Origin of the sequence: Vibrio sp. 1CM8B (genome assembly GCF_023161685.1) — a bacterium.
GTDB lineage: Bacteria > Pseudomonadota > Gammaproteobacteria > Enterobacterales > Vibrionaceae > Vibrio > Vibrio coralliirubri.
In genome coordinates this window covers 403,701-461,371 of record NZ_JALNTU010000002.1, presented here as the reverse complement: position 1 = coordinate 461,371, position 57,671 = coordinate 403,701, and the positions used below count along the sequence as shown (strand labels likewise).

Annotated in this window: 47 protein-coding genes and 2 tRNA genes (2 of these 49 cut by a window edge); 30 read left to right on the top strand and 19 right to left on the bottom strand. The window is 44.9% G+C overall.

Translation table 11 applies throughout. The features are described 5' to 3' along the window. From MSG36_RS05810 to MSG36_RS05770, 9 genes are all read right to left on the bottom strand, one after another. A protein-coding gene (locus MSG36_RS05810; RefSeq protein ID WP_248366678.1) for a glycoside hydrolase family 9 protein crosses the window boundary here: on the bottom strand, nucleotides 1-740 show its 5' portion. Its footprint begins 982 nt before the window's first position; only the first 740 of its 1,722 coding nucleotides appear in the window; it begins with the start codon at nucleotides 738-740; its stop codon lies off the left edge, out of view. A 98-nt stretch (nucleotides 741-838) separates the two neighbouring features. Then, on the bottom strand, nucleotides 839-1,834 hold the full coding sequence (locus MSG36_RS05805; protein WP_052878841.1) for an ABC transporter ATP-binding protein: 996 nt from the start codon (nucleotides 1,832-1,834) through the stop codon (nucleotides 839-841). Nucleotides 1,835-1,921: 87 nt separating this feature from the next. Then, nucleotides 1,922-2,905 (bottom strand): ABC transporter ATP-binding protein, encoded by a 984-nt coding sequence (locus MSG36_RS05800; protein ID WP_048605693.1) that lies wholly within the window; start codon nucleotides 2,903-2,905, stop codon nucleotides 1,922-1,924. Between the two features lie 2 nt (nucleotides 2,906-2,907). Then, a complete protein-coding gene (locus MSG36_RS05795; protein ID WP_017056648.1) occupies nucleotides 2,908-3,933 on the bottom strand; it encodes an ABC transporter permease in 1,026 nt (341 codons plus the stop codon). Nucleotides 3,934-3,935: 2 nt separating this feature from the next. Then, nucleotides 3,936-4,922, bottom strand: a complete 987-nt coding sequence (locus tag MSG36_RS05790; RefSeq protein ID WP_017633262.1) for an ABC transporter permease — start codon at nucleotides 4,920-4,922, stop codon at nucleotides 3,936-3,938. A gap of 169 nt (nucleotides 4,923-5,091) precedes the next feature. Further along, on the bottom strand, nucleotides 5,092-6,774 hold the full coding sequence (locus tag MSG36_RS05785; protein ID WP_017056650.1) for an ABC transporter substrate-binding protein: 1,683 nt from the start codon (nucleotides 6,772-6,774) through the stop codon (nucleotides 5,092-5,094). Nucleotides 6,775-7,474: 700 nt separating this feature from the next. Further along, complete coding sequence (locus tag MSG36_RS05780) at nucleotides 7,475-10,864, bottom strand: response regulator (protein WP_065676704.1); 3,390 nt, start codon at nucleotides 10,862-10,864, stop codon at nucleotides 7,475-7,477. 216 nt (nucleotides 10,865-11,080) lie between these two features. After that, complete coding sequence (gene rsmC, locus MSG36_RS05775; RefSeq protein ID WP_248366676.1) at nucleotides 11,081-12,103, bottom strand: 16S rRNA (guanine(1207)-N(2))-methyltransferase RsmC; 1,023 nt, start codon at nucleotides 12,101-12,103, stop codon at nucleotides 11,081-11,083. A 110-nt stretch (nucleotides 12,104-12,213) separates the two neighbouring features. Beyond that, nucleotides 12,214-13,299: an AI-2E family transporter gene (locus tag MSG36_RS05770; protein ID WP_050620012.1), complete on the bottom strand. Its 1,086-nt coding sequence runs from the start codon at nucleotides 13,297-13,299 to the stop codon at nucleotides 12,214-12,216. A gap of 76 nt (nucleotides 13,300-13,375) precedes the next feature. Here MSG36_RS05770 and MSG36_RS23835 point away from each other — a divergent pair, with 76 nt between their 5' ends. After that, entirely contained in the window at nucleotides 13,376-13,501 is a 126-nt protein-coding gene (locus MSG36_RS23835; RefSeq protein ID WP_004734537.1) for a hypothetical protein, read from the top strand. Nucleotides 13,502-13,642: 141 nt separating this feature from the next. On the opposite strand, the gene hemL is transcribed toward MSG36_RS23835, so the two are convergent. Then, nucleotides 13,643-14,938, bottom strand: coding sequence for a glutamate-1-semialdehyde 2,1-aminomutase (gene hemL / locus MSG36_RS05765; protein WP_010436060.1), 1,296 nt, complete (start codon nucleotides 14,936-14,938; stop codon nucleotides 13,643-13,645). Nucleotides 14,939-15,234: 296 nt separating this feature from the next. Between hemL and erpA the strand changes: the two genes are divergently transcribed. From erpA to MSG36_RS05750, 3 genes are all read left to right on the top strand, one after another. Continuing rightward, the gene (erpA, locus tag MSG36_RS05760; protein ID WP_004734539.1) at nucleotides 15,235-15,576 is read left to right on the top strand and encodes an iron-sulfur cluster insertion protein ErpA; all 342 of its coding nucleotides are present in this window, start codon (nucleotides 15,235-15,237) and stop codon (nucleotides 15,574-15,576) included. A gap of 363 nt (nucleotides 15,577-15,939) precedes the next feature. Next, nucleotides 15,940-17,064, top strand: coding sequence for an efflux RND transporter periplasmic adaptor subunit (locus MSG36_RS05755; protein ID WP_081230845.1), 1,125 nt, complete (start codon nucleotides 15,940-15,942; stop codon nucleotides 17,062-17,064). A gap of 10 nt (nucleotides 17,065-17,074) precedes the next feature. Then, nucleotides 17,075-20,164: an efflux RND transporter permease subunit gene (locus MSG36_RS05750; RefSeq protein WP_248366674.1), complete on the top strand. Its 3,090-nt coding sequence runs from the start codon at nucleotides 17,075-17,077 to the stop codon at nucleotides 20,162-20,164. A gap of 96 nt (nucleotides 20,165-20,260) precedes the next feature. On the opposite strand, the gene MSG36_RS05745 is transcribed toward MSG36_RS05750, so the two are convergent. Then, nucleotides 20,261-21,550: a peptidoglycan DD-metalloendopeptidase family protein gene (locus MSG36_RS05745; RefSeq protein WP_248366673.1), complete on the bottom strand. Its 1,290-nt coding sequence runs from the start codon at nucleotides 21,548-21,550 to the stop codon at nucleotides 20,261-20,263. 129 nt (nucleotides 21,551-21,679) lie between these two features. On the opposite strand from MSG36_RS05745, the gene tyrS reads away from it, so the two are divergent. Both tyrS and MSG36_RS05735 read left to right on the top strand, forming a co-directional pair. After that, the gene (tyrS, locus tag MSG36_RS05740; protein WP_248366672.1) at nucleotides 21,680-22,867 is read left to right on the top strand and encodes a tyrosine--tRNA ligase; all 1,188 of its coding nucleotides are present in this window, start codon (nucleotides 21,680-21,682) and stop codon (nucleotides 22,865-22,867) included. Nucleotides 22,868-23,290: 423 nt separating this feature from the next. Further along, complete coding sequence (locus MSG36_RS05735; protein WP_017068902.1) at nucleotides 23,291-24,136, top strand: magnesium transporter; 846 nt, start codon at nucleotides 23,291-23,293, stop codon at nucleotides 24,134-24,136. A 110-nt stretch (nucleotides 24,137-24,246) separates the two neighbouring features. On the opposite strand, the gene dacB is transcribed toward MSG36_RS05735, so the two are convergent. Both dacB and MSG36_RS05725 read right to left on the bottom strand, forming a co-directional pair. After that, nucleotides 24,247-25,680, bottom strand: a complete 1,434-nt coding sequence (gene dacB, locus MSG36_RS05730; protein WP_248366671.1) for a serine-type D-Ala-D-Ala carboxypeptidase — start codon at nucleotides 25,678-25,680, stop codon at nucleotides 24,247-24,249. A 113-nt stretch (nucleotides 25,681-25,793) separates the two neighbouring features. Then, entirely contained in the window at nucleotides 25,794-26,843 is a 1,050-nt protein-coding gene (locus MSG36_RS05725; RefSeq protein WP_086775331.1) for a porin, read from the bottom strand. A 513-nt stretch (nucleotides 26,844-27,356) separates the two neighbouring features. On the opposite strand from MSG36_RS05725, the gene greA reads away from it, so the two are divergent. Further along, nucleotides 27,357-27,830, top strand: a complete 474-nt coding sequence (greA, locus tag MSG36_RS05720) for a transcription elongation factor GreA (protein WP_017059397.1) — start codon at nucleotides 27,357-27,359, stop codon at nucleotides 27,828-27,830. Nucleotides 27,831-27,955: 125 nt separating this feature from the next. Here greA and yhbY read toward each other — a convergent pair whose 3' ends face one another. Beyond that, nucleotides 27,956-28,252, bottom strand: coding sequence for a ribosome assembly RNA-binding protein YhbY (yhbY, locus tag MSG36_RS05715; RefSeq protein WP_004738252.1), 297 nt, complete (start codon nucleotides 28,250-28,252; stop codon nucleotides 27,956-27,958). Nucleotides 28,253-28,366: 114 nt separating this feature from the next. Between yhbY and rlmE the strand changes: the two genes are divergently transcribed. From rlmE to MSG36_RS05630, 17 genes are all read left to right on the top strand, one after another. Then, nucleotides 28,367-28,996, top strand: coding sequence for a 23S rRNA (uridine(2552)-2'-O)-methyltransferase RlmE (rlmE, locus tag MSG36_RS05710; RefSeq protein WP_017059396.1), 630 nt, complete (start codon nucleotides 28,367-28,369; stop codon nucleotides 28,994-28,996). Between the two features lie 107 nt (nucleotides 28,997-29,103). Then, entirely contained in the window at nucleotides 29,104-31,071 is a 1,968-nt protein-coding gene (ftsH, locus tag MSG36_RS05705) for an ATP-dependent zinc metalloprotease FtsH (protein ID WP_048612308.1), read from the top strand. Between the two features lie 88 nt (nucleotides 31,072-31,159). Beyond that, nucleotides 31,160-31,990 (top strand): dihydropteroate synthase, encoded by an 831-nt coding sequence (gene folP / locus MSG36_RS05700; protein WP_248366670.1) that lies wholly within the window; start codon nucleotides 31,160-31,162, stop codon nucleotides 31,988-31,990. 21 nt (nucleotides 31,991-32,011) lie between these two features. Further along, nucleotides 32,012-33,352 (top strand): phosphoglucosamine mutase, encoded by a 1,341-nt coding sequence (gene glmM, locus MSG36_RS05695; protein ID WP_248366668.1) that lies wholly within the window; start codon nucleotides 32,012-32,014, stop codon nucleotides 33,350-33,352. Nucleotides 33,353-33,646: 294 nt separating this feature from the next. Beyond that, on the top strand, nucleotides 33,647-33,979 hold the full coding sequence (gene secG / locus MSG36_RS05690) for a preprotein translocase subunit SecG (RefSeq protein ID WP_017059392.1): 333 nt from the start codon (nucleotides 33,647-33,649) through the stop codon (nucleotides 33,977-33,979). 16 nt (nucleotides 33,980-33,995) lie between these two features. Further along, a tRNA-Leu gene (locus MSG36_RS05685) sits at nucleotides 33,996-34,080 on the top strand. 53 nt (nucleotides 34,081-34,133) lie between these two features. Beyond that, a tRNA-Met gene (locus tag MSG36_RS05680) sits at nucleotides 34,134-34,210 on the top strand. Nucleotides 34,211-34,444: 234 nt separating this feature from the next. Beyond that, complete coding sequence (gene rimP / locus MSG36_RS05675; protein WP_004738265.1) at nucleotides 34,445-34,900, top strand: ribosome maturation factor RimP; 456 nt, start codon at nucleotides 34,445-34,447, stop codon at nucleotides 34,898-34,900. 35 nt (nucleotides 34,901-34,935) lie between these two features. Then, nucleotides 34,936-36,423: a transcription termination factor NusA gene (gene nusA, locus MSG36_RS05670; RefSeq protein WP_017059230.1), complete on the top strand. Its 1,488-nt coding sequence runs from the start codon at nucleotides 34,936-34,938 to the stop codon at nucleotides 36,421-36,423. A gap of 22 nt (nucleotides 36,424-36,445) precedes the next feature. Further along, nucleotides 36,446-39,136 (top strand): translation initiation factor IF-2, encoded by a 2,691-nt coding sequence (gene infB / locus MSG36_RS05665; protein WP_048605664.1) that lies wholly within the window; start codon nucleotides 36,446-36,448, stop codon nucleotides 39,134-39,136. Between the two features lie 134 nt (nucleotides 39,137-39,270). Continuing rightward, nucleotides 39,271-39,684, top strand: a complete 414-nt coding sequence (rbfA, locus tag MSG36_RS05660) for a 30S ribosome-binding factor RbfA (RefSeq protein WP_017065964.1) — start codon at nucleotides 39,271-39,273, stop codon at nucleotides 39,682-39,684. Next, nucleotides 39,684-40,637 (top strand): tRNA pseudouridine(55) synthase TruB, encoded by a 954-nt coding sequence (gene truB / locus MSG36_RS05655; protein ID WP_017059233.1) that lies wholly within the window; start codon nucleotides 39,684-39,686, stop codon nucleotides 40,635-40,637. Before rbfA ends, truB begins: the two co-directional genes overlap by 1 nt. A gap of 218 nt (nucleotides 40,638-40,855) precedes the next feature. Then, a complete protein-coding gene (gene rpsO, locus MSG36_RS05650; RefSeq protein ID WP_010436144.1) occupies nucleotides 40,856-41,125 on the top strand; it encodes a 30S ribosomal protein S15 in 270 nt (89 codons plus the stop codon). 378 nt (nucleotides 41,126-41,503) lie between these two features. After that, nucleotides 41,504-43,624, top strand: coding sequence for a polyribonucleotide nucleotidyltransferase (pnp, locus tag MSG36_RS05645; protein ID WP_019819855.1), 2,121 nt, complete (start codon nucleotides 41,504-41,506; stop codon nucleotides 43,622-43,624). A 124-nt stretch (nucleotides 43,625-43,748) separates the two neighbouring features. Next, nucleotides 43,749-44,672 (top strand): lipoprotein NlpI, encoded by a 924-nt coding sequence (gene nlpI, locus MSG36_RS05640; RefSeq protein WP_048658156.1) that lies wholly within the window; start codon nucleotides 43,749-43,751, stop codon nucleotides 44,670-44,672. Nucleotides 44,673-44,825: 153 nt separating this feature from the next. Further along, nucleotides 44,826-45,233 carry a MarR family transcriptional regulator gene (locus tag MSG36_RS05635; RefSeq protein ID WP_248366666.1) on the top strand — a complete coding sequence of 136 codons (408 nt, stop codon included), beginning with the start codon at nucleotides 44,826-44,828 and terminating at the stop codon, nucleotides 45,231-45,233. A 96-nt stretch (nucleotides 45,234-45,329) separates the two neighbouring features. Then, the gene (locus MSG36_RS05630) at nucleotides 45,330-46,667 is read left to right on the top strand and encodes an MATE family efflux transporter (RefSeq protein WP_248366664.1); all 1,338 of its coding nucleotides are present in this window, start codon (nucleotides 45,330-45,332) and stop codon (nucleotides 46,665-46,667) included. 86 nt (nucleotides 46,668-46,753) lie between these two features. On the opposite strand, the gene MSG36_RS05625 is transcribed toward MSG36_RS05630, so the two are convergent. The 3 genes from MSG36_RS05625 to MSG36_RS05615 all read right to left on the bottom strand — a co-directional run bounded on the left by MSG36_RS05625 (nucleotide 46,754) and on the right by MSG36_RS05615 (nucleotide 50,881). Beyond that, nucleotides 46,754-47,632 carry a U32 family peptidase gene (locus tag MSG36_RS05625; RefSeq protein ID WP_248366662.1) on the bottom strand — a complete coding sequence of 293 codons (879 nt, stop codon included), beginning with the start codon at nucleotides 47,630-47,632 and terminating at the stop codon, nucleotides 46,754-46,756. A gap of 18 nt (nucleotides 47,633-47,650) precedes the next feature. Then, nucleotides 47,651-48,664, bottom strand: a complete 1,014-nt coding sequence (locus MSG36_RS05620; RefSeq protein WP_248366660.1) for a peptidase U32 family protein — start codon at nucleotides 48,662-48,664, stop codon at nucleotides 47,651-47,653. Between the two features lie 177 nt (nucleotides 48,665-48,841). After that, nucleotides 48,842-50,881: a bifunctional diguanylate cyclase/phosphodiesterase gene (locus MSG36_RS05615; protein WP_122082176.1), complete on the bottom strand. Its 2,040-nt coding sequence runs from the start codon at nucleotides 50,879-50,881 to the stop codon at nucleotides 48,842-48,844. Nucleotides 50,882-51,097: 216 nt separating this feature from the next. On the opposite strand from MSG36_RS05615, the gene MSG36_RS05610 reads away from it, so the two are divergent. The 6 genes from MSG36_RS05610 (at nucleotide 51,098) to MSG36_RS23895 (ending at nucleotide 55,892) form a co-directional block, all read left to right on the top strand. After that, nucleotides 51,098-51,667, top strand: coding sequence for an SCP2 domain-containing protein (locus tag MSG36_RS05610; protein WP_157373182.1), 570 nt, complete (start codon nucleotides 51,098-51,100; stop codon nucleotides 51,665-51,667). Beyond that, entirely contained in the window at nucleotides 51,651-52,154 is a 504-nt protein-coding gene (locus tag MSG36_RS05605; RefSeq protein WP_050633588.1) for an N-acetyltransferase, read from the top strand. Before MSG36_RS05610 ends, MSG36_RS05605 begins: the two co-directional genes overlap by 17 nt. A 214-nt stretch (nucleotides 52,155-52,368) precedes the next feature. After that, the gene (locus MSG36_RS05600; RefSeq protein ID WP_248366657.1) at nucleotides 52,369-52,767 is read left to right on the top strand and encodes a DNA polymerase III subunit psi; all 399 of its coding nucleotides are present in this window, start codon (nucleotides 52,369-52,371) and stop codon (nucleotides 52,765-52,767) included. Next, entirely contained in the window at nucleotides 52,760-53,215 is a 456-nt protein-coding gene (rimI, locus tag MSG36_RS05595; RefSeq protein ID WP_048605649.1) for a ribosomal protein S18-alanine N-acetyltransferase, read from the top strand. Before MSG36_RS05600 ends, rimI begins: the two co-directional genes overlap by 8 nt. A 159-nt stretch (nucleotides 53,216-53,374) precedes the next feature. Continuing rightward, nucleotides 53,375-54,955: a peptide chain release factor 3 gene (gene prfC / locus MSG36_RS05590; RefSeq protein WP_248366654.1), complete on the top strand. Its 1,581-nt coding sequence runs from the start codon at nucleotides 53,375-53,377 to the stop codon at nucleotides 54,953-54,955. A 106-nt stretch (nucleotides 54,956-55,061) separates the two neighbouring features. Next, nucleotides 55,062-55,892, top strand: coding sequence for a LysR family transcriptional regulator (locus MSG36_RS23895; protein WP_248366652.1), 831 nt, complete (start codon nucleotides 55,062-55,064; stop codon nucleotides 55,890-55,892). Here MSG36_RS23895 and MSG36_RS05580 read toward each other — a convergent pair. Together MSG36_RS05580 and MSG36_RS05575 are read right to left on the bottom strand one after the other, a co-directional pair. Further along, nucleotides 55,889-56,602 carry a hypothetical protein gene (locus MSG36_RS05580; protein ID WP_248366649.1) on the bottom strand — a complete coding sequence of 238 codons (714 nt, stop codon included), beginning with the start codon at nucleotides 56,600-56,602 and terminating at the stop codon, nucleotides 55,889-55,891. The two genes, MSG36_RS23895 and MSG36_RS05580, sit on opposite strands and share 4 nt — an antisense overlap. A 95-nt stretch (nucleotides 56,603-56,697) precedes the next feature. Continuing rightward, nucleotides 56,698-57,671, bottom strand: partial view of a hypothetical protein gene (locus MSG36_RS05575; protein ID WP_248366647.1) — the 3' portion only. The gene runs 1,528 nt beyond the window's last position; only the last 974 of its 2,502 coding nucleotides appear in the window; the start codon falls outside the window, past its right edge — the gene reads right to left on this strand; its stop codon occupies nucleotides 56,698-56,700.

Genomic DNA, 57,671 nt, shown 5'->3' with positions numbered 1-57,671 from the left:
TAGCCAGCTTGTAAGTCCGTTGATTTATGACCTTCTTGAGTCGCATAAGCACAGATATCGCGCTGGTTGATATCTTTGCTCCATTTATCGAATACCGTCATATAGAAGTATCCGTCAGCGTCTTGCATACGCACTAAGAAGTCGGCACCGAACAGAGCCTCTTCCGTTAGACGAGTCATGGAGAATTTTGGGAAGTCTGGGTTATGGCTAGTCAAGCGTACGCTTTTTAGCATGTTCCAAACGACCATTGGAATTTGTTGTGGGTTTAGGTAGTTACCATAAGACAGGTGGCTAAAATACTTACTGACATCACCTGATGCGTCATACCATCCACCGTGGACATCGACGTATCGGTCGGTACCTAGAATTTGTGCTTGTCGATCTTTTTTGTCGAAAATACCGCCACAGCGTTGTGACTTAAAGTAATGAAGCACATCAGAGAATGTGTGGTTCATTAATAGGTTGCTACCAATCTCAAATACTTCAGAGCGCAGGTTGTCAAAGCGCAGGTAGTAGCGACCAGATTCAGTGACTGAACTGAAATCGATAGTGAAGAATTGCCCTTGATGCCAATTTGCTACGCGGCCTTGTTTAACCACATCAAAACTTCCGACGGTCATATGGTTGTCAGCACAGACGAGCAGAGCTGTTGTGCTAGATAGGCGAGCTTTCTTAGTTTGTAGGATAGCTTGCTTGGGGCCTGTGGACTCATAGCCAATATGGTTGGTCAATAACAGCATCAATATTCTCCGACAGTCCTAGTTTCTATTGGCTAGGTACTTGAATGTTTTGGATATAAATAGTTAGGGCCCGCAGACCCTAACTTGGGTTTTATTGCTTAGCTTTCGTGTAGGTAACAGCGCACAAAGTGGTTATCAGCGAGCTGTGTAACCCCTGGTAGCTGCTCTTTACACTTATCCATTGCATGAGTACAACGACCTGCAAATGGGCAGCCTGCTGATATTGGTGTCCAAAGAGGAATTTCCCCTTTGTTGCCAGCAAGTTGCTCGTGGATCGATTTTTTAGGATCTGGAACTGCCGAAACCAATAGCTGAGTGTAAGGGTGTTGAGGGTTAGCAATAACGTCATCGGTATCGCCCCATTCAACCATGTGTCCCACGTACATCACCGAAAGATCTTCAGCGATGTAACGAGCGGTTGCGATATCGTGAGTGATGTAAAGCAGAGACATTTGCTTCTCGAACTTCATCTCTTCCATCAGGTTCAAAACGCCCGCACGAATCGATACATCAAGCATTGAGGTTGGTTCATCGGCTAGTACAACTTCTGCACCTACCGCGATGTTGCGCGCTAGGTTGACACGTTGACGCTGACCACCAGACAGTTGGTGAGGGTACTTTTTCGCCGTCTCTTTTGGCGGAATGAGACCAACTTGCTCTAAAAGATCGTAAACACGTTCTTCTAGTTCTCTCTTGTTGCCCGGAGTTACCTTCTTGTGGATCAACAGTGGTCGAGCAATGTGGTGGAAAATATTGTGTGTTGGGTTCAGTGAACCAAACGGGTCTTGCCATACCATCTGCACACCTTCACGGTAATGCATAAGATCTTTTCTGCTTGAGATCTCTTGGATATCACGACCTTTGTATTCGATCGTACCGCCCGAAGGCGCGTACATTTTTGCGATCATTTTTGCGGTTGTTGATTTGCCTGAACCTGACTCACCAACCACCGCTAGGCCGCGGCTTTTGTACATCTTGAATGACACGTCGTTAATCGCACGCATCATTGGGGTTTGAATGGTGGTACTGCTTATTGGGAAGTCTTTTACGACATTCTTGCCTTCTACCAATAATTGACCGAAATCTTTGCTCATAATTGTCTCCAGAATCCTTATTCGCTTTGCTTGTTTTTAGGCGGTCGAGCCGCCTTGTTCGTTATTCACGCTGAGTCAGCGTGCAAGCTATAGCTTCCTTTGTACTATTGGGTCACCGTACAGGTGGCAGTTAGACAAATGTCCCGGGTCGATAGAACGCAGCTTGGTTGGCACCTTGGTACACGTTTCATGTACACGGTCACAACGAGCTTGGAAACGACACCCTTCAGGGATCTCTAACAGGTTCAGAGGGTTACCCGGAATACCTGCTAGCTTTGTCTTTGGCCCTGTCAGTGGAGGGAAAGAACTTCCCAGCCCTTTGGTGTAAGGGTGGTAAGGGTTTTCTAGAATATCTTGAGAGTTAGCTACTTCGATTAGCTCACCTGAGTACATGATGCCGATGCGGTCAGAGAACTCGACCATCAATGACAAGTCATGGGTGATGAACAGAATTGAGAAGCCAAACTCTTCTTTCAGTGCATAGATCTTTTGTAGGATTTCGCGTTGCACAACCACATCAAGTGCGGTTGTCGGCTCATCCATGATGATCAGCTTTGGATTCAGTGCTAACGCGATAGCGATAACCAAGCGCTGACGCATGCCGCCAGAGAATTGGTGAGGGTAATCACTCAATCGGCTCGGGTGAATATCGACGATTTCAAGTAGACCTTCAGCACGTTGTTTAGCTTGCTCGCGAGTCATGTTGGTGTGACGCATGATTACGTCACAGAACTGCTCTTCCATCGGTAGTACTGGGTTGAGTGCGTTCATCGCACTCTGGAATACCATCGACATCTCGCTCCAACGGAACGACTGCATACGGTCATCACTGTATTCAAGGATGTTCTCACCGTTGAAGATAACCTCACCACCACTGATGTAAGCGGGCGGCTTATGAAGACGCATAAGGGAGAAAGCGACCGTTGATTTACCACAGCCAGATTCACCAGCTAGGCCGAATACTTCACCTGGAGCGATGTCGAAACTTACGTTGTTACACGCACGAACATCGCCAGACTCTGTGATGTAATCCACGCATAAGTTGCGGATAGAAATTAGTGGTTCAGACATGATTATTTATCTCCGCTCCAAAGTGCATTTTGTGGTGGTAGTTCTGGTTCACGTTCTTCTTTGTCTTGAGCTGCTAGTTTTTTCCAACGCTTCATACCTTTGTGAGAACGCAGTTGCGGGTTAGCAATTTCATCGACAGCGAAGTTAAGTAGAGCAAGGCCAGTTACAAGTAGTGTCAGTGCGATACAAGGAGCCAACAGTTCCCACCAAGCGCCAATCAGCATTGATGAAGAGGTTTGAACGTTGTAAAGCATGATGCCCCAGCTGATTGTGTTCGGGTCACCAAGACCTAGGAACGAGATGGTTGCTTCCATCATGATTGCGTACATCACCGAACCGATGAAGCTTGCGCCAACGATAGAGATAAGGTTTGGCAGAATCTCTACGAAGATGATGCGGAATGAAGATTCACCCAAAACCTCAGCGGCTTTTACAAACTCTTTTTCACGCAGAGCTAAGGTTTGGGAGCGAACAACACGGGCACCCCAAGCCCAGGACATAAAGCCGATAACCAAGGTTATGGTGAGTGGCCCTGCCTCACCGATAAAGGCTGCTACTACGAACAGTAATGGGTATTGAGGGATTACCAGCATGATGTTCATTGCGGCTGTTAGAACGTCATCGACACGGCCACCGAAGTAACCTGCAGAAACACCAATAACCGTTGCGAGTAAACATACGGTTAGACCCGCACCAAAACCTACAGCAAGAGATACGCGTGCGCCGTATACCACTTGAGACCAAACGTCACGACCCATACGAGTTGTACCTAGTACGTGGTCTGCCTTTTTAGACATGATCAATGTACGACGGTCGTCTGCTAGATTTTGAGCAACCCAGCCATCAGGGTTAGTTTGTGCAGACTTCACCACGAAACCAGGATATTCGTGTGGGTTACCTGTGCGTTTGTCTGGTACATGTTTAGTGATCAATGGAGCTGCAATCGCGCCAAGAATAAAGATACTTAGGATGATGACGCCTGTTAGGGCCATCGGGTTACGCCAAATGAGTTTTAGAAAGTCTTTCATGATTATTTACCACCCTTACGAAGACGAGGGTCAAGAACAACGTAAAGCATGTCTGCAACTAGGTTAAAGAACAGCATGAATAGCGTCATGATAAGCAGCTGACCTTGCAGTACTTGGTAGTCACGAGCGTTAATTGCGTTGAAAAGTACGCTGCCAAGACCTGGGTAGTTAAAGATGATTTCGATAATTAACTGACCACCGATTGCCATACCTAGCGACATTGAAAGGGCTGTCACACTTGGTAGCATCGCGTTACGAGCTGCGTAGTTGAATACCACTCGGTTTTCGCTCAGGCCTTTGCCTTTCGCCATGGTGATGTAGTCTTCGGCTAGTAGGTTGATCATGTTGTTACGCATGTTTACTAGGAAGCCACCAATTTGAACAACAGAAGCACAGAACAGTGGTAAGAAGGCGTGGTAAGCGACATCTTTAATGAATGCCCAGCTTGTCCAGTCAGGCATAGTACCTGCGGTGTAGGCATAACCGGTTGGGAACCACTTCAAGCCAATTGCAAAGGTAAATAGTGCAATCATTGCGATAACAACTTGAGGAACGGCTTGTAGAATCAGCATCCCTGGAGTTACGAAGGCATCGTACTTACTGCCGCGTTTCCACGCTGCGAAAATACCTAGGATTGAACCAATCGAGAAAGAAAGAATAACTGCGGTGCCGGCTAAGAAAAGCGACCAACCGAATGCTCCACCCAACAGTGTGTTTACAGAAAGTGGGTAGAATTGAATTGATGTACCAAGTTCCCAGCTAAGAATGTTCTTCATGTACGCTACGTATTGAACCAGTAGACCGCCATCAACGAAGCCTAATAGTTCTTTCATTGCAGCAATACGCTCTGGAGTAACTTGTACAGAAGCGTTCGCAAACATCATGGTAACTGGGTCACCAGGCATTGCTCTTGGAATAATAAAGTTTAACGTCGCAGCAACTAATAGCGCGACAAAATAAAATGACAAACGTCTTAAAAAATAACCCATAACTCACACCTTACTCACCCAGATTGTTTCCCTGTTTCTGGATTCAGGTCGCTCCTAGCGAAATTTGGAACGAAAAATCCCCTGACGACTAGCGCCATACTTTCAATTGAGAGTGTGGGGATTTTTATAAGCGGCGTAAGAGGTTACGCCGCAAGGATTGAACGATTACTTATTTAACTGGTTTTAGGTCCAGTACATGAAGTAGACGCTCTGGAATACCAGCCCAAATGTTTGGACGGCCTTTTGGATTTTCTTCGTTCCACCAACCAGTGAAGCGAGTTGTGTTGTATTGGTACATGTAAGCACCAGACATCACAGGGATTGTCACTTGATCTGCAGCGATGATTTGCTGGATACCGTGTGCAATGTCTAGCTGCTCGTTCTTATCAGCTGTTTTGTAGAAGCTGTTTAGAAGACCATCTAGCTTGTCGTTTTTGTAGAAGTGCATTGCGAAACGAGGCATACCATCACCAGATTGTAGTGATGAGTTGTAAGCACTGTTCCAGTACGTGTATGGATCCGCACCGTGGAAGTAGTTTGTGTATGCTACGTCGTATGTACCTTCAAGCATTGCTTGGTTGTAAACAGAGAAGTCAGGTGTACGAGCTTTCGCTTTAATACCGATTTCGTTCAGCTGTTCTACCGCTAGTTGAACTGTGTTGTTGAAGTCAGTCCAGCCGTTTGGCGATTGAATCATTAGTTCGAAAGACTTACCTGATGGAGTGTCAACAAAACCATCTTTGTTTACATCTTTGAAGCCAGCGTCAGCAAGAAGCTTCTTCGCACCTTCAGCGTTGTAAGTGTTGAAGCCTTTGTACTTGTCGTGAGTTTTTTCATCAGACCAAGCTTCAAACGCGTAGCCAAGACCCGATGCGAAATCGTTCACAGTACCGCCACCGTAGAATGCGATGTCGATGATAGTTTGACGGTCAAGAGCCATAGAGAAAGCACGGCGGAAGTCAACGTTGCTCAATGCTTCATGCTTCGCAGCATCAGGGTGCTTGAAGTTAACGATGAATGCCTGTGTACCTGCTGGCGGGTACCAGTAGTGGTGTTTAGGGCTAGCTGCTGCGTATGTACGATCGATATCTGGAACAAAAGAAGACGTCCAGTCCATTTCACTGTTTACAACTTTACCTAGGAATTGGTCGTTGTTCGCAATTTGTGGAACACGTAGACAGTCAACATCTAGGTTGTCTGCATCCCAGTAGTTCGGGTTTGCACACTGGATGTATAGTTGCGCTGTAAACGTATCGATTTCGGTAAATGGACCAGAACCTACCGGGTTCTCATTGGTAAACGTTGATGGATCTTTAACGTCTTTCCAGATGTGCTTAGGTACTACAGGTACTTTAGCAATCTCGTAAGGTACGTTTGAGTTTGCTTCTGTTAGTGTGAACTTAACTTGGTTGTCGTTCAGTTTTTCTACAGAAGTTACCCAAGAGTTGATACCAGATTGGTCAAGCTCTGGTTTCTCTTTTACAAGGTTGAAAGAAAAAACAACATCATCAGCAGAGAAAGTTTCTCCGTCTGACCATTTAACACCCTTACGAATGTCGAAAACAACGCTCATCAGATCATCTGACATCTTGAAGTTTTCAGCTAGACGGAACACTGGAGTGTTACCGTGCATTTCGTTAAATACTACTAGCGGTTCATACATGAAGTCAGTTGTAGTATGTAGGTTAGTAGCACCAAGGTACGGGTTAAAGTTACGTACGAATGTAGTGTACTCTTTCGGGTGAACGGTCAGTTCACTGCGTTCTGCAGCGGTTGCTACTGATGCAAAACCTGTTGTAGCAGTTGCAATAATTGCTGTTGCTATTGCTGTTTTTTTTATATTGGCAAGCATAGCTGTTCCTTACTATTTGCTTTCATTTCACTAATGGATTGAATGCTATCTGTCGCTAAATTGTTTAGTAGATACACACTCTGGTTAAAGGCCTACCTCTTCTTCGTTGCTCCAGATTCATCGTTGATTCTGAGAAGTGGTAAGAGTGGCCTGTAGGCCTTTGGCAGGAGTAAGAAAACACCTTATCGATGAATTAATCAAACTCGTTTCCCGTCAAAAACGTTAAAAACACACAACCTCACGTCATTAACGTCAAAACAGGTTGCTTTGGTGGTTTTTTGTGCGCAATTGTTAAGGTGATGTGACTCGCATTTGGTTTTGTGGTTACTGCTGGTTGTAAGTGGTCACTAACTTTAAAGGCTTTTTATTATAATGCTTTACCCTACGTTGGTATAATTGTAGATCTCGGTCACTTGCCAGTTTTACGTTAAATTTCCCTAGAAAATTAAATCTGCCGTTCTGTTGTGACTCGCTTCTCAAACTGCAACAAAGAGTCAGATAACGGTCAGATATGATTGAGAATAGAACGAAAAGTACTGACGGTTACCAGCACGCACTGTGCGTAATTGGCGTGAATTCTTCCTTGTTTAAAGACGTGAAAAAAGTGCGTTGCAAGCGTTGGGATTCTACTTTTTGTGATTATTAGGCGTACAAAAAAGCCCACGCTAGGTGGGCTAATTTGGTGATGTTGGTTCAGGGTTTAACTGGTCAGTAGTTTCTGAAGTTTATCTCTTAGCATCTCAATATGGGTTCTTTCTGGCGTCTGTTCTTTGCAGTGTTCCAGTATGAATTCGATTGAGCTCAGTACCGTTCGCCAGCGAGGCGTTTTCGGTAGGGTTTCTACGCGTAGGTATTTGTCTAGCGTTCGAGTTTGCAGCGTACTGCGGTCTAAGTAGACGCGCCACAAGCCACTCTTCTCGGCGAAAGCGAACTTGGTTTCACCAGTCACCGATTCCCAGTAGATGATGGCATTCGTCATCGCATCGACCAGTACTTCACGCATCAACTCTTGTTTGTTTTTACCTTCACCGGTTGCCTTGTCAGCAAGACGAGTAAATTCTCCGCCAAGCTCTTTCAGCTGTTGTAACTTATCTTTGTCGCCTTCAAAGGCATAACTAGAGAGAGCCTCAACCGCCGTTTCAAGGTTATTGATTCGGTTGGAGTTAACACCACCACCTACATTAAAGATATACATGGTGTCGAGCCCTGAGCCTTCAGGCAGCTTAAGGATGTCACTCGGTATGCGCTGACGTGTGTCATCTATATAGATATCAATGTCACCGCAGTAGTGGGCTTGTTCCACCTTAAGGTATTTAGGCGCAATGATTTCGTCAGCCATTGAGCGTTTAAGTTGTTCTTGTCCGCGCCTGAATAGCTTCGCCGCCGCTTCGTTAGCAAAGCGAATACGTTGGTCATCACGAATACAGATGATAGCTTCAGGAGCCGATTCTAGCTGTTCTAATAAGCGCCCTTGAGTTTCTAACAAGTTAGCCTCAACCATCGCTCTATGTTTGAGCTCGAGTTGCAGTTGGTCGTTTTCAAGGCGTCTCTGTTCAGCTTTGCTTGCTGATAGATGCGCTGTTATTCGAGCCGCTAATTCTTGTTTGTTGAACGGTTTAGACAAGTAGTCATTGGCACCCGCTTCGAAACCTCGAACACGGTCTTCTGCTTGGTTGAGGGCTGTTAGCATGATGATTGGCAATTGAGCATGATCGTATTGCTTTCTCAGTGCTTCACAAACCTGATAGCCGCTCATTCCTGGCATCATGATGTCGAGTAGAAGCAGCTCTGGCTTCTCTTTTTCAATCAGTTCAATGGTTTCAGGGCCATCACATGCAGTACGTACTCGATAACCTTCTAATTTCAAGAAGCTGTCTAATACTCGCAGATTAACCGGCTCATCATCAGCGATAACCAGTAACGGGCCATCTGGGTTCTCACTGATAACACTGTTTTCTTGTTGGCTGTTATCAATTAAATCCGGCGCTTGGAAGTGCGAGTAGTGACCTGATTCGTTGTAACTGTCCAGCTCATCTTGAGTCGCTAGGGGCAGGGTAAAGCTAAACGTAGTGCCAAGCATTGGCTGACTACTAACGTACAGTGAACCGCCCATTAGCTCGATCAACTGACGACTGATCGATAATCCAAGCCCTGCACCTTGACGGTAGTTACTCGCATCTTGGCCTGCTTGAATCAATGGCTCAAAGATGTGTTCAAGATATTCGGCCGGTATACCTTGGCCAGTATCGACAACTTGTACACGAATGTTGTCGTCGATAACGCTGGCAGAGATAACAATCTTACCTTCTGAAGTGTACTTGATGGCATTGCCGACCAAGTTATACATCACTTGCTCAAGTCGTTGAGGATCCGATGAAACCAGCCCTAAATCACTTGGGACTTGGTTAATGATACGGATTGGTTTATTGCCCAATAAGTGATGAGACAACTCTAGGACCAAGCTGGTGGCTGCAGATAAATCAACGGCTGATTTCTTAATATCTAAGCTGCCATAGCGCATCTTGTGATAATCAAGCAGATCATCAACCAAGGTCGCCAATCGTTGGCCACTATTGATGATGATATCCAACTGATACTTCTGATTAGCAGGAATAGGACCGTTCGCTCCAGATATCAAGGCTTCAGCGATACCCACCATGCCATGCAGCGGTGTTCTCAACTCATGTGAAGTAGTCGCTAAGAACTCATCTTTAAGTTTGTTGGCCAGTTGTAGCTCTTCGTTTTGCTTTTGAATGGTCTTAAGGTTGTCCTCAAGCTCATCATTTTGACTTTTGATGAGCTGCATTTTTTCACGAATAGAGCGCTGCATTCTTTCGAAGCTCACCGCGAGTCGGCCGATCTCATCTTTGCGCTCGGTATTGATCATGGTTTCATCGAGATCACCCGCCGATACTTTCTCGGCAGCCCACGTCAGTTTAAGTAGTGGGGAGGTGATGAAGTTAGACAGATAGTGCGATGCAACGACTACGAGAATGATCGCGGTTAGCATCACGATCACGAAGATCTTTTCTAACTGATGAATACGGGCAAACGCCTCTTTCTCTGGCAGCTCTACGACAAGAGCCCATGTTGCGTATTTCAGCTCAATTGGCGTATATGCCGCGATGATCGCTTGATCTAGGGTGTTGTCGAAGGTGCCAACCGCCGTTTCACCAGCCAATGCTTTATCGACAACATCTAAGCTCAAGTTGATTGATTCTTGTGAATGGGCAAGGCTACGCGGCAGGTGATCATCACCCACAAGCAGCGTTTGAATGTTCGAACTCTTGTTGAGATCCGCAATCAACTTAGTAATGCCGTTGATTGGCAGCCTAAACATCGCGTAGCTGTGCAGGTAACCCTGTTGAACAATAGGTGCGCCTAGCCATGCGGTCTGTTTGCCATTCTCGTCTTTAAAGTCAGAAACGATAACCGGCGTGTAATCTTCGTTAGATTTGCGTCGGTCGGTTACGTCTTTGGCTAGTCGTTGAAAGGTAATACCTAGGTTGGAATCCTTGTATTTTCCAGTCAGCAAGTTGGTGCCGTAATCGTCATTTTTAAAGACGGAATAAGCGACGTTGCCGTTGATATCAACTAAGAGAATATCGTCAAAATCAGAGCGTTTAAGCAGTTCTAGGTAAGCATTATGGTAGCGCTTGTGCAGTAAGCGATAACGTTCGCTGCCAATAAAGCTGCTGGACTCTGGAAGAATCGATGTTTTGATTTGATCGCCAGACCCCTGAATGTAGCGTTGCTGCGCATTACCGCGAGCCTCGTCAATATCTAACCCCAATCGTTGGAAGGCATTGATCAAACCATAAAATCGCCCGCCACTGGCATTGGCCAATTCTGAGCGAACAAAGCCCATCACTTGGGATTCTTGAGCTTGAAGGTAATCGACAATTTGTTGCTGCTTAGTATCACGAACCGAAACAAGGTGTGAGGTGCTTTGTTCCTGGAGATCCTGACTGTGCGATTGGAGGAAAAATATCGCGATGAGTGTCACTGGTGTAATACTGAGGACAAGAAATGCCAGCATTAGGGTATTTTGAAGGCGCTTAAACTTCTGCTTACGATAGAATCTAAACATAAATTGGGTACTACTTTCCTTTGATGTACTGCTAAAAGGGGCGAAAACAAGTACAGAGAATAGAATTAACGGGTTCCAATTTAACGAAATTAACGAGTTTTTTTACTTTGACAAGTAAGTGGTATTTAAAGCGTGTGCAAAAGCTCATTTTTATAGAGTTTTGACAAAAATATGAACAGACAGCGCAGATAATGACCCTGCGCTGTGCTAGAGAGGTTATTTGTTTGCGTGATAGATCGCGAATTTAGTAGTCTTATTTAGAGTCGCGCATTTTCCAAACGCTTGTTCAATAATTGGAATGTATTTTAAGAAACTATTCGCAACAATAATCATCTCTCCAGAACGCTTCAAATGCTTAGGAGCCTGAGCAAGTAAGGTCTCAGTCGCGCTGTAGCTAGTGTCTAAACCTGAATGGAATGGCGGGTTACTGATGATGAACTGATAGTCTTCTGCAGTATTAGAATAGACATCTGAAGCGAAGACTTTACCCGATAAACCATTCGCTTCTAGCGTTGCTTGGCTTGATGCCACGGCAAATGCACTGATGTCGCACATTTCTAGCTCGATATCAGGATTACGAGATGCCATTACCGCGCCTAAGACGCCTGCACCACAACCAAAATCCAATACCTTGCCTTTTAGTTTTGGCAGAGTATCCAACAGAAGTTGGCTACCGACATCGAATTGACCGTGACTGAAGACGCCAGGAAGGCTTTTTACCGTCAGAGGTTGTTCATCAATGTTAACCGTGTAGGTCTTAAACCAGTCTTGCAGGTTGAACGCTTGTGGTTGCTCGAAGCATTGACCCCAGTAGAAAGAGCAACGACGCGCTGAATCGTATTTAACAACTTTGCCGTAAGGAGCAAACATCTTCTCGATGCTTTTCACGCCTGAACGGTTTTCACCAACCACGACGATCTCGGTATCTTTGCCTAGCTTGGCAAATAGCATCGCCAACAAAAATTCCGCTTCCGCTTTGGCTTTTGGCCAGTACAGCATCACTAAGTCGGCTTTGGTCTCTTCGGTAAACTCCGCACCATAAAAACGTTGGATGGTGTTGCAGCCTTCTAATTGACGGTAGTAGCTGTAATTAGAAGTAAACACAGAGACAGATTCACAATGCTTGGCTAACTCAACAGGGAACAAGTCTTCTGCCTCACCGGCAACTAAAACATGTTTGCCTTCAAAGTAGGCGAGTTGGCGTTGAGCAATCTGGCTTGGGGCAATATAAGCTGACATAGGACACTCTGTTGAATCGTTAGCAAAAAATGAGGGCGGATTTTCGCATAATCCGCCCAAAGCTTGAAGTGTTTAATACTCGTTCGGCAACCAAGTTGACGAACCGTTGATTAACTCTTGTCTTGCTGGTTTAAAAAGTCCTTAAACTCTTCATCGTAGATGTTGAATAGGACAATGGTAATCGCAAAAATCAATGGTCCGTAGATAAGACCAATTAGGCCAAACAGTTGAATACCACCCAATAGTGAGAAGAAGATCATCAGGGTATTCATGCCTGCACTGCCTTGCATTAGCAGCGGACGCAGAAGGTTATCAATTGAACCAACAATTGCCACACAGTAAACCGTTAGGAAAATCGCCCACGTGGTATCACCCGTTAGGAACAAGTAAGTTGCTGCTGGAATCCAGATTAATGCGGTCCCCACAACTGGGATGAAAGAGGCAAAGCCCATCATGGTACCCCAGAATAGACCTGGGAAACCGGCAATCCACATACCTAAACCGCCGGCAAAACCTTGCGCGATTGCGGTTAAGAATGAGCCCATTACTGCTGATTTAGATACTTGCTCTATCTCTGTTAGAAGTTTGTCTTCTTGGCTACGAGACAGCGGCAGAATATGACGAACCACACTGATGATTTTGTCGTGATCTCTTAATAAGAAGAACAAAACGAACAGCATCAAGAAGAAATCCATCAAGAAATTGGTCGCGTCACCTAAGATTTTCGCACTGATACCAACTAGCTTAGAACCAAAGCTTGTCGCAAACTCACCGACTTTTTGTGCGATGGCTTGGGGCTCAATGTTGTCGAATGGCAGGTAGTTATTCACAAACGACAGCGCTTTGACCACTAACGGATGAGCAAACAGAGTCTGAATGCCACCGTGTGTCACCCATTGGTAAGTGTTCTGAGAGAATAGAGAGCCTTGCTGAACAATTGCTGCGAATACTGCCAATAAAGGGATAACAATAATGAAGGTCAGTATGATACAAGACAGCAGAGAGACGATGTTTTCTTTATTCGGGAGCTTTTTTTCAAGCCACTCATGGATTGGGAACATCAATAGTGAAATGATAAAGGCCATCACGATTGAGTTGACGTACGGCTCGATAAGCAGGTAACAAGCATAAGCCGCCGCGAGTAGGGCGATGATGATCACCCAGTGGCTGGTATTGATTTTGAGTTTTTCTGACACGGTAATGGTCTCTATATTTGCGTTCTGAGTTTATAATGGCTGCAAAACAGAGAGTTAGCAATGAGGAGTTTTGATAATGGGATGCTGTAATAAAGATAAGAAATGCCAAGACGAAGAACAGCAAACAAAAAAAGAGATCCCTTGGTTCAGAATGTTCCTTGGTACCTTGATGTTGTTGGTTTTCCTTTTCTGGGAACGTTAATCGCTTTGGGTTCAGCTTTAGCCTTAGTCGACGGCTAAATAAGCTGTCATATTTGTGGCTGGTGAGCGCGATATATAAAAAAGGGCTGCATTTAATGCAGCCCTAAATTCAATCGGTTAGCGACTTATAAAGTGCTTTCGATTATTTGCTTTCAGCAGCAATGATCGCAAGGGAGCGGTCAGCAGCTTCTAGTGTTGCATCAAGTTCTTTTGAACCATGAGCAAGAGAAGTAAAGCTTGCTTCGAATGCTGAAGGTGCAAGGTAAACACCGTGATCTAACATTAGGTGGAAGAAGCGCTTGAAGCGTTCTACATCACACTTAGTTACATCTTCGTAGCACGTCACAGTTTCTTGATCAGTGAAGAAGAAACCAAACATACCACCAACTTGATGAACTAGCATCGGGATGCCGTGCTTGTCAGCAAGTTGCTTGAAGCCTTTTGCCAACTGCTTAGTTTTTGAAGCTAGACGCTTTTCGTTGCCTTCTTCTCGTAGAAGGTTCAAACATGCGTAGCCAGCAGCCATTGCAACAGGGTTACCTGAAAGCGTACCCGCTTGGTAAACAGGGCCAGTTGGTGCGATGTATTGCATCACGTCTTTACGACCACCGAAAGCGCCCACAGGCATGCCACCGCCGATCACTTTACCAAGACACGTTAGGTCTGGCTTGATGTTGTAGTAAGCCTGAGCACAACCTTCAGCAACGCGGAAACCTGTCATTACTTCATCAAAGATTAGCAATGCACCTTCTTGATCACAGATTTCACGTAGACCTTCGTGGAAGCCTTCTACAGGAGGGATACAGTTCATGTTACCCGCTACTGGCTCAACGATGATACAAGCGATCTCGCCTTTGTTTGCTGCAAAGATTTCACGTACAGAATCTAGATTGTTGAAGGTTGCTGTTAGCGTTAGTTTCGCAAAATCAGCCGGTACACCTGGAGAGCTTGGTTGACCTAAAGTCAGTGCGCCAGAACCTGCTTTTACCAGTAGGCTATCTGCGTGGCCGTGGTAACAGCCTTCAAATTTAAGAATTTTGTCACGACCAGTGAAGCCACGAGCAAGACGAATCGCACTCATTGTTGCTTCTGTACCTGAGCTCACCATACGTAGCTGTTCCATCGATGGAACCATCTCAGATACAAGTTCAGCCATTTTGATTTCAGTTTCGGTTGGAGCACCGAAGCTAAGGCCGCGTTGAGCTGCTGCAATCACAGCATCACGAATAACAGCGTGGTTGTGACCAAGGATCATTGGACCCCAAGAGCCAACGTAATCGATATACGCTTTACCATCAGCATCAAAAATAAGTGGGCCATCAGCGCGTTCGACGAAGATTGGAGAACCACCTACGCCATTGAATGCACGAACTGGAGAGTTTACGCCACCAGGAATAGTTTGCTGTGCTTTTTCGTACAGCTCTGCTGATTTGGTCATTGATATATCCTCTTTTGACTGTCGGACCAATTGGCACGCATTGTACCTATCCCTAATCCAACTAGGAATGCTTTCGCCCAGATAATCACCCGAATCTGGTTGTTTTGTGTGGTTACACGTTTTAATTGTTAGATATTGGTGAGTTTACAGCAGTAAAAGGAAGGATCCGGTGGTGAATACTTGAACGTTTCAGTCAGGTATTAGATAATCACCGGAATATAAGAAAATACTCAACAACACTGGTCTCGAATTAGATTTGTATCATGTTGTTTTTGACACAGGTAAGAGAGGTTGTCGTGAGCGAAGTAAATATCCCATTGTCTTTTTCTGATGCAGCAGCTACCCGCGTACAAACGCTAATTGCTGAAGAAGAAAACCCAGAACTAAAACTACGTGTATACATTACAGGTGGTGGTTGTAGTGGTTTCCAATACGGCTTCACATTTGATGAAAAAGTAAATGATGGCGACACTACGATTGTAAACAGCGGTGTAACGCTGGTTGTTGACCCTATGAGCCTACAGTACTTAATGGGCGGCATGGTTGATTACACAGAAGGCCTAGAAGGCGCACGCTTCTTTGTGAACAACCCGAACGCGACAACAACATGTGGTTGTGGCGCATCATTCAGCGTATAGCATGAGTTGAAAATAGCTTGAGCTCAAAGCTGCATTAGAAACATTTCAAACGCCGAACTTATGTTCGGCGTTTTTGTTTTTATATCCCCAAATTTCTCTTCATAACAAAGCACCTTTCTGAGCAAGGCTCTTGTTTTTCACGCAGCCTCAAAATTGCTAAGACATATTAAGTCATTGCTTTTTAAACCATTCCAACCTTCTATTTCGTCATTTTTAGTACACGGCATATTTTTTAAACTGTCGATAGCGTCCAATTTCGTTGAGGATTGGTCTGTTAAGGTTAACTTTGTGCATAAGGAAGTTGCACATCACGCTATTAAGCCAACTAGCGCGCCTGAATTACATCGGACAAAAGGATTTGTTATGCCCACTCTATTTTCTAACTCACCACTTTTTCAGAAATTGAAGCAGCCGTGGCTGGTTTCTCTGACTCTAGTCGTGTTGTTGTCGATCTGGCTTGGTTTCGGCGTAGGGCAAGCAGAAGAGTCGCCAGAGAAAAAAGCGACAGAAATCCCGTTGGCCAAGGTCTCCTTTCAAACCTTCACCTCATCACCCACCTTTAAAACCATTGATTTATACGGTCGAACTGCGCCCGATCGGCATGCTCGTCTAGGTGCAGAAGTCGCGGGCAAGATTGTTCGATTGAACGTTGTTAAGGGCGATGTGGTTAAAGCAGGGCAGGCCATTGCTCAAATAGATAAAGGTGATTTGGAAATACAGTTAGAGCGAGCATCTGCGTTATATCGCTTGAAGCAGAAAGAGTTCAAAGCGGCGCAGTCACTGAAGAAAAGAGGGCTGCAAGGCGAAATCGCCTACACCACAGCAGAGGCTTCATTAACAGAAGCAAAAGCCATGATGCGCAATGCCGAATTGGCTTTAAAGAATACTGTCATTACTTCGCCTTTTTCGGGTGTGGTTCAAGACTTAATGGTTGAACTTGGTGACTTTGTTGGGGTTGGTGATCCGGTCGCGGGCGTGATTGACCTGGATCCTCTGGTCATCGAAGCCGATGTCAGTGAACGTCATATCCAGCATTTGTTAGTCAATCAATCCGCCTTGGTTCGCTTATTGGGAAGAGAAGAAGCTGAAGGCCGCTTACGTTATGTTTCTCGAATATCTTCTGCTTCTACCAATACTTTTCCAATCGAGATTGAAATCGATAACTCCAAAGGCCTATTACCTGCAGGTGTCAGTGCCGAAGTAAAACTCAACCTAGAAACAAGAGACGCAATCAAAATAACACCGGCGATGCTGGCATTGGATGAGGCGGGTAACCTCGGGGTCAAAACCTTGGTCTCTGCTAGTGACTCACCAACGGTGAAGTTTGTAGGCATTCAGCTAGTAAAGGCCGAACAAGATGGAGTGTGGCTCACTGGGCTAGGTCAACGCGTCGACATCATCACCGTAGGTCAAGGCTTTGTGCGTGATGGTGATTCTGTGATTGCTGTTGAGCAAGGTGCTGAACTCTCAAATGTAACCGCAGAGTAGGAGATTGCCGATGTATTCAATTATTGATGCAGCCTTGTCTCGTGCTCGAACAATGCTTTCCCTTTTGGCGTTAATCCTTGTAGCCGGTGTCGTCACCTATATCACGATACCCAAAGAATCGAGCCCCGATATTACTATCCCGATTATCTATGTCTCTGTTGGGCATCAAGGTATTTCGCCAACCGATGCCGAACGCTTATTGGTTAGGCCGATAGAGCAAGAGCTGAGGTCGATTGAAGGCGTAAAAGAGATGACAGCAACCGCTGCAGAAGGCCACGCCTCTGTGGTGTTGGAGTTTAATGTCGGAGTCGATCTCACCAAAGCGATGGCCGATGTGCGTGATGCCGTTGATCTGGCTAAGCCCAAATTGCCAGAAGACAGTGATGAGCCGACCGTAAATGAAGTGACGCTGGCTTCTGAGCAGCCTGTTCTGTCTGTTGTGCTATTCGGTACCGTTCCTGAGCGCACCATAGTACAAATCGCTCGAGAGCTTGGAGATAAATTAGAAAGCTATCGCCAAATCCTTGAAGTCGATATTGCGGGCGATCGCGATGACATCGTCGAGATCATTGTCGATCCGTTATTGATGGAGAGCTACAGTTTAGATCAGGCGGATATCTATAATTTGATCGCTCTGAACAATCGAGTGGTTGCCGCTGGTTTTGTTGATACGGGTTATGGGCGTTTCTCTGTCAAAGTACCTTCGGTGTTTAATTCCTTAAAGGATGTGCTTGAGTTGCCTATTAAAGTGGATGGCAAGCAGGTGGTCACTTTTGGCGATGTCGCTACGGTTCGTCGAGCGTTTCGAGATCCAGAGAGCTTTGCCCGTTTAGATGGCAAATCTGCGGTGGTGTTGGATATCAAGAAGCGTGCAGGTGAGAACATCATCGAAACGGTTGAGCTAGTCAAAGCAGTAATGGCAGGCGCTCAGCAGCAAGCGGAGTGGCCAAATAACCTGTTGGTCAAATACACCTGGGATGAATCTAAAGATGTGAAGATCATGCTTAATGATCTGCAAAATAATATCTTATCCGCCATCATTTTAGTGGTGATCGTTATCATCGCGATTCTTGGTGTGCGTACCGCTTTGTTAGTGGGTATTTCAATCCCTGGCTCCTTTCTTACCGGGCTGCTAGTGCTGTCTGTGTTCGGCTTAACCGTCAACATCGTGGTGTTGTTCTCTCTGATCATGGCTGTGGGTATGTTGGTTGACGGTGCGATTGTGGTGACCGAATTTGCAGACAGGCGAATGCAAGAGGGTGAAGGGCGCAAAGCCGCTTACCGAGATGCAGCGAAACGGATGGCGTGGCCGATAACCGCATCGACTGCCACAACCTTGGCCGCATTTGCTCCGTTACTGTTTTGGCCGGATGTGACTGGCGAATTCATGAAGTTCCTGCCATTAACACTGATCGCGACATTAACTGCTTCGTTAATTATGGCGCTGTTGTTTGTGCCCGTGCTGGGAGGTTTGATTGGCAAACCTCAATACGTATCGTCTAAAAGCCAAGCTAGAATGGTCGCATTGCATAATGGTGACTTTTCACAAGCCACAGGCTTAACTAAGGCGTATTACCACACACTGTCGGTTGCGATTAAGCACCCCTTTAAGATTCTTTGTAGTGCGATACTGCTCGCGGTGGCGGTTGGCTTTACTTACTCTAAAGCCGGTCTCGGGGCAGAGTTCTTCCCAGAAGTTGATCCGCCATTCTTTAATGTCAAAGTTCGCTCGCATGGGGATCTGTCTATCCAAGAAAAAGACGACATCATGCGCGATATTGAGCTGATGATGCTCAATCATGACGAGTTCGATACCGTTTACACGCGTACTGGTGGTGACGACCAGATTGGTTTGATCTCAATTACGCCTGTTGACTGGCAGTATCGCCGCAGCGTTAAGGCGATTATTGATGAGTTGAAGGTACAGACCGATCAATACGCTGGTGTTGAAATTGAATATAAGTTTCCTGATGCTGGGCCTCCGGTTGAGAATGACTTAGTGATTGAGCTGTCGGCAAGAACGCCAGAGCAACTTAATCAGGCTGCAAAAATCGTGAGAGGTTGGGCGGATGGCAATCAGGCACTGACCAATATCAGTGATACCGCGAGTAAAGACGGCATCGATTGGAAGGTGGATATTCGCCGCGATGATGCTGCGCGTTTTGCTGCTGATGCGACCTTGGTGGGTAATACCGTTCAATTCGTGACTAATGGTCTCAAGATTGGTGATTATCTGCCCGATGACTCTTCAGAAGAGGTCGATATCTTGGTGCGTTACCCGAATGATAAAAGGGATATCGGACGCTTCGATCAGCTGAGAGTCAAAACACCTGCGGGCTTGGTACCGATCACCAACTTTGCTCAGATTGTTCCCGACCATAAGCAAGATACAATTAAACGCCTTGATGGTAAGCGTGTGGTGAACATCATGGCGGATATGGAAGAGGGCTATAACCTTGCACTCGAGCTGCCAAAGATTGAGCAAGCGTTGAGTGAACTGGGGCTACCGAGTAGTGTCGAATTTCGTATCCGTGGTCAAAATGAAGAACAAGAAAACTCTTCCGCCTTCCTACAAAGTGCTTTCTTGGTTGCTTTGGCGGTAATGGCTTTGATTCTGATTACTCAGTTTAATAGCTTCTATCAAGCATTCCTGATTTTGAGTGCGGTGCTGTTCTCAACGGTTGGTGTCTTTGTTGGTCTGCTTATCTTCCAGCGCCCGTTTGGCATCGTGATGTCTGGTATTGGGGTGATCGCACTGGCAGGAATAGTGGTGAATAACAATATCGTGCTGATCGACACCTATAACCAGTTGATTAAAAGAGGCTTGGATAAGCGAGATGCGATTCTGAGAACCGGTGTGCAACGTTTAAGACCTGTAATGCTGACTACGGTCACCACCATTTTAGGTTTGATGCCGATGGTGCTAGAGATGAACATCGACTTGATTAATCAAAAGATAGAATTCGGCGCGCCGAGCACGCAATGGTGGTCGCAACTCGCTACGGCAATTGCAGGAGGTTTGGCATTCGCGACAGTATTGACCTTGGTACTGACCCCTTGTCTATTAATGCTAGGGCGAGACAAGAAGCCTGAAAAATAGTAGATACAGTGGTTCGATGAACATAAAAAAGAGCGCCTTGGTGGGCGCTCTTTTCGTTGGTTTATATGGCTATTAGTCCAATTAGTCGCTAGTAACCTAATTAGTTGCTAGTAACTGACCGTATCGCTCTAGGTTATTCAGTCGAATCTCCGAATTGGCAATAAAGGTTGCTTTTGCTTTACCCGTTAACGACTTAGATTGAGGCAATTTCACAGTACGCGCATTTTTATGTACGCCATTAACCAAGAATTCATAGTGTAAGTGCGGGCCAGTCACACGGCCTGTACCGCCCAAAGTACCAATGGTTTGGCCTTGTTTTACGCGCTGACCAGTTTTCACCATACGTCGTTTCATGTGCAGGTATTTGGTGATGTAGGTGTTGCTGTGGCGGATGAACACGTAGTTACCATTGAATTGGTTGTAACCGGATTTCTGAACGATACCGTCACCAGCCGCCCAGATAGGCGTGCCAACAGGGGCTGCGTAGTCAGTGCCGCGGTGAGCTCGAACCTTACCGGTTACTGGGTGTCTCCTGGTAGGATTAAAGTTCGATGTTACGCGACGAAAATCAATTGGTGAGCGCAAGAACGCTTTCTTCATTGCTCGACCATTTTCATCGAAGTAGTTGCCGCTCTTATCATCCAATACCGCGGTAAATGAATCGCCTTGGTTTTTGAATACGGCTGCCATGATCTTACCGCGACCAACCACTTCACCTTCAACCACTTTCTCTTGGTATAAGATTTTGAAGCTGTCGTTCTTACGAATATCTAACGCAAAGTCGATATCCCAACCAAAGATGCCCGCCAGTTCCATAATTTGGTTTGCGGTTAAACCTGCGCTGACGCCAGCGTTCCAGAAGTTAGAGGTGATGTTGGCTTCGGCATAATTGTATTGGTATGCCACTTCTTTTTTGTCGAAACTTGATGAGAAAGAATCGCCAGACTTAGTAATCTTGAAGCTTTCAAATGCACTAAGTTGTCTTTTTAACTGAATAAGGTCGTTGTTTTCATCGAAGCCGAACTGCAATACATCGCCAGGTCTTAGATTAGACAGCTGCTTCTTAATATCATCATTGGTATTGAGTAGCGTGATCAGCAGGCGGTATGAGAGGCCAATACGTTCAAATAAAACAGAGGTGCTTTCGCCAGAGCGAACGGTGTATTTCTCCCAATTGAGTACTGCCGTCGGTGGAGCGTCACTTGAGCTAATAAGCGCATCGGCATTGATAGTCAGTGGGTAATGTTTCCCCACAACTAAAGCGCCCGAATCGTCACGCAAACTGTTGACGTCGGGGAGTAAGAAAATCGCGACGAAAATTATGGCACTAAAAAATGCGATAAAAGCCCGGTGCAAAATAGGAAGGCGTGCAAAAATAGACAACATGTTCCGGTTCGTTCTGTAAATATTATGAAAATCGACGACGGAATAGTGTAACTGGTTTCAAAATACATCGCTATTCAAGTAAGATGTCTAATTAATGTATTTTTGCCAAATCTGTGGGAGTGAACAAGAATGGCGAGTATTGAAGCTGCACTAGCCGAGATCAAACGTGGCGTAGAAGAACTGATTCCAGAAGACGAACTGATTGCAAAACTAAAAGAAGGTCGTCCTTTACGCATTAAGCTGGGTGCCGATCCAACAGCTCCAGATATCCACCTAGGCCATACGGTTATCTTTAACAAGCTTCGCGCTTTCCAAGAGCTTGGTCATGAAGTGACATTCCTTATCGGTGATTTCACTGCAATGGTTGGTGATCCATCAGGTAAAAACTCAACACGTCCACCGTTAAGCCGTGAAGACGTATTGAAGAATGCTGAAACTTACAAAGAGCAAGTATTCAAGATTCTAGATCCTGCGAAAACGCAAATTCGCTTCAACTCTGAATGGCTATCTGAGCTTGGCGCTGAAGGCATGATTCGTCTTGCTTCTAACCAAACTGTTGCTCGTATGCTTGAGCGTGATGACTTCAAAAAGCGTTATGCTGGTGGTCAACCGATCGCAATCCACGAATTTATGTACCCACTTCTACAAGGTCACGACTCTGTTGCACTAGAGAGCGACGTTGAGCTTGGCGGTACTGACCAGAAGTTTAACCTTCTAATGGGGCGTGAACTGCAAAAAGCAGCAGGTCAAAAACCACAAGCGGTACTGATGATGCCACTACTTGTTGGTCTAGACGGCGTTAAGAAGATGTCTAAGTCTGCGCACAACTACATCGGTATTAGCGAAGCACCAAGCGAGATGTTTGGTAAGATCATGTCTATCTCTGACGATCTAATGTGGAGCTACTACGAGCTACTGTCTTTCCGTCCTCTTGAAGAAGTTGCGGAACTGAAAGCTGGCGTTGATGCAGGTAAGAACCCGCGTGACGTTAAAGTGCTTCTTGCTAAAGAGATCATAGCTCGTTTCCACAGTGAAGCAGATGCTGAAGCCGCTGAGCAAGAGTTCGTTAACCGTTTTGCTAAGAACCAAGTTCCTGATGAAATGCCGGAATTTGAATTCGAAGCTGGTCTGCCAATTGCGAACGTTCTAAAAGAAGCAGGTCTTGTAAACTCGACTTCTGATGCGATGCGTATGATCAAGCAAGGCGCGGCTAAGCTTGAAGGCGAGAAGATTGAAGACAGCAAACTCGTACCTCAAGCAGGTACTGCCGTTTACCAAGTAGGTAAGCGTAAGTTTGCTCGTATTACTATTAAGTAATAATGCACATCAATAATTGAACCAAAGGCATCCACGGATGCCTTTTTTATTGACCCCTCTTTATTGACAGAAAGTTGACGAAACTTTGAAACGCCTATTGCTACACTATGCGCGCTGTCAAATTGACAGTAATTCTGGAGATTTTTATGAACAATACCGACCATCCTCCTAGTTTGAATGGAGAAGAATAACCTGTCTCGGTATTGATCTATTGTCCTGCCGTTCAGGTAGGGTATCTTTGTTTTTCCCCCCTCATTCTTTTCCACACACTAGATTCTAACAAGTAGACACACCAGTAGTTTTCAGCTCTTGGTGCGCATAAATCTATAAATCTATAAATCTATAAATCTATAAATCTATAAATCTATAAATCTATGCTATTTGTTTTGATGGTCGTTACCTTTGCCAATCGGGAGATTCGCCATGACGGTAATGAACAACACTTTTTTATCTATTGAAGCTCTGTACTCAGAGCAAGACATCCAAGCTGTATCGAATGCATTTCAACAGTACGGACGTGAACAACAAATTAACCTTTTGAACCGAATGCCGCTTGAAGATGCGGTGCTAGTGCTGGGGCAATGCTCTTTGAGTACGATTCAGACTTTACTTAGTGAGCTAGAAGAGCAGGGCTTTGAGAAGCGTTCTCGACACCTAGCTCACCAACTAGGGCTGATCTACTCTGAGGTAGAACCTCAGCAGGGCTACCTTTCTACTGGTGTCATGAGCCACGTTAGGCAGCGTATCGGTTGGATTATTGCGTTAGCACTATTGGGAATTGTCTCAGGGCTTATCATTGCTCAGTATGAAGACATTCTCAGTCAATTGGTACTTTTGGCTATCTACATGCCGGTAATTGCTGCTGCTGGTGGTAACACCGGAACACAAGCCGCGACTTTGGTTATCAGAGCCTTAGCCACAGGTGAGTTGAAAAAACGCCAATGGGCTAACGTTCTGTGGAAAGAGTTTAGAGTTGCTATTTGTTTAGCTCTAGCGATTGCCGTAGTGATGATTGGGCGTATTCTGCTATTCAGTGAAAACCAATCGACAGGTGGTTATGACATCAACATGATTGCGTTAGCGATTGCGGTAGCGCTGTTTATTCAGGTGACCATATCAACTGTACTCGGCGGAGGGTTACCGATAGTTGCTAGGCTATTTAAGCTTGATCCAGCGGTGTTAGTAAGCCCCGTGCTTGCTTCGATAGTGGATATCTCAGGAATGTGGATCTACTTCACTGTCGTGAATTCATTTCTAGGAATCGCTTAAAAGCTGATAAAAATAGCTAAATACATCTGAGAAATAAAAATGGCGCTGAAGATAGAAGGTCTTCAGCGCCATTTTTATTGTTTGAGTAGAAGTTTACACAGAGCTAAGCATTACTTAGATTTACTTTGTGTTTGACTGAACTCGACCACATCTTTGTAGAAAGCACGCTCAAATTGGGTGATAGGTGCTTCTACTGGTTTGTCTGGATCTTGTTCTTCAGGGAAGTAATCACGGACAAATTGTACAAACAGAGAGTTTGGTTTTCCCGCTTTATCTAATCCGTATCCCGCCATGTTGTAACTGCCGTATAGAGAACCACTCTTGGCGATAATGTTGCCTTGAATCGGTGCTTTTCTCATGCTCTGACGGTATTTGAGCGTTCCATCAGTGCCAGATGTAGGCATAGCCTCAATCAGGTTGAGTTGTTGATCGTTTTCCCAGATATAACGAAGCACTTGAGCCATGGTCTGTGACCTCATTCGGTTATTTCTAGATAACCCTGAACCATCGACTAGCTGCGCTTTGCTGAGGTCAATATTAGCCTTGGTCAGCAGTATCTGTTTTATAGCTTCAGTGCCGTTATTGAAGCTGCCCGGTTGAACATAAAATGTCGCACCCAGCGTTTTGGTTAGGTTGTCTGCGATAAGGTTATCCGACTTCTTGAGCATGATATCGAGCAGTTCAGGAAGCTTTTCTGAGTTGTGACTAGCGACTAACGTGGTTTTGTCTGCTTTCTCTTTTTTACCAATAATCACATCACCTTTTACTTCTATTTTCAGTTCTTTGAGAAGCGACGTAACGACTTGATAGGTGTAAAGTTCTGGATTTTGAATCGCGAACTTGAGTGGCAGTGGTTTTTTACGCTCAACCAAGCAACCAGAGAGCTTGTAAGCGTTATCTGGTGTGGTGATGAGCTCTAAGTCGCATTGTGTCGCCTTCTGCCCAGAGCGAGTTACCGTGGCAGCAGTGGTCGTCACGTCTATCGGATAGTGAGCGGGAATATAAACGCGAGTGCTGCCATTATCTTTTGTATAAATAGAGGCTTGTGCGCAGTTGCTGTCTAAGGTCATTGCACTAGAAGGCGCGCTGTAACAAACGCCTAGAATGTCCCAAGGCCAACCAACGGCTCGCTGATAGCCCGTAAAAGTCGAGTTATCTAGGTATAAGTTGCCTTTGATAATTCTGGATTGAGACTTAGCGTATTGAGCCAAAAGGCTTTTAAGCTGTTCTCGTTGCAGCGTTGGGTCGCCACTAAATGAAATGATTGAGTCATTACCAGAACGAACAATGCTGGTCGTGTAGTGAAAGTCATCCCCTAACTCCAACTTAGCCGCCAAAGCTGTCACCAGCTTCAAAGTACTGGCGGGTGGATAGAAGCCATCACTGTTGAAATTCATTTTATTTGAATCGCCTCTCAGGGATTCCAAAATTACACTGGTGCTACTGCCATCGGGCAGTGTATCAAGAGGGACGTATGCGAAAGCGTTAACAGAGAAAGCGCTAATGGAAAAACTACATACCAGTAGTGAGGATAGAAGGCGCATAGAAGATTGTCTTGGATGGCTAGTGTTTTCAGTATACAGATATAAAAAAACGCCCGCTAGAGAGCGGGCGTTTTGATTCTCAATTAACTAATTAATCAATTAGGTAATCAGAATTAGAAGTCGTAACGTAGACCGATAGCTAGTTCGTCTTCAGCTTGTGCTTTAGTAGCGCCGCGGTTAACTAGAGTATCAGCTGTACCGAACTTGTCGCCTTCAGAGATAAGGTTGAAGTTGTACGAGATGTAAGTACGGAAGTTTGGCTTAAAGTAGTACGTTGCATCTACAGCAACGTTGTCTGCAGATGTATCACCATCTGTTTCTGCGTTGTTGTACGTTAGCGTGAATGCCGCTTTATCTAGCGTGTATGCTGTTGCGAATTCGTAACCTGTGTAGTCGCCGTTGTCTTTTGACAGTTCACCGTCAGTGAATGTACCAGCGAAGTATAGAGCTTCAGTGCGGAAAGATGCCGCTAGCATGTACTCGTTTTGGTCAGCTTGGTCTGCGTAACCAGCACCTAGCTTAAAGCCAGAGTCGCCGATTGCGTAGATACCAGATAGAGAGTAACCATCTGCGTTGTTGTCATCGTAGCCAGTGTCAGTTGTTGAATCTGTACGATCCGCAAAACGGTAGCTTGCTTTAACGCCTAGGTCTTGGAATTGACCTTTGTACGAAACCATGTTGTCAGTACGGTCAGCTACACCAATTTTGTATGCAGCAGAGTTACCGTGGTAAGACATGATATCAGTAAAGTCTGTGATAACGCCTAGCGCACCATCGTTTTTACCGTAAGTTACTTCACCGAAGTCACCGCCGATACCTGCGTATGTGTAACGGTTGTCGATAGTGTTGTCGCCGCTAACATTGTTGCCGTTTGCATCGTAGTCAGAAGTTGTGAACTCACCTTCGTAAAAACCAACACCGTATAGGCCGTCTTGGATTTCAACTTTACCTAGGAAGTTAAGACGTACACGAGAGTTGTCTTGTGCTTTGCCATCTTTAACTGATAGACGAGCTTCCGCACGACCACCGATCTCTAGAGAAGTGCCGTTTGAGCTGTATACAGAAGTACCGTCAATACCACCAGCTTGTTTACCGTCCGCTGCCACTGCGTTAGTAGCAAGAGCTGCAGCAGATACAGCAAGCGCGATCATAGTCTTGTTCATGTTATTATTTCCTAATTACTGTCCATAGAAGTTTTATCAAGGATTTGAACCCTTTTGTGTATTGCCTGTATTAATCAGGCTTCATAATCATGATTAGAACAGAAGTCTGAAAAATGCCAGTGCAATCCATGGGTTACTTTTTACCTCTAAAGTTCCATAGTCAGTTAGTAAAATGATATAAAACTAAAAAATGAACACTGTTTTATTATATCTATTGTTATTTAAGTGTATGTTTTAAATTGATTTTTATAAAAGTGTGATCTGTGTTTATTTTGTTTGTTTTTTGTTTTTTTAGGTATTTAACTCTCTACTTATTGATGAGGGAGTTATTATTCATTTTTGTGATGTCTGTAATTTAGACCTAGATAAAGCTTTTATAACGCAAAGTGGAATAAAGGTGATTTAGCCATAAAGTTTGTTTACACTAAGCCAAATCGTTTTGTTTCTATCACCCAATAAATGCGTTGGGTGTATTTATGTTGGCCAAAGAAAGCTTTGGCATAGAGGTAAAAAATGGAAAAGGTTCCAATGACAGTACGTGGCGCTCAGCAGCTACGTGACGAATTAGATCGCCTACTTAAGCTACGCCCTGTTATCTCAGCAGCTATTGGTGAAGCACGTGAACTAGGTGACCTGAAAGAGAATGCTGAATACCACGCCGCTCGTGAAGAGCAGGGTATTTGTGAAGCTCAGATCCGTGATATCGAATATAAGCTATCACTGGCTCAGATCATCGATGTAACGCAAATGGATAATACGGGCAAGATTATCTTTGGTACGACAGTGACACTGATTGATGTGGATACCGATGATGAGTTCCGTTACCAAATCGTTTCAGAAGACGAAGCAGACATCAAAACGGGTCGCATTTCTGTGAAATCGCCAATTGCTCGCGGTCTTATCGGTAAAATGGAAGGCGACGAAGTCATGATCTCTACCCCTGGTGGTGACAAAGACTTCGAAATCGACAAAGTAGAATATATCTAATTGAATTTTCTTTGTTTCTGATAAGTAAAAAGGTCGCTAAATGCGACCTTTTTCGTTTCTCACGCTACACTAAAAGATAAGCGCTGTGGCTTCCTATTAGTGAAGTTAGCTTATATTAAGCTCGCTTATTTACGTGGAATCTCGATTTTACGTGCTTCTGACTGACGGAACAGTACTAGAACTTTACCGATAGTCTGTACTTTCTCAGCTTTAGTTTCACGTACAATTGCATCGATAATCAGTTGCTTAGTCTCACGGTCTTCTGATGCAACTTTAATCTTGATCAGTTCGTGGTGGTCTAGAGCTAATTCGATTTCCGCTAGAACAGCTTCAGTAAGTCCATTTGCGCCCATTAGCACAACAGGTTTTAAACTGTGAGCTAGGCCCTTTAGATGCTGCTTTTGTTTGGTACTTAGGTTCATTACGCGGCCAATTTTCTTTACTATTAGGGTTGAAAAAACCTATTTTAACGCCATCTAAAGCTGAAGACTATAATTTATTCAGCAATTAGTACTTTCCTCCAATTTAGGTATCCAATGAGCAAACAGAAACACTCGGCCAGTTCAGGCCGTTGGTTGAAGGAACACTTCGACGACAAGTACGCAAATGAAGCAAGAAAGAAAGGCTATCGTTCACGTGCTTATTTCAAAATGGAAGAGATTCAAACGAAAGATAAATTGCTGTCTCCTGGGATGACCATTGTGGATTTGGGTGCAGCACCTGGCGGTTGGTCTCAATATGCTGCTAAGATTGTTGGAGACAACGGACAAATCATTGCGTGTGACTTGTTACCAATGGATCCGATTGCTGGTGTTAGCTTTTTACAAGGCGATTTCCGCGAAGAAGCTGTGCTAGATGCCTTGTTGGAACGTATACAACCAAACATGGTTGATGTCGTGATGTCAGATATGGCACCTAATATAGCCGGCAACAATTCTGTGGATCAGCCAAGAGCTATGTATTTAGTTGAATTAGCTTTGGATATGTGTCGACAAGTTCTAGCTACCAATGGTAGTTTTGTTGTAAAAGTATTCCAAGGCGAAGGGTTTGACCAATACGTTAAGGACGTCCGCGAGATGTTTAAAACAGTAAAAGTTAGAAAACCCGACTCTTCTCGAGCTCGATCTCGTGAAGTGTTTATCGTAGCCACTGGTTACAAAGGTTAACGATTCTCTTCCAAGAGTGAGAGTTAACAACATGGCTACAGGTTACAAACTGTAGTACCCTACCTTTAATTACAATTAGTTATCGAGAGGCTTACACCTTGAGTGACATGGCAAAAAATTTAATTCTGTGGCTTGTTATCGCGGTAGTGTTGATGTCGGTATTCCAGAGCTTCGGCCCTGGGGAAAGTAACGGCAGAGCAGTAGATTACACCACGTTTGTACAGGAAGTTGGCCAAGGCCAGATTCAAGACGCACAGTTCAATAACAGCGAAATCACTTTCACACGTCGTGGTGGTGGTTCTAAGTATGTAACTTACATGCCTGTTTATGATCAAAAGCTACTTGATGACTTAATTAATCAAAACGTAAAAGTTCAGGGTACACCACCTGAAGAGCAGAGCCTGCTTGGCACTATCTTCATCTCATGGTTCCCAATGATCTTACTGATTGGTGTATGGATTTTCTTCATGCGTCAAATGCAAGGCGGCGGCGGCGGTAAAGGCGCTATGTCTTTCGGTAAGAGTAAAGCTCGAATGATGAGCGAAGAACAAATCAAAACGATGTTTGCTGATGTTGCTGGTTGTGACGAAGCAAAAGAAGACGTGAAAGAGCTTGTGGATTACCTTCGTGACCCAAGTCGCTTCCAAAAGCTAGGTGGTAAAATTCCGACAGGTATCCTGTTGGTTGGTCCTCCTGGTACGGGTAAAACATTGCTTGCAAAAGCGATTGCCGGTGAAGCGAAAGTACCGTTCTTTACTATCTCTGGTTCTGACTTCGTTGAAATGTTTGTTGGTGTTGGTGCATCTCGTGTGCGTGACATGTTCGAACAAGCGAAGAAAGCGGCACCTTGTATCATCTTTATCGATGAAATCGATGCTGTAGGTCGTCAACGTGGCGCGGGTGTTGGTGGTGGTCACGATGAACGTGAACAAACACTGAACCAAATGCTGGTTGAGATGGATGGTTTCGAAGGTAACGAAGGTATTATCGTTATCGCTGCGACTAACCGTCCAGATGTACTAGACCCTGCATTACTTCGTCCTGGTCGTTTTGACCGTCAAGTTGTGGTTGGTCTACCGGATGTACGTGGTCGTGAACAGATTCTTAAAGTACACATGCGTAAAGTGCCCCTATCAGGTGATGTTGAACCATCTCTGATCGCTCGTGGTACTCCAGGCTTCTCTGGTGCAGATCTTGCGAACCTTGTGAACGAAGCGGCGCTATTTGCAGCTCGTGGTAACAAGCGCAATGTCTCTATGGTTGAATTTGAACTTGCAAAAGATAAGATCATGATGGGTGCAGAGCGCCGTTCAATGGTTATGTCTGAAGAAGTGAAAGAGTCAACGGCTTACCACGAAGCGGGTCACGCAATTGTTGGTCGTTTGGTGCCTGAACACGATCCTGTGTACAAGGTGTCAATCATTCCACGTGGTCGTGCGCTTGGTGTAACTATGTACCTTCCAGAGCAAGATCGCGTAAGCATGTCTCGCCAACATCTAGAATCAATGATCTCTAGCTTGTACGGTGGTCGTCTTGCTGAAGAACTTATCTACGGTAAAGACAAAGTTTCGACTGGTGCGTCTAACGATATCGAACGTGCAACTGATATTGCTCGTAAGATGGTAACGCAGTGGGGCTTCTCTGAAAAACTGGGTCCTCTTCTATATGCTGAAGAAGAAGGCGAAGTTTTCCTAGGTCGCGGTATGAGCCAAGCGAAACATGTTTCTGACGATACGACTAAGCTGATCGATGAAGAAATTCGTATTCTAATCGACCGCAACTATGCTCGTGCGAAGCAAATTCTTGAAGAGAACATGGATATCATGCACTCGATGAAAGACGCGCTAATGAAGTTTGAAACGATTGATGCAGGTCAGATTGATGACTTGATGGAACGTAAAGACGACATTCGTGAGCCAGCTGGTTGGGGTGATCAGGCGAAAGCAGAACCTGCAAAGGAAGAAGCGAAACCTGAAGCGAAATCAGAAGAAGCAACAGCCGAACCAAAAGCTGAAGAGTCGAAAGTTGAAGAAGTTAAATCTGAAACAGATGATGCTCAAAACAAAGATTCTTAATTGCTAAGCTTTAAATTAAAACCCTGAGTACGCTCAGGGTTTTTCTGTTTCTAGCCCAAGATGTTTTTACCTTTAAGACCCGCCTTCCATGATATTAAAAGCACATAATAAAACGCTCGTTTTAGACCGCCCACATGTGATGGGTATCCTCAATGTTACGCCTGACTCTTTCTCTGATGGCGGAAAATTCAATTCATTAGATAATGCTTTACTGCAAGCAGAGCGAATGATTCAAGCTGGTGTTAGCATTATTGACATTGGTGGTGAATCAACTCGCCCGGGAGCACCTGACGTTCCTTTAGAGGAAGAGCTCGCTCGCGTTATTCCTGCCATTAAAGCTATTCGCGCCAAGTTTGATGTGTGGATCTCCATTGATACCAGTAAAGCTGAAGTGATGCGCCAAGCCGTTGAAGCGGGTGCCGATTTGATCAATGATGTGCGCGCACTGCAAGAGCCCGGAGCTTTAGAGGCGGCGGCCGATGCTAATGTGCCAGTTTGCCTGATGCACATGAAAGGTCAGCCGAGAACCATGCAAGCCAACCCAAATTACGATGATGTTCTAACGGATGTTGAAGCGTTCTTAAAAGAAAGGGTGGAGGCGTGTGAGGCTGTTGGCATATCAAAAGAGCAGCTGATTCTGGATCCTGGTTTTGGCTTTGGTAAAACCATTGAGCATAATTACCACCTATTAGCGCACCTTGAAAAATTTCACACGCTTGGGTTGCCCGTCTTAGCGGGGATGTCGAGAAAATCGATGATCTTTAAGCTACTAGACAAAGCTCCAGCAGATTGCATGGTCGCTAGCGTCACTTGCGCTACCATCGCTGCAATCAAAGGTGCACAAATTATTCGCGTTCACGATGTTGAAGATACATTGGAAGCGATGAAGATAATCGAAGTGATGAATAACAATCACTAATCATAATTAAGGAAAATCAATATGTCTGATAAGAGACGTTACTTCGGCACAGATGGTGTACGTGGCAAAGTTGGCCAGTACCCGATTACACCTGATTTTGTTCTGAAGCTTGGCTGGGCTGCGGGTCGTGTTCTTGCGAAGCAAGGCACAAAGAAAGTCATCATTGGTAAAGATACTCGTATCTCTGGCTACATGTTGGAGTCTGCGCTAGAAGCTGGCCTTGCTGCTGCTGGTCTTCAGGCTACGTTTACTGGCCCAATGCCAACACCTGCTGTTGCTTACCTAACTCAAACCTTCCGCGCTGAAGCGGGTATTGTTATCTCTGCATCGCACAACCCTTACTACGATAACGGTATCAAGTTCTTCTCTTCTGAGGGAACAAAACTGCCGGACGATATCGAGTTGGCGATTGAAGCTGAATTGGATAAAGACATCGAATGTGTTGACTCATTCGAACTTGGTAAAGCGGTACGTTTGAACGATGCCGCTGGCCGTTACATTGAATTCTGTAAGAGCACATTCCCAAATCATATGACGCTTGCAGGAATGAAGATTGTTGTCGATTGTGCACATGGTGCGACTTACCATATTGCTCCTGCTGTATTTAAAGAGCTGGGTGCAGAAGTTATTGCGATTGGTGTTGAGCCAAACGGTACTAACATTAACCACGAAGTAGGTGCGACGGATGTACGTGCTCTGCAAGCAAAAGTGCTTGAAGAGAAAGCGGCATTAGGTCTTGGCTTTGATGGTGATGGTGACCGTATCATCATGGTTGACGAGCTAGGTAACAAAATTGATGGTGACCAAATTGCTTACATCATTGCTCGTGATGCACTGCGTCGCGGTGAGTTGAAAGGCGGCGTTGTTGGTACACTAATGACCAACCTTGGTATGGAAAACGGCCTTAAGCAGTTAGGTATTCCGTTTGTTCGTGCTGCTGTTGGTGACCGTTACGTGATGGAGCAGCTTCTTGCTAAAAGCTGGAAGATCGGTGCTGAAAACTCGGGGCACGTTATCCTACTGGATAAAGTGACGACGGGTGATGCTATCGTTGCTGCTCTGCAAGTGTTGGCTTCAGTTGTTGATAGCGAAATGACACTGAATGAGCTGTCTCAAGGCATGACGTTGTACCCTCAAGTTCTAGAAAACGTTCGTTTCAGCGGAGATTCAAACCCATTGGAAGCCGAAGCGGTAAAAGCAGCGGTTGTTGAAGTAGAAGCAGAGCTTGGCGAGAAAGGTCGTGTGCTATTACGCAAGTCTGGTACCGAGCCACTACTGCGTGTCATGGTTGAAGGCGAAGATGCAGAGCTTGTTCAAGCGTCTGCGCTTAAGATTGCAGATGCAGTAAAAGCAAACTGCTAATTTAACCTTTTACTTAGCCGGCGTAACGAATAGCGCTTGTGATTAGAAGTGGTTGAGTTATATCACGGTCAAAAGATATAACGGTCAAAAGAGACGTAAATGAGTTTTGTGTCGCTTTTGACCTTTTTTTGACCATTCACTTGGTAAAGGCTTATTTTTTAGCAAATTCTCCTTGTCAGCCATCGTCGCATTCGCTAGTATTGCTCGGCCTTCAGTTAGGAGGTCGCTAGCCTTGTTCTTAAAAATAGTTTTTTGAACGGCGCTGGCTCAACAATTAGGAACATAGGTGGAAAAATGTTTACAGTTCTACTTGTGATTTACCTGTTGGCAGCGCTTGGTGTAATTGGCCTAGTGTTGATTCAACAAGGTAAAGGCGCAGATATGGGAGCCTCTTTCGGTGCTGGCGCTTCAAACACTGTGTTTGGTGCTGGTGGCTCAGGAAATTTCCTTACCCGAATGACTGCAATTTTTGCAACTACATTTTTTATCCTTAGCTTAGTACTTGGTAATATGTCTACACATAAAACTGAGTCACAATGGATTGACCCGACCCAAGGTCAGGTAATTCAACAAGCTGATGATGCAGTGAGTGAAGTTCCGGCGCAAGGCGACGAAATTCCACAATAATCTGTAAAGATTTGATGCCGAGATGGTGAAATTGGTAGACACGCTAGCATGAGGTGCTAGTGCCTTAGGGTGTGAGGGTTCGAGTCCCTCTCTCGGCACCATGTTTACAAACTTGTAAAACATCTTGTTGGGCGTATAATGCTCGCAAGTCGGACGCGGGATGGAGCAGTTTGGTAGCTCGTCGGGCTCATAACCCGAAGGTCGTCGGTTCAAATCCGGCTCCCGCAACCAATTTCAATGCTATTATATAGCTTGTATTGGTAGCAAGTTTGCACAGTGTGAACCTCACTGTGAGTTAAGTGCGATATCGAATGTGATGGCACTTAACATATAAGGGTCCAGCAACAAAAACCCCGGCTTATACGGGGTTTTTTGTTATCTAAGCATTTGTAAATGTATTTAGATAATGTTTGCTTGGAATTTAAATTGGGCTTTGAGCCCTTTTTTTGTTTCTGGAGTGGTTAAATGACTGGTTTAGAAAGACAACTTACTGAAATGCTTGACGCTCCAGTAGCAGCATCAGGTTATGAGTTAGTTGGATTAGAATTTATTCGTGCTGGTGAGCACTCAACGCTACGTATTTACATCGATTCACCAAACGGTATCAATGTAGATGATTGCGCTGAAGTTAGTCACCAAGTAAGTGCCGTAATGGACGTTGAAGATCCAATTTCAGTGGCTTATAACCTTGAAGTGTCTTCACCAGGTTTAGAGAGACCACTGTTCAAAGCAGAGCATTACCAACAATTTATTGGTCACGAGGTAAGCATCGTTTTGAAAATGGCTGTCGGCAACCGTCGTAAATGGAAAGGTGATATCCAATCTATCGAAGGCGAGACAGTGAAAGTATTGGTTGAAGGACAAGAAGAAGAATTCGTCCTGAGCAATATTGCGAAAGCTAACCTGATCCCTAAATTTTAGTTCTCCTAGAGAGAAGAGCTTAAGAGGCTAGATTAATGAACAAAGAAATTTTGGCGGTAGTAGAAGCTGTTTCAAATGAGAAAGCAGTTCCTCGTGAGCGTATTTTTGAAGCGCTTGAAATCGCGCTTGCAACGGCAACAAAAAAGAAAAGCGAACTAGAAATTGAAGTTCGTGTTGAAATTGACCGTAAAACGGGTGATTTCGAAACTTTCCGTCGTTGGGAAGCTGTTGAGGAAGTTGAATTCCCAACAAAAGAAATCTCTATTGAAGCTGCAAAGTACGATGACCCAGAGATCGAACTTGGCGGTTTCATTGAAGATGATATCGAATCAGTAACGTTTGACCGTATTACGACTCAAACGGCTAAGCAAGTTATCGTACAGAAAGTACGTGAAGCTGAACGCGCTCAAATCGTTGAGCAGTTCATCGATAACGAAGGCGAGCTAGTAACTGGCGCAGTTAAGAAAGTTAACCGTGACACTATTATCCTAGACCTAGGTAACAACGCTGAAGCGGTAATCCTTCGTGATGACCAACTTCCTCGTGAAAACTTCCGTCCAGGTGACCGTGTTCGTGGTCTTCTTTACGCAGTTAAACCAGAAGCTCGTGGTTTCCAGCTTTTTGTTACTCGTTCGAAGCCAGAAATGCTAGCTGAACTATTCCGTGTTGAAGTGCCTGAGATTGGTGAAGAGCTAATTGAACTTAAAGGTGCTGCACGTGACGCTGGTTCTCGTGCTAAAATCGCTGTAAAAACAAACGACAAACGTATTGACCCAGTTGGTGCGTGTGTTGGTATGCGTGGCGCACGTGTACAAGCTGTTTCTAACGATCTTGGTGGTGAGCGTATTGATATCGTTCTTTGGGATGATAACCCGGCTCAATTCGTAATCAACGCAATGGCTCCTGCTGATGTTGCTTCAATCATCGTTGATGAAGACGCACACTCTATGGATATCGCTGTTGAAGCGGATAACCTAGCACAAGCGATTGGCCGTAGCGGTCAAAACGTACGTCTAGCTTCTCAACTTACTGGTTGGGAACTGAACGTAATGACTGTTGCTGATCTTGAGAAGAAGCACCAAGAAGAAGCAGTTGCTTCTATTGAAAACTTCATGAAGCACCTAGACATTGAAGAAGACTTTGCTCAAATGCTTGTTGAAGAAGGCTTCTCTACGCTTGAAGAAGTAGCATACGTTCCTGTGAACGAGCTTCTTGAAGTAGACGGTCTAGACGAAGGTATCGTTGAAGAACTACGTAACCGCGCAAAAGACGCACTGACTACTCTAGCGCTAGCGAAAGAAGAAACTTTCGACGGTGTTGAGCCTGCTGAAGACTTACTTGCACTTGAAGGTCTTGAGCGTGAAATGGCTTACAAGCTAGCAGCAAAAGGCGTTGCGACATTGGAAGACCTAGCTGACCAAGGCGTTGATGAACTAGAAGGCATCGAAGACCTAACTGCAGAACGTGCAGGCGAGCTAATTATGGCTGCGCGTAACATCTGTTGGTTCGGCGACGAAGAATAATTCAGCAAGGAGAGAAAGCGGTATGACACAATTAACAGTTAAAGCACTGAGTGAAGAGATTGGTACGCCAGTTGACCGCTTAATTGAACAACTTGCTGATGCAGGCATGAAGAAAGCAGGGTCGGATCAAGTGACTGATTCAGAGAAGCAAACATTGCTAACGCACCTTAAAAAGGAGCACGGCGATACTTCAGGCGAAACAGAACCGACTCGTTTAACTCTTCAACGCAAGACCCGCAGCACGCTAAGTGTTGCCGCTGGAGGCGGTAAGAGTAAGGATGTTCAAGTAGAGGTACGTAAAAAGCGTACTTACGTGAAGCGCAGCACTATTGAAGATGAAGCGAAACGTGAAGCTGAGGAAGTAGCTAATCGTGAAGCGGAAGAGAAAGCACAACGCGATGCTGAAGAGCAAGCGAAACGTGATGCTGCAGAGAAAGCACAGCGCGAAGCCGAAGAAAAAGTAACACGTGAAGCGGATGCAAAACGTGAAGCTGAAGAGAAGGCTCAACGCGCACAAGCTGAAAAGGCTAAAAAAGACATGAATTCAAAAAATGCAGACGCTAACGCACAAGCGAAAAAAGAAGCGGATGAACTTAAAGCTCGTCAAGAGCTAGAAGCAACTCGTAAAGCAGAAGCTGAAGCAGCTAAGCTTGTTGAAGAAGCTCGTAAGTTAGCAGAAGAGAACCAAGAACGTTGGTCTGAAGAAGAGAAGAAGAAGAAAGAGCAAGAGAAATCTGCGGATTACCATGTGACTACTTCTACTTACGCTCGTGAAGCTGAAGATGCGGCAGATAAGAAAGATGAGAAAGCACCTCGTCGTCGCAAGAAGAAAGCAGCTCCTGCTAACCAACCTGCAAACAACCGTGGTGGTCGTAACCAACGCGGTCGTGGCGGTAAAGGTAAGCTTGCTAAACCAACTTCAATGCAGCAAGGCTTCGATAAGTCAGCAACTGTTGCTAAATCTGACGTTGCTATCGGCGAAACTATCGTTGTTTCTGAACTGGCTAGCAAAATGTCAGTTAAAGCAACTGAAGTTATCAAAGTAATGATGAAGATGGGCGCTATGGCGACTATCAACCAAGTGATCGACCAAGAAACAGCACAACTTGTTGCTGAAGAAATGGGTCACAAGGTAATCCTACGTAAAGAAAACGAACTTGAAGAAGCAGTACTAGCTGACCGTGATAGCGATGCTATCGCTGAAGGTCGTGCTCCTGTTGTTACTATCATGGGTCACGTTGACCACGGTAAAACTTCAACACTTGATTACATTCGTAAAGCACACGTTGCCTCTGGCGAAGCTGGCGGTATCACGCAGCACATTGGTGCTTACCACGTAGATACTGACAACGGCATGATCACTTTCCTTGATACTCCTGGACACGCGGCGTTTACAGCTATGCGTGCTCGTGGTGCTCAAGCGACAGATATCGTTGTACTTGTAGTTGCAGCAGACGATGGCGTAATGCCACAAACAATCGAAGCAATCCAGCACGCGAAAGCGGCAGGCGTTCCTCTGATTGTTGCTGTGAACAAGATCGATAAAGAGGGTGCAAACCCAGACAACGTTAAGAATGAGCTAGCTCAATACGACGTTATCCCTGAAGAATGGGGCGGTGAGAACATCTTCGTTCACATCTCTGCTAAACAGGGTACAAACATCGATGGTCTTCTAGAAGCAATCCTTCTTCAGTCTGAAGTTCTTGAACTTACAGCGGTTAAAGAAGGCATGGCGTCTGGTGTTGTTGTTGAATCTCGTCTTGATAAAGGTCGCGGTCCAGTTGCAACAGTACTAGTACAGTCTGGTACTCTAAACAAAGGCGACATCGTTCTTTGTGGTCAAGAGTACGGCCGTGTTCGTGCAATGCGCGATGAGAACGGCAGAGACATCGAAACTGCAGGTCCATCTATCCCTGTAGAAATTCTAGGTCTTTCTGGTGTACCTGCATCAGGTGACGAAGCGACTGTTGTACGTGATGAGCGTAAAGCACGTGAAGTTGCGAACTACCGTCAAGGTAAATTCCGTGATGTTAAACTAGCTCGCCAACAAAAAGCGAAACTAGAGAACATGTTCGCGAATATGACAGCTGGCGAAGTTGCTGAGCTTAACGTTGTACTTAAAGCTGACGTTCAAGGTTCTGTAGAAGCGATTGCTGACTCTCTACTGAAACTGTCTACTGACGAAGTTAAAGTGAACATCGTAGGTTCTGGTGTTGGTGGTATTACTGAAACTGATGCAACTCTTGCTGCAGCTTCTAACGCTATCATCCTTGGTTTCAACGTTCGTGCTGACGCAACTGCGCGTAACACGGTTCAGAACGAAAACCTAGATCTACGTTACTACTCAATCATTTACCAACTGATTGACGAAGTTAAACAGGCGATGGGCGGTATGCTTGCTCCTGAATTCCGTCAAGAGATCATTGGTCTAGCACAAGTTCGTGACGTATTTAAGTCGCCTAAACTTGGTGCAATCGCTGGTTGTATCGTTACTGAAGGTACGATTAAGCGTAGCAACCCAATCCGCGTACTTCGTGAAAACGTTGTTATCTACGAAGGTGAACTAGAGTCACTTCGTCGCTTTAAAGATGACGTACAAGAAGTTAAGAACGGTTACGAGTGTGGTGTCGGCGTTAAGAACTACAACGACGTTCGCGTTGGTGACCAGATCGAAGTATTCGAAATCGTTGAGGTTAAACGTACTCTAGACTAATCAGTCTGTACGACTCGACATATTGACTAAGGTTACTAACATTACTAGTAAAGGTAATAAGTAATCGGTTGTTGAATACACCATGGGGGGCTGGTAATTACCAAGCCCCCCATCTTTCTAAGTGAGAAAAGAAAATGTCAAAAGAATTTAGCCGCACACAACGTGTGTCTCAGCAGCTTCAAAAAGAGCTTGCGCTTATCCTACAACGTGAAGTTCGTGACTCACGTATTGGTATGGTAACTATCTCAGACGTAGAAGTGTCTCGTGACCTTGCTTACGCAAAAGTGTTCGTGACTTTCCTATGTGTTGGTGAGCAAACTCCTGAATCATGTCTTAAAGCTCTTAAAGAGCATGAAGTGCCAGTTCGTATGGCTCTTGGTAAGCGTATTCGCCACCGTCTAACGCCTGAAGTTCGTTTTACTTACGACAACACACTAGTAGAAGGCATGCGAATGTCTAACCTAGTAAGTGAAGTTCTGAACGACGACAAACGTAAGCAAGAAGAAGCTGGTCGCACTGACGAAACTCAGTCTAAGGGCGAAGAGTAATGGCCCGCCGTCGTAAAGGTCGCCCTATCAACGGGGTAATTCTATTAGATAAGCCGACTGGTATTTCGTCTAATGATGCACTGCAAAAAGTAAAGCGTATTTACTTTGCAGAGAAGGCAGGGCACACCGGTGCTCTGGATCCTCTTGCGACTGGCATGCTGCCAATTTGTCTTGGTGAAGCGACGAAGTTCTCTCAGTTTCTTCTAGATTCTGATAAGCGCTACGTTGTTATCGCTAAGCTTGGTGAGCGTACCAATACCTCTGATTCCGATGGTGAAGTGGTAGAGACACGTGATGTTAACGTGACTCAAGAACAGCTTGAGCGTTGCATTGCGAGCTTCAAGGGTGAAACCGATCAGATACCATCAATGTTTTCGGCATTGAAGTATCAAGGTAAACCTTTGTACGAATACGCACGTGCAGGTATCGAGGTTCCTCGTGAGTCTCGTAAGATCACTGTGTACTCTATTGAACTGCTTCGCTTTGAAGGTGATGAAGTTGAAATGGAAGTGCATTGTTCGAAAGGCACATACATCCGCACAATTACCGACGATCTTGGTGAGATGCTAGGTTGTGGTGCTCACGTGACCATGCTTCGTCGTACTGGTGTCGCGAAGTACCCATACGAGCGTATGGTGACTTTGGAGCAGTTAAACGAGATCTTAGAGCAAGCACAGGCGCAAGAAATTGCACCGAAAGAGCTGCTTGATCCACTGCTGATGCCAATGGACACTGCCGTTGAAGACTTACCAGAAGTAAACCTGAACGCGGAACTGACTGACCTAGTTCAGCACGGTATGCCAGTTCAGGTTGCTGGTGCGCCAACTGAAGGCACGGTTCGTATGACAAGTGGCGAAGAGAAGCTGTTTGTCGGCGTAGCTCAGATTGCTGAAGATGGCCGAGTTGCACCGAAGCGTTTGGTTGTTTTCAGAGATGAAGAGCCACAAGCTTAGCGCTTACATCGAGTCAGATCTTAGCAGTTCGCCTTGAAATGCGAGCAAATAAGACAGAAAGCGAACGCCTAATTTAGGTGGTTCGCTTTTTTCGTTTTTAATGGGTTCGATTGTTATTGCACCAACTGACAAACTTCCCTATAATCCTCGGCTCGCGTAGCGGCTGAATCAGAGATTGGCTGCTACAAATATAAACTTACTCTTATCAGGAGAGAATTATGTCTCTGAATGCAGAAACTAAAGCAGCAATCGTTGCAGAATACGCACAATCTGAAGGCGACACAGGTTCACCAGAAGTACAAGTAGCACTACTTACTGCTTCTATCAACCACCTACAAGGTCACTTCAAAGCGCACAAACACGATCACCACAGCCGTCGTGGTCTACTACGTATGGTTTCTAGCCGTCGTAAGCTTCTTGATTACTTGAAAGGCAAAAACCTTGCTCGTTACCAAGACCTAATCAAGCGTCTAGGCCTACGTCGCTAATAGCGATGTCTGCAAAGACAGTTTGAAGAAAAGGAGCATTTATGCTCCTTTTTTTGTGCCTGTAAGAAAATGCTAGGCTGGATGCTCAGAATATCATCTGGCTTTTTCTGATAGGAAATATATCTCCTAATAAAAATAGTTTATACTACGCCCGCCTATAGCGTTTTCAGCGTTTGGCAATCAACCTCTCAAGAGATTACAGTCACAGATGTCGGCCAATAGGTCGCGACTATTCAAAGGCGGATTTGGTCCTAATTCGGCGTATGAACTCATACAAAGAGTCACCATCCTAAGTCCCTTTTCACTAGTCGCGATTGGTAATGTCTTGAGTCATTATTCACTTAATCTAAAGTCTGACTTTAGAGCTAAGGATATACAATGTTTGAAAAACCAGTTGTAAAATCGTTCCAGTACGGTAACCACACCGTTACTCTAGAAACGGGCGTAATTGCACGTCAAGCTACTGCTGCTGTAATGGCGACTATGGACGATACATCAGTATTCGTTTCTGTTGTTGCTAAGAAAGAAGCCGTTGCAGGTCAAGACTTCTTCCCTCTAACAGTTAACTACCAAGAGCGTACATACGCTGCGGGTAAAATCCCTGGTGGTTTCTTCAAGCGTGAAGGTCGTCCATCTGAAGGCGAAACACTAACAGCTCGTCTGATTGACCGTCCAATTCGTCCACTTTTCCCAAGTGCGTTTAAAAACGAAGTTCAAGTTATCGCTACGGTTGTTTCTATCAACCCTGACGTAAACCCAGACATGATCACTATGATTGCAACGTCTGCTGCACTTGCTATCTCTGGTGCTCCATTCAATGGTCCTATCGGTGCTGCACGTGTTGGTCACATCGACGGCGAACTAGTTCTTAACCCATCAAATACTGAGCTTGAAAACTCTAAACTAGACCTAGTTGTGTCTGGTACAGAAGGCGCAGTACTTATGGTTGAATCTGAAGCAGATAACCTATCTGAAGAAGAAATGCTTTCAGCTGTTGTTTACGGTCACGACCAACAACAAGTTGTAATCAAAGCAATCAACGAGTTTGCTGCTGAAGTTGCAACTCCATCTTGGAACTGGGAAGCACCAGCAGTTAACACTGAGCTTAAAGCTCAAGTTGCTGAACTTGCTGAAACTCGTCTATCTGACGCGTACCAGATCACTGAGAAAATGGCTCGTTACGAGCAAGTTGGCGCAATCAAGAACGACGTTGTTGAAGCTCTAATCGCACAAGACGAAAACCTAGATGAGCGCGAAATCCGCGGCATGCTTGGTTCTCTAGAGAAAAACGTAGTACGTAGCCGCATCATCGCTGGCAACCCACGTATCGATGGCCGTGAAAAAGACATGGTTCGTGCGCTAGACGTACGTACTGGTGTTCTTCCACGTACACACGGTTCTTCTCTATTCACTCGTGGTGAAACTCAAGCACTTGTTACTGCAACGCTTGGCACACAACGTGATGCTCAAATCATCGATAGCCTAATGGGTGAGAAGAAAGACAACTTCCTTCTACACTACAACTTCCCTCCATACTGTGTAGGTGAAACTGGTTTCGTTGGTTCTCCTAAGCGTCGTGAAATTGGTCACGGTAAGCTTGCTAAACGTGGTATCCAAGCAGTAATGCCTTCTGTTGAAGAATTCCCATACACAGTTCGTGTTGTATCGGAAATCACAGAATCTAACGGTTCTTCTTCAATGGCTTCTGTATGTGGTACATCTCTAGCTCTTATGGATGCTGGTGTTCCAATCAAAGCTTCTGTTGCGGGTATCGCAATGGGTCTTGTTAAAGAAGGCGACGATTTCGTTGTTCTTTCTGACATCCTTGGTGACGAAGATCACCTAGGTGATATGGACTTTAAAGTAGCAGGTACTAACGCTGGTATCACTGCACTTCAAATGGACATCAAGATCGAAGGTATCACTAAAGAGATCATGCAAATTGCACTTAACCAAGCGCAAGGTGCACGTAAGCACATCCTTTCTGTAATGGATGAAGCTATCTCTGGTGCTCGTGAAGATATCTCTGAATTCGCTCCACGTATCCACACAATGAAAATCAGCTCTGATAAGATCAAAGATGTTATCGGTAAAGGCGGCGCAGTTATCCGTGCTCTTTGTGAAGAAACTGGTACTACAATCGAAATCGAAGACGATGGCACAATCAAGATTGCTGCTACTGAAGGCGCAGCTGCTAAAGAAGCTATCCGTCGTATCGAAGAGATCACAGCTGAAGTTGAAGTTGGCCGCATTTACCAAGGTAAAGTTGCTCGTCTAGCTGACTTCGGTGCATTCGTTACTATCCTTCCAGGTAAAGATGGTCTAGTACACATCTCTCAAATCGCTGACAAGCGCGTTGAGAAAGTGTCTGACTACCTAACTGAAGGTCAAGAAGTTCCTGTTAAGGTTCTTGAAATTGACCGTCAAGGCCGTGTACGTCTAAGCATGAAAGAAGCAGTTGAAACGCCAGCTGAAGGCGAAGCACCTGCTGCTGAGTAATTCTCAGTGTGTCGATGGTGATATCGCTTTTTAGTGATTTCTAACCTATCGTCAACAAAGCATGTTATAAAGGGGAGCATATCGCTCCCCTTTTTTATTGCGGTCATAACAGGAGTAATTATTTGTGAAATGGTTTCAAACCGCGAGTATGTGTTTACTGCTTGTACTTACAGGTTGTGCGACAACATCAGATAACGCCTCACGTTGGGTTTATCCACCGATGGCTGTGCCACTGCAACCAAGCGTTCAGCAAGAAGTTCAAATTGCACGTCTTAGTCAGTTATTACAGCGCCCAGATTTGAACGATGAAGTTCGAGCTAAGATGCTGTTTGAACGTGGTAACTACTACGACAGTGTTGGCCTGCGTGATCTCGCGCGTCTCGACTTCAACCAATCTCTTTCATTGAACCCAGCTCAACCTGATATCTTCAATCTTTTGGGTGTTTACTTTACGCAGGTAGGGGAGTTTGATGCGGCTTATGAATCTTTTGATTCTACGTTAGAGCTTGATCCTGCAAACTCTTACGCAGAAAGAAACCGTTCTATCGCGCTTTATTATGGCGAACGTTACGACTTAGCCAATGAAGAGATGATGAAGCACTACGCCGATGATCCTAGCGATCCGTTCCGCGCTCTGTGGTTGTACATCATTCAACATGAGCTAACGCCAGAGCAAGCTAAGCTTGATTTACAAAAACGTTACGAGAGTCGCGATGAGCAGTGGGGCTGGGTATTAGTCGCGATTATGCTTGATGACATTACTGAAGAGCAGGCTTTTAAGGCGATCTTAACCGGTACTCGTGACAACACGTTACTAGCGCAGCGTCTAACAGAGACGTACTTCTACCTGGCTAAGCGTTACCATATGAATGGTGACTACGCGAATGCGATCTCTTTGTACAAGTTGTCAGTCTCTTTCAACGTGTATGAATATGTAGAGCACCGCTACTCTTTCTTAGAGCTAAGCCGTATCTTCACCACGCTTAAAGCCGAGCACTTAGCACAAGTTAAGTTAGCTGAGGCTGAAGAAGAAGCCAGCGCTAAGTAAGCAATACATTTTGACTCCGAGAAGCCGCTGCCTGTCAGCGGTTTTTTTATGCTCCTTTTTTATGATCTTCATCTCGTTTTGATTGATTTTTATTTAAACAACATTAAAATAGTTAGCCTTGCTAACTAAATGCTATTCTTTGATTGGGTGAGTATGCTAAACCAGAATTTAGAAAAGATTGAGCGTTTCGCTTCAAAGATATGGCGAACTCAGGTAAATGAAGATCCTATTTGCCAATTGAGCTTTAACGAGTATGACTATTTGAAGGTCATTCAATCCTCTCCTGAACCGATCCGATTGACTGATCTTGCGATTGAGATGCAGGTGACCAAGCCTTCAGCAACCACTATGGTTCAGAGGCTAGAGAGAAAGGGGCTTGTTGAGCGCAAAGCTTCGCTCGAAGATGCGAGGTCTAAGTTGGTTGTACTGACCAGCAAAGCTGAAGTCGGCTTAGAAGAAGAAAGTAAGATCTATCAGGTCATGGCACAAATACTGGAAAGTCGTTTGTCTGAGCAAGAATCTCAGCAGCTAAACCTATTATTAAATAGAGCTTTGAAGTAAATAAGTAAATATTTAGATATTTAGTTAGCCTTGTTAACTAATTTTTCGAGTCATATCTTGTTGATATGCGACTCACAAATGAAAGTAGAGTAAGAAATGAGTAACTCAATTAGTCGTCAATTCTGGCGATACACAATTCCTACCGTAGCGGCCATGTTAGTTAATGGCCTTTACCAAGTGGTGGATGGCATCTTCATTGGCCGTTATGTGGGGGCTGATGGACTTGCAGGTATCAATGTTGCGTGGCCTGTGATTGGTTCGATTCTTGGTATTGGTATGTTGGTGGGCGTGGGTACAGGTGCACTTGTCTCGATTCGCCAAGGTGAAAAAGATACTCAAGGCGCTAAGCAGATCTTAGCAACGGGCTTAACCTTGTTGTTAGCGATAACGCCTATTGTCTCTGCATTGCTGTTTTTGTTTGCTGATAACTTCTTACTTTGGCAGGGCGCTGAAGGGCGAGTGTATGAACTTGGCCTGCAGTACTTACACATTCTGATTGGTGCCAGTGTCTTCACGTTAGGTTCGATCGCGATGCCGTTTCTACTGCGCAACGATGACAGCCCGAACTTAGCGACGATACTGATGATTGTTGGTGCAGTGATTAACATCGTACTCGATTACCTGTTTATCGCTCTTTATGGTTGGGAGTTGATGGGCGCAGCATTAGCAACAGCGATTGCCCAGTTTGTGGTAACGGGCCTTGGCTTGGCTTACTTCTTCTCACGTCGAGCAAACCTACGTCTACGTTGGAATGAGTTGAGACTGAAGCTGGATGTGATTCCACAAATCTTTGCGATTGGTACATCAAGCTTCTTTATGTACGCTTATGGTTCGATGATGGTGGCGCTGCACAATGCGTTGTTCTCTCAATATGGCGACCAGTTGATGATTGGTGCTTACGCTATTTTGGGCTATATCGTGACAGTTTATTACCTCACAGCGGAAGGTATCGCCAACGGCATGCAGCCATTGGTGAGCTACAACCATGGTGCGCGTAACCAGGCGAACATCCGTAAGTTACTTAAGATAGCGATGATGAGTTCGGTATTGATAGGTGTGGCGTTCGTGCTGCTTCTGAACGCGTTCCCACGTGAGTTTGTATCAGTATTTAACTCAGACGAACTTCAGTTAGTTGAGTACACCGTGTTGGGTATTCGACTTCACATGTTTGCACTGGCGCTGGATGGCTTCTTAGTAGTAGCAGGTGCTTACTATCAGGCTGTGAACAAGGGCAGCAAGGCGATGTTTGTAACGATAGGTAACATGCTTATCCAGTTACCTTTCTTGTACATTATGCCTAAGTTGTACGGTGTGCCGGGGATCTGGATTGCGTACCCACTGTCTAATATCGCGCTAAGTGTGGTGGTGATGGTAATGCTCTACAAAGACTTAAAGAAGCTCGATGCTGCGCCGCTGGAAACCGCGACGGCGTAGATCGTTTTTCTTAAACTGAATGATAAAAGGTCTAGCGAATGCTAGACCTTTTTTGTATCTGTTGCTGGTTAGTTCAATGCGAGGAACTAGATATTCTTAACGTCTAAACCTGCAAGCTGATGCCAGTAACCATTACATTGGCGGCTTTCAATCTTCATCGGTTTTTGACCTTGCTCGTTCGCTCTGAAGTTATTAATTTCAGAGAAGGTATCGATACCGAGTGGGCTTAAACGAACCACATCAACCAGGTCGTGCATGTTTGGCAAATCATTGACTAGGTTGTAGCAGTAGCCTGATTGCGTCTGGATACCATTAAGGTTGAATACTGATTGGCCTTCTTGGCTTTCTACTTGTAGCCCTGTTGGGTACTTGATACAGCAGGTTTCGCAATCGTCTTTAGCTTTGTTTTCAGCGCGAGCGGTAAAGCAGCGTGCCGAGTAAGCAAGCGGCAGGTAGCCGTGGCTAAACACTTCAACTTCGAACTTGTTACGAATACTTAGCTCTTCACACTGGGTCATCACGTTGCTTAGCCATTCGCGAGAAAGCTCAACCGGCATACACCAACGCGTCATACCTTGTTTCAAGAACAGGTTCAGGGTGCGTGCGTTGTAGGTGTTCACTGCAGGGCCAACTACGAAAGGTACTTTGCTTTCACTAGCCAGTTGAATGGCAGACACATCATTGGCTTCGATAGCAAAGTCACCGTTATCGATGTACTTCTTCATGATGTTGACTTCGCTTGGTGCTTCGAGCAATGCCATGGTGGAAAGTACGACTTGCTTACCTGAAGCAGACAGCTCTTTGGCAATGTCCATCCAGTGTTTCGCTTTAATCTCACGACGCTTTGAACACACCGCTTCACCTAGGTAGATGATGTCGGCAGAGCTTGATTTCGCTTGCTCATAGAAGCTTTCAACGTCTTGTTTTGGCCAAAAATAAAGTAGAGGGCCTAATGCGTATTTCATTGAGTTCTCCATTTGGCTCTATTGCCATTTACGGTGATAAGCGCCAAGTGTGGTTTGTGTACCTTCCGATACATTCGCCAGTGTCGCATTCCAAGCTTGTTCCACTTGGTATTGTTCTGGGTTCGCTAAGTAGCGCTCGATAGCTGCGCGCCACGTGCGAGTGACTTGTTCAACATAAGCAGGGCTGCGTTGGCGACCTTCAATCTTCACTGAGGCAACGTTCGCCGCGAAAAGCTCAGGCAGCATGGATAGCGTGTTGAGGCTGGTTGGCTCTTCAAGTGCGTGATAACGCTTACGTTCACCATCGATCTCGGCTTCAAAGCGGCCTTTACACAGCGTTGGGTAACCTGCGTTTTCACCTGCTTCGTACTTATCAATAAGGATTTCGTTCAAGCGAGATTCGAGGCCAGTTTCTGTTTCTTGCCAGCGAACGTATTTTGCCGGAGAACAAGCACCAACAGTATTTGGTGATTCGCCTGTCATGTATGAAGAGAGGTAGCAACGGCCTTCTGCCATGATACACAAGCTACCAAAAGCGAATACTTCAAGGTCAACGTCAGAAGTGATGTTACGAGAAAGCTGTTTGACCTGATGAATCGACAACACACGCGGCAGTACGACACGCTTAACGTTGAAGTTTTTATGGTAGAAGTCGATAGCCGCCGCATTGGTCGCAGATGCTTGCACTGACAGGTGCAGTTCGAGATCTGGATACTTATTTGCTGCGTACTCAAGCACCGCGATGTCTGCGATGATCAGCGCATCAACACCCAGAGCTGCGGCGTTGTCTACGGCATTGGTCCAACGGTCGAAGCCATTTGGGTGAGCAAACGTATTTAGGGCAACATGAATTTTCTTGTTGTGGTCATGCACATACTGCACAGCACGATCGAGCTTTTTACCCGCAAAGTTTAGGCCTGCAAAGTGTCGGGCATTGGTATCGTCTTTGAATCCGATATAGACAGCATCCGCACCACAATCAATAGCGGTTTTCAAAGCAGGTAAGTTACCCGCTGGGCATAAGAGTTCCATTTGCTCACTACCAGTAGAATTAAGTTGAAGCGAGCATTTTATGAAGAATTGTGAATGACGGAATTGATGTAAGGCAGGTTTAGATGGATAAATCTGCTTTTACTCCGTTTGAGGTACTGACGAGTGACCGTTTTAGATGTTGGCTTGGTTTAAATATGAGGTACTTGAATTGGTTAGCTAGTTCTTATGACGGCGGTTTTGGGCAAACAACTCTTCGACATCTTGTTTTGGTTGCGGACGGTAGAAGTGGAAGCCTTGAATCGAACTACAGTTGAGGTTCGATAATAGAGTCGCTTGCTCACTGGTTTCGACACCTTCAGCAACCACGGTCAAATCGAGAGATTTACCTAGGTTGATGATGTTTTCAATTACGGTAATTTGCTTTGGTAGGGTATCGATATCAGAGATGAAAGCACGGTCTATCTTAAGCTCATCAATTGGGAAGCGAGCAAGGTAAGACAGTGAAGAGTAGCCGGTACCAAAATCATCAATGGAGAGAGCAAAGCCAAGTTTCTTGATGGCGTTAAGCATTTGAAGTGTGTGTTCACTATCACTCATTACCGCGCTTTCCGTTAGCTCGAACGTAATCGCACTTGGGTCAAGCTCGGTTGAACGCAGCAGCTTTTCCATGTAATCAATCAGCTTTGGATTACCAAACTGTTCTGGTGAAAGGTTGATCGCGACACGACCTGGAAGGATACCTTGCATCTTCCAGCGCTTAACCGTAGCAAATACTTCGCGCATCACCACTCGGCCAAGTTGTTCGATAAGACCAGCTCGCTCCGCTACAGGAATGAACGCGGCCGGGCTGATATAACCTTCGACAGGATGCTTCCAACGTACCAGAGCTTCAGCGCCGTTGATGGTGAAATCACGAGCATTCACTTTCGGTTGATACCAAACCTCAAGTCCATTTTGTTGCAGCGCTTTTTGTAGCTCTATCTCGAGCCACAGTCGCATGCGCGCTTCTTTGTTCATCTGTTCGTTGAACTTGATTAGGCGGTTGCGACCACGATCTTTCGCTTCATACATTGCTGTGTCTGCATTTTGCAGCAAGATACGAGCATCAGTACCGTCTTGAGGAAAGCTCACGCTACCAATCGAGCAGGCTAAGCGCTTGCTAAAGTGGTGAAGATCGAAGGGTTGATTGATCAGGGAAATGATCTTTTCAGCGAGCATTTCAGGTGTTCGCTGATGTTCAGGTTCTGGAAGGATAATACCAAACTCATCCCCGCCTAAATGCCCAATCACGGCCTTACGAGGCAGTAAGCGTTTAAGACGTGAAGCGACCTCTTTAATCACCTTGTCACCGATGTGATGACCAAGTGAGTCATTGATATTCTTAAAGTTATCAATGTCTAAGTAGAGCATCACTACCGGCGTATCGTTGTGAATGAACTGCTCAAGACGCTTAGTAAACCCAACTCGGTTGTAGAGCTTAGTCAGTGCGTCGATGTAGGCATCTTCACTGTTTGCCGGTGTATATTGTTTTGCGGTTTCTTGTGCGTCTTGGATAAGCACCAACTGAGTATTACTTCCAAGAACTGTGGTGGAGTCGATGTTGAGCTGAACCTTACGTTCAAAGCCGCATCGGGCACCCGTTAAGCAAACCAAACCAGACTCAGAAATAATAGAAGTGAGGTTATTATTGAAAACTGTTTTGGTTTGTTCATCGATAAATAGGCGTCCCAATTCTTCGCCAATTAACTCTGTGGTTGAGTTAAAGCCAAGCAAGCGAGCTGCTGCTGGGTTGGATGACAAGATGTAGTCACTTTCAACGAGCAGTAATCCGTCTGGGAGTAGTTGGGATAGCTTGTGGAATTTGGCTTCGGATTCTTCTAAAGAACGGACAAGTACTTGGTTTTCTGATGTGTCGAAGGCGTGAAAGACGATGTAGTCGGTTTTGTTGCCATTGGTAAGCGGAGATAGGCTGAAATGAAGGCTGGTATCGAGGTCAGTTTCGTTGAGGGTGACTTCGGCCTCAATCGTTTCGCCACTGAATGCACGCTCATAGTAAGGCTTGAGATGTTGGTAGAACTGTTCGCCCAATGTTTGGCGGTCATTCATGCCTGCAAGCTCTGTTTGACTCAAACCAGCAATATCGCAGTAACGCTCATTCACCATAAAATAGTTATGTTGAGCATCAAGTACTGCAAAAAAGAACGGACTATTTGCAGTTAGCTGGGTAAACCAATGTTGTAGTTGCTGGGGAGGCATCAAAGTACTACCAATTCTCCAAGAGCTTGAATATTCACTATCGATAAATATTTATTACTTTCTGTGTGGCTATCGATATTTACCTGTGAGTGCAGCGATCCGCTGTAATTCTCATTACCTGAGTTACTATAACTGTGATTTTCAGGATATTAAAGGTCGAGTATCAAACAGAAGTTAATTTGATACATAACAGTAACTGAGATCTCAACATCATCTATGATGCATTCCATATTATTGACAAAGTTACGGATAAGTCACGTGATAAACAAGATTCGCACTCAACTAGTTCAAAATGCCGCATCAATTTTGCGATCTCCAGTCCAGTTATTGCCTAAAACAGTACAAAAAAAAGCCTTATTGGAGGCGCTTAAGAATGTCTTTAAGGAAGCTTTAGAGGACGGTGACTTTGAGTTTTTAGAAGACAAATGGCTGAAAGTCTCAATAAAAGACATGAGGTTAAGTTGGTGTATTAGCTACAAAAATGAGCAACTGGTTGTAGCTGATAAAGAGGTGGCTGAAGATGTAAGCTTTAGCGGCAATCTTAACGATCTTGTGTTGATTGCGGGGCGTAAAGAAGACCCAGATACGCTTTTCTTCCAACGTAGATTGTCTATTGAAGGCGATACCGAGCTCGGTTTAGAAGTTAAAAACTTGATGGATAGCGTAGATTTGGACTTATTGCCGACTCCTATGAAAACTTTGTTAAATCAATTAGCTGATTTTGTGCAGAAGGGAGTACAATCCCCAGATACACAAAGTGAGGTAATGAATGCTTATTCGAACTGAAGCACCGGCAGATATACTTGTCATTGATCGTTTATTGAAATCTGTTTTTGAAACAGATGCAGAAGCTAACTTGGTTATGAGCTTGCGTGAGAATAGCCATTTAACGCTATCGCTGGTGGCTTGTTCTGATGAAGGCGAGGTGGTTGGTCACCTGATGTTTAGCCCTATCACTCTTGATGGCGACGATCATAACTGGCAAGGGCTTGCGCCTCTCGCTGTGAAAGAAGAGTTCCGCAACCAAGGCATTGCCAAATCTCTAGTTGAAGATGCGTTTTCCACTTTGGTTGATTTTGGTTACCCAGCTTGCGTTGTGTTGGGTGATCCTGCTTATTACAGCCGCTTTGGTTTCAAGGCTGCGAGCGAGTTTGGTCTGAGTTGTGTTTGGGATGTGCCTGAAGGCGCTTTCCAAGCGATTGAATTGGTAGACGGTGCGTTTGCTGGACATGCTGGTGAGATTGCTTACAGCCCAGAGTTCAACGACTTATAAGCTGATTTATCACGCAATAAGATACAAACTGATTTAGTCTAAATAAAGGAGCTTGATGCTCCTTTATTTTTTGTTAGTATCAGCCCAGTTCTAATAAGTGCTCTTTCAATAGAGGCAGCTTTCACAAAACTAGTTCTAACAAACTTCTGGTTTCAATAAACTTTGGCTCCAATAAACTTTGGCTCCAATAAACTTAAGGTTACTACCGCTAGATATGTCACAAACACACGCGCAATACCTACAAGAGATGGGCATTAGCCAATGGGAACTAAGTCACCCAGAGCGTTTAGCAGGTTATGAATCTGAATTGACTCAGCTCTCGAACGATTGCAAGTTACTGTTGGTTTCGCCTGAAAAACCTCAGGAAGATCTCGCTGTGATGTTTGAGCGAGTACTCAAAAGTATCAAGCTCGACTTATCTCAGGCTTTACACCTTCAACCGCAACACTTATCTACTGTGGATTTAGGTTCGGTTGAGTGGGTATGGTTTGCTGGTTGCGAGTCGCCTCACGAGCTGAAGGCTAAAACACTTCAATCGCCATTACTGTCTGACATTAACGGTAACAACCAACACCGCCGCGACTTATGGCAACAAATTTGTGCTTATGACTAATCAATTTTTACCGACTTCACAACAACACCTAGACGCCATTTGGAAGATAGAGCAGGCCGCGCATTCTCATCCATGGTCTGAAAATATGATCCGAGATCTTGATAGCCGAGGCGCTTGTCATCATGTGCTTGAAGTCGATGGGCAAGTGGTCGGATACTTCTTCGCGCAAAACATCGTTGGTGAAGTCACGCTACTTAATATTGCGGTAGACCCAAGCCAGCAAGGCAAAGGGTATGGAAAAGCGTTAACGGAACATTTCCTTGATATGTGCGAACAAGCTGGTGCGGAAAGTGCTTGGCTAGAAGTTCGCGAAAGTAATGTGAATGCGTTTAATCTTTACGAAAAGGCCGGTTTCAATGAAGTTGATCGCCGTCGTAACTATTATCCAACCAAGCAAGGCAACGAAGACGCCATCATTATGAGCTATCTTTTTATGTCGTTTAGCTAGTCATACTGTAGCTTTTGGCTAAGCAGAGAGTACGCGAAAAATAGGGTGTAAACTGACCCTTTAGAAAGTGACACGCTTTCTGTATAATCCGCACACAGAATTCAAGGGCAAGTATTATCTACTTGCCCTTTTTACGCTTTAGATCAGCAAAGGGCGACTATGTCTTTCCAACAAGAAGTGAGCAAACGTAGAACGTTTGCGATTATCTCTCACCCGGATGCGGGTAAAACCACGATTACTGAAAAAGTTCTTTTATTCGGAAACGCGATTCAAAAAGCGGGTACCGTAAAAGGCCGTGGCTCTAACCAGCACGCTAAATCTGACTGGATGGAGATGGAAAAAGAACGTGGTATCTCGGTAACTACGTCGGTAATGCAATTCCCATACAATGGTTGCCTAGTAAACCTACTAGATACTCCAGGACACGAAGATTTCTCGGAAGATACGTACCGTACGCTAACAGCGGTTGACTCTTGTTTGATGGTTATCGATGCTGCGAAAGGTGTCGAGGATCGTACTCGTAAACTAATGGAAGTAACGCGTCTACGTGATACGCCAATCGTAACGTTTATGAACAAACTTGACCGTGACGTTCGTGACCCAATGGAAGTGCTTGATGAAGTAGAGAGCGAGCTAGGTATGGCTTGTGCTCCAATTTCATGGCCTATCGGTTGTGGTAAAGAGTTTAAAGGTGTTTACCACATTCACCGTGATGAAACGATTTTGTATGAATCTGGCCACGGCCACGAGATCCAAGAAGTTCGCATCATCAAAGGTCTAGATAACCCTGAGCTAGATGAAGCGGTAGGTGCTGATCTTGCGGAAAGCGTACGTGAAGAGCTAGAGCTAGTTATCGGTGCTTGCCCTGAGTTTGATCATGAACTGTTTCTTGCGGGTGAATTAACGCCGGTTTACTTCGGTACTGCATTAGGTAACTTTGGTGTTGACCACATGCTTGATGGTCTAACGAAATGGGCTCCGGCTCCTCAAACGCGTCAAGCGAACGAGCGTGATGTTGAAGCGACAGAAGAGAAGTTCTCTGGTTTCGTATTTAAGATCCAAGCAAACATGGACCCTAAACACCGTGACCGTATCGCATTCATGCGTATCGTTTCGGGTACTTACAACCAAGGTATGAAGATGAACCACGTTCGTACTGGTAAGAGTGTAAGTATCTCTGATGCGGTAACCTTCATGGCGGGCGACCGTGCTCGTGCTGAAAAAGCATACGCGGGTGATATTATCGGTCTACATAACCACGGTACTATCCAGATTGGCGATACCTTTACTCAAGGTGAGAGCCTTAAGTTCGCTGGTATTCCTAACTTCGCACCTGAGCTATTCCGTCGTATTCGCCTACGCGATCCACTTAAGCAGAAGCAACTTCTAAAAGGCTTAGTTCAGCTTTCAGAAGAGGGCGCAGTACAAGTATTCCGTCCTATGCAGAACAACGATCTGATCGTTGGTGCGGTTGGTGTACTTCAGTTCGACGTGGTTGTAGCGCGCTTGAAAGCGGAATACAACGTAGAAGCTATCTACGAAGGTGTTAACGTTGCAACAGCTCGTTGGGTTGAATGTGATGACGCTAAGAAACTAGAAGAATTCAAACGTAAGAACCAATCTAACCTAGCGCTAGATGGCGGTGACAACCTGTCTTACATCGCACCAACTATGGTGAACTTGAACCTAGCTTCTGAACGTTTCCCTGAAGTTCAATTCCGAGCGACGCGCGAGCACTAATAGCGACAGTTCTACATAACACTGTTGAATAATATTAAAGCCGAATTGCTTCTAGCATTCGGCTTTTTTGTTACACTAAGAGTACACCGTTTTGATGGAGTAAAGCGTGTTTGATCTCAATTTAGTAAAGCCATTCCTCTCTGTATATCAACAAAGATCGATAACCAAAGCTGCTGAATCGTTAGAGCTAACTCAACCTGCGGTTAGTGCTGCAATCAAGAGGTTTGAAGCGGTGGTAGGCTATGCGTTATTCGTAAGAGTAGGGCGTTCAATAGAACCAACGTCAATGGCTCACAAATTGGCAGGTCAATTATCTGATGCTTTAGAGTTGATGGAAGGTGCAGTATCAAGAAAGCGTGATTTTACCGTTTATATGCCTGCGAATCTGCTCCACAAGATGCCCATGCTCAATGGTGTTCAGCTGGTTGAATCACCAATCTCTGTTGATAACGTTGTCGAGGATATCCGACTCAACCGAGTAGATTTAGTAGTCGATACTGGTTTGCCGAAACAAGCGAGCTTAGCTTCTGAATTTGCGACAACAGATAGACTGTTATTGATGAGCGATCCCGAGGTCAGTAAATTTGGTGAGCAGATTTCAATGGATGAATTTCTTGCAGCACGTCATGTAACCTTGAAGTTACTTCGCCAAGATACTCAAATAGTCGACTTTCTTTCTGAAAAGAGTTTCACCCGTGACGTGGCAATTGAAGTACGCAACCTGACGAACTTGCTCCTAGCAGTAAAAGGAACGGACTATATTGCTGCGGTTCCGGTTAGCATGATCGATTTAGCAAAAACCATCGGTTTACAGATTCATGAGCCTCCATTTTCAATGCGTCTCGTGGAGTTTGAGTTTTTCTATCACAAGAAGTATCAAACTAATGGGCAACATCAAGAATTGCGCGATGAGCTTAAACAGTTATTAAATCGCTAGAAATCGAAGGCTAAGCCGAATTCAACATAGTTTTTACTTTCAGGGTATATCGTATAGGTAACGGACGGTTTTACGTATTTCAAGTTAAAGAATACAGCTAGCTCGTGATAATGAATGTTGGTCCTAGTTTCATTTCTGATATATCCGGGGCTCGTAGCAGTATCATCTTTAATGTAAAAATCTTGGGTATCTTTTTTGAATCCGATTTCTTGGTTGAATTTGTAAAGAAAATCAGCATATTGAATCGGGCTCCACAGAGCACCCGCACTATAATCGAATGTGTCAGAGGCTTTATATTCCACGCATAAGTTTGGAAGACAAGCATCGAAATCTCTATCCATATAGTTGTAGTTGATATCGCCAAGCAGTGTCCAATTCTCATGAATCAACTTAGCAACAAAAATGCCTGTCGTGATCTCATGCTCGCTGACTTTTACGGTGTTTTCAGTGTAGTACGTGTCCCCTTGCCAGAATGAATATCCCAACCCTGCTTGCCAATAGTCTTGAGTATCAACCTCTCCAAAAACACGCAATTTATCATTGATTTGATAGTTGATATCAAGTGTAGCGACCGTTTTATCATTGTCTGGGTTTTGAGATAAGCTGACGGAAAAGATATCTGTAAAACGCTCAATAGATTCAACAAGGGTGTCATTTGCAGACGAGTAAAAAGGGAAGGTCAAAGCAAGTATTAATAGAAGGCGTTTCATGTTCAAATTCCGAATCGCTTTCCTTAGCTAGTGAGTAGAACACCCGATAATAGGAGTAACTATTATCGGGTGAGTGAGTTAAATCAGGCTAACTATTAGCTGCGTAAACGCTGTTGAATTGCTGACTTCGCTTTCTGTAACTTCGCTGGGTCGATAGATTGTACTCTGTCTTTTAAGTTGTTTTTAACCGCTGGAGGGAGTGTTACATCACCTCGGTCATTTATAACAATACCGTTCCCAAAAGTGACTGTTCCATTTACTTCATCTATGTAGCCTTCACCCACAATATTTCCGTGGCGATCTTTGATGTGAACGACACCACGGTCATCAGCTTCAGCTATATAGTCAGTCGTTTGAGATTTGCCATTTACCGTGATAACAATGTTGTCTCCTTCTAACCCTGCAGAAATAGTTGGCTTCGCAGGGGGATCGATTTGTGGCATATCAGCAGGTTTTAGGTGCCCATCGATGAAGTCTTTAGCTGCAGCAATTTTAGATCCGTCGAAGTGCTTCCAATCACCACCATTAACGCTGATATGAACACCCCCGTCATGTTTACGCTGGTCGTTAACTTCAACTGTTTTTACACCGTCTTCAGTCACTTTCTCAAAGCGGTAGAAGTCTTGAACACCCGCGCCAATGTCGACACGAGTCCAACCCTCACCGATAATGCCGTTACCGTATTCAGGGTCAGACAGTTGAGGCATATCAGCAGGCTTTAAGTGTTCATCGATGAAGTCTTTAGCAGCGGCAACTTTAGAGCCATCAAAGTGTTTCCAGTCACCACCATTAACGCTAATATGAACACCACCATCGTGTTTACGCTGGTCGTTAACTTCAACTGTTTTTACACCGTCTTCAGTCACTTTCTCAAAGCGGTAGAAGTCTTGAACACCCGCGCCAATGTCGACGCGAGTCCAACCCTCACCGACAATGCCGTTACCGTATTCTGGGTCAGACAGTTGAGGCATATCAGCAGGCTTTAAGTGTTCATCGATGAAGTCTTTAGCAGCGGCAACTTTAGAGCCATCAAAGTGTTTCCAGTCACCACCATTAACGCTGATATGAA

Excerpts from the sequence above, each read along its gene's own strand:
- MSG36_RS05805 (WP_052878841.1), bottom strand. The coding sequence starts at position 1,834 with ATGAGCAAAGATTTCGGTCAATTATTGGTAGAAGGCAAGAATGTCGTA.
- MSG36_RS05800 (WP_048605693.1), bottom strand. The coding sequence starts at position 2,905 with ATGTCTGAACCACTAATTTCTATCCGCAACTTATGCGTGGATTACATC.
- MSG36_RS05795 (WP_017056648.1), bottom strand. The coding sequence starts at position 3,933 with ATGAAAGACTTTCTAAAACTCATTTGGCGTAACCCGATGGCCCTAACA.
- MSG36_RS05790 (WP_017633262.1), bottom strand. The coding sequence starts at position 4,922 with ATGGGTTATTTTTTAAGACGTTTGTCATTTTATTTTGTCGCGCTATTA.
- MSG36_RS05785 (WP_017056650.1), bottom strand. The coding sequence starts at position 6,774 with ATGCTTGCCAATATAAAAAAAACAGCAATAGCAACAGCAATTATTGCA.
- MSG36_RS05780 (WP_065676704.1), bottom strand. The coding sequence starts at position 10,864 with ATGTTTAGATTCTATCGTAAGCAGAAGTTTAAGCGCCTTCAAAATACC.
- rsmC (WP_248366676.1), bottom strand. The coding sequence starts at position 12,103 with ATGTCAGCTTATATTGCCCCAAGCCAGATTGCTCAACGCCAACTCGCC.
- MSG36_RS23835 (WP_004734537.1), top strand. The coding sequence starts at position 13,376 with ATGGGATGCTGTAATAAAGATAAGAAATGCCAAGACGAAGAACAGCAA.
- hemL (WP_010436060.1), bottom strand. The coding sequence starts at position 14,938 with ATGACCAAATCAGCAGAGCTGTACGAAAAAGCACAGCAAACTATTCCT.
- MSG36_RS05755 (WP_081230845.1), top strand. The coding sequence starts at position 15,940 with ATGCCCACTCTATTTTCTAACTCACCACTTTTTCAGAAATTGAAGCAG.
- MSG36_RS05750 (WP_248366674.1), top strand. The coding sequence starts at position 17,075 with ATGTATTCAATTATTGATGCAGCCTTGTCTCGTGCTCGAACAATGCTT.
- MSG36_RS05745 (WP_248366673.1), bottom strand. The coding sequence starts at position 21,550 with ATGTTGTCTATTTTTGCACGCCTTCCTATTTTGCACCGGGCTTTTATC.
- tyrS (WP_248366672.1), top strand. The coding sequence starts at position 21,680 with ATGGCGAGTATTGAAGCTGCACTAGCCGAGATCAAACGTGGCGTAGAA.
- MSG36_RS05735 (WP_017068902.1), top strand. The coding sequence starts at position 23,291 with ATGACGGTAATGAACAACACTTTTTTATCTATTGAAGCTCTGTACTCA.
- dacB (WP_248366671.1), bottom strand. The coding sequence starts at position 25,680 with ATGCGCCTTCTATCCTCACTACTGGTATGTAGTTTTTCCATTAGCGCT.
- MSG36_RS05725 (WP_086775331.1), bottom strand. The coding sequence starts at position 26,843 with ATGAACAAGACTATGATCGCGCTTGCTGTATCTGCTGCAGCTCTTGCT.
- greA (WP_017059397.1), top strand. The coding sequence starts at position 27,357 with ATGGAAAAGGTTCCAATGACAGTACGTGGCGCTCAGCAGCTACGTGAC.
- yhbY (WP_004738252.1), bottom strand. The coding sequence starts at position 28,252 with ATGAACCTAAGTACCAAACAAAAGCAGCATCTAAAGGGCCTAGCTCAC.
- rlmE (WP_017059396.1), top strand. The coding sequence starts at position 28,367 with ATGAGCAAACAGAAACACTCGGCCAGTTCAGGCCGTTGGTTGAAGGAA.
- ftsH (WP_048612308.1), top strand. The coding sequence starts at position 29,104 with ATGGCAAAAAATTTAATTCTGTGGCTTGTTATCGCGGTAGTGTTGATG.
- folP (WP_248366670.1), top strand. The coding sequence starts at position 31,160 with ATGATATTAAAAGCACATAATAAAACGCTCGTTTTAGACCGCCCACAT.
- glmM (WP_248366668.1), top strand. The coding sequence starts at position 32,012 with ATGTCTGATAAGAGACGTTACTTCGGCACAGATGGTGTACGTGGCAAA.
- secG (WP_017059392.1), top strand. The coding sequence starts at position 33,647 with ATGTTTACAGTTCTACTTGTGATTTACCTGTTGGCAGCGCTTGGTGTA.
- rimP (WP_004738265.1), top strand. The coding sequence starts at position 34,445 with ATGACTGGTTTAGAAAGACAACTTACTGAAATGCTTGACGCTCCAGTA.
- nusA (WP_017059230.1), top strand. The coding sequence starts at position 34,936 with ATGAACAAAGAAATTTTGGCGGTAGTAGAAGCTGTTTCAAATGAGAAA.
- infB (WP_048605664.1), top strand. The coding sequence starts at position 36,446 with ATGACACAATTAACAGTTAAAGCACTGAGTGAAGAGATTGGTACGCCA.
- rbfA (WP_017065964.1), top strand. The coding sequence starts at position 39,271 with ATGTCAAAAGAATTTAGCCGCACACAACGTGTGTCTCAGCAGCTTCAA.
- truB (WP_017059233.1), top strand. The coding sequence starts at position 39,684 with ATGGCCCGCCGTCGTAAAGGTCGCCCTATCAACGGGGTAATTCTATTA.
- rpsO (WP_010436144.1), top strand. The coding sequence starts at position 40,856 with ATGTCTCTGAATGCAGAAACTAAAGCAGCAATCGTTGCAGAATACGCA.
- pnp (WP_019819855.1), top strand. The coding sequence starts at position 41,504 with ATGTTTGAAAAACCAGTTGTAAAATCGTTCCAGTACGGTAACCACACC.
- MSG36_RS05635 (WP_248366666.1), top strand. The coding sequence starts at position 44,826 with ATGCTAAACCAGAATTTAGAAAAGATTGAGCGTTTCGCTTCAAAGATA.
- MSG36_RS05630 (WP_248366664.1), top strand. The coding sequence starts at position 45,330 with ATGAGTAACTCAATTAGTCGTCAATTCTGGCGATACACAATTCCTACC.
- MSG36_RS05625 (WP_248366662.1), bottom strand. The coding sequence starts at position 47,632 with ATGAAATACGCATTAGGCCCTCTACTTTATTTTTGGCCAAAACAAGAC.
- MSG36_RS05620 (WP_248366660.1), bottom strand. The coding sequence starts at position 48,664 with ATGGAACTCTTATGCCCAGCGGGTAACTTACCTGCTTTGAAAACCGCT.
- MSG36_RS05615 (WP_122082176.1), bottom strand. The coding sequence starts at position 50,881 with ATGCCTCCCCAGCAACTACAACATTGGTTTACCCAGCTAACTGCAAAT.
- MSG36_RS05610 (WP_157373182.1), top strand. The coding sequence starts at position 51,098 with ATGATGCATTCCATATTATTGACAAAGTTACGGATAAGTCACGTGATA.
- MSG36_RS05605 (WP_050633588.1), top strand. The coding sequence starts at position 51,651 with ATGCTTATTCGAACTGAAGCACCGGCAGATATACTTGTCATTGATCGT.
- MSG36_RS05600 (WP_248366657.1), top strand. The coding sequence starts at position 52,369 with ATGTCACAAACACACGCGCAATACCTACAAGAGATGGGCATTAGCCAA.
- rimI (WP_048605649.1), top strand. The coding sequence starts at position 52,760 with ATGACTAATCAATTTTTACCGACTTCACAACAACACCTAGACGCCATT.
- prfC (WP_248366654.1), top strand. The coding sequence starts at position 53,375 with ATGTCTTTCCAACAAGAAGTGAGCAAACGTAGAACGTTTGCGATTATC.
- MSG36_RS05580 (WP_248366649.1), bottom strand. The coding sequence starts at position 56,602 with ATGAAACGCCTTCTATTAATACTTGCTTTGACCTTCCCTTTTTACTCG.